The sequence below is a fragment of the Mycobacterium sp. 663a-19 genome (assembly GCF_035616495.1).
In the GTDB taxonomy this organism is placed as follows: Bacteria; Actinomycetota; Actinomycetes; order Mycobacteriales; family Mycobacteriaceae; genus Mycobacterium.
In genome coordinates this window covers 1-56,481 of the sequence record NZ_JAPJAV010000017.1, presented here as the reverse complement: position 1 = coordinate 56,481, position 56,481 = coordinate 1, and the positions used below count along the sequence as shown (strand labels likewise).

The 56,481-nt window shown below is 70.7% G+C and carries 55 protein-coding genes (1 of these 55 only partly in view); 18 read left to right on the top strand and 37 right to left on the bottom strand.

Annotated elements, in window-relative coordinates; all coding sequences use genetic code 11:
- Positions 1-867, bottom strand: partial view of an aspartate carbamoyltransferase catalytic subunit gene (locus OQ968_RS23295; protein WP_324681858.1) — the 5' portion only. The gene continues 93 nt to the left of window position 1, outside the view; 867 of the gene's 960 nt are visible here — the first part of the coding sequence; its start codon is at positions 865-867; its stop codon lies off the left edge, out of view.
- The gene (gene pyrR / locus OQ968_RS23290; RefSeq protein ID WP_324681914.1) at positions 864-1,427 is read right to left on the bottom strand and encodes a bifunctional pyr operon transcriptional regulator/uracil phosphoribosyltransferase PyrR; all 564 of its coding nucleotides are present in this window, start codon (positions 1,425-1,427) and stop codon (positions 864-866) included. The genes OQ968_RS23295 and pyrR overlap by 4 nt, the downstream gene beginning before the upstream one ends.
- 175 nt (positions 1,428-1,602) lie before the next feature.
- Here pyrR and OQ968_RS23285 point away from each other — a divergent pair, with 175 nt between their 5' ends.
- The 3 genes from OQ968_RS23285 (at position 1,603) to OQ968_RS23275 (ending at position 4,527) form a co-directional block, all read left to right on the top strand.
- Positions 1,603-2,808, top strand: a complete 1,206-nt coding sequence (locus tag OQ968_RS23285; RefSeq protein ID WP_324681913.1) for a serine hydrolase domain-containing protein — start codon at positions 1,603-1,605, stop codon at positions 2,806-2,808.
- 4 nt (positions 2,809-2,812) lie between these two features.
- Entirely contained in the window at positions 2,813-3,352 is a 540-nt protein-coding gene (locus OQ968_RS23280; protein WP_324681856.1) for a GNAT family N-acetyltransferase, read from the top strand.
- 326 nt (positions 3,353-3,678) lie between these two features.
- Positions 3,679-4,527, top strand: coding sequence for a S1C family serine protease (locus tag OQ968_RS23275; protein ID WP_324681854.1), 849 nt, complete (start codon positions 3,679-3,681; stop codon positions 4,525-4,527).
- A 36-nt stretch (positions 4,528-4,563) separates the two neighbouring features.
- On the opposite strand, the gene OQ968_RS23270 is transcribed toward OQ968_RS23275, so the two are convergent.
- The 13 genes from OQ968_RS23270 to OQ968_RS23210 all read right to left on the bottom strand — a co-directional run bounded on the left by OQ968_RS23270 (position 4,564) and on the right by OQ968_RS23210 (position 17,731).
- Entirely contained in the window at positions 4,564-7,251 is a 2,688-nt protein-coding gene (locus tag OQ968_RS23270; protein WP_324681853.1) for a fumarate reductase/succinate dehydrogenase flavoprotein subunit, read from the bottom strand.
- A complete protein-coding gene (locus OQ968_RS23265; protein WP_324681852.1) occupies positions 7,251-7,991 on the bottom strand; it encodes an ABC transporter ATP-binding protein in 741 nt (246 codons plus the stop codon). The genes OQ968_RS23270 and OQ968_RS23265 overlap by 1 nt, the downstream gene beginning before the upstream one ends.
- Complete coding sequence (locus tag OQ968_RS23260; protein ID WP_324681851.1) at positions 7,988-8,842, bottom strand: ABC transporter permease; 855 nt, start codon at positions 8,840-8,842, stop codon at positions 7,988-7,990. The genes OQ968_RS23265 and OQ968_RS23260 overlap by 4 nt, the downstream gene beginning before the upstream one ends.
- Positions 8,839-10,227 (bottom strand): ABC transporter substrate-binding protein, encoded by a 1,389-nt coding sequence (locus tag OQ968_RS23255; protein WP_324681850.1) that lies wholly within the window; start codon positions 10,225-10,227, stop codon positions 8,839-8,841. Before OQ968_RS23255 ends, OQ968_RS23260 begins: the two co-directional genes overlap by 4 nt.
- Positions 10,227-10,454, bottom strand: a complete 228-nt coding sequence (locus OQ968_RS23250) for a ferredoxin family protein (RefSeq protein ID WP_324681848.1) — start codon at positions 10,452-10,454, stop codon at positions 10,227-10,229. Before OQ968_RS23250 ends, OQ968_RS23255 begins: the two co-directional genes overlap by 1 nt.
- Positions 10,451-11,200, bottom strand: coding sequence for a GntR family transcriptional regulator (locus OQ968_RS23245; protein WP_420715993.1), 750 nt, complete (start codon positions 11,198-11,200; stop codon positions 10,451-10,453). Before OQ968_RS23245 ends, OQ968_RS23250 begins: the two co-directional genes overlap by 4 nt.
- A 191-nt stretch (positions 11,201-11,391) precedes the next feature.
- The gene (locus OQ968_RS23240) at positions 11,392-11,625 is read right to left on the bottom strand and encodes a hypothetical protein (RefSeq protein ID WP_324681846.1); all 234 of its coding nucleotides are present in this window, start codon (positions 11,623-11,625) and stop codon (positions 11,392-11,394) included.
- Between the two features lie 164 nt (positions 11,626-11,789).
- Positions 11,790-14,636 carry an aminotransferase class I/II-fold pyridoxal phosphate-dependent enzyme gene (locus tag OQ968_RS23235; protein ID WP_324681844.1) on the bottom strand — a complete coding sequence of 949 codons (2,847 nt, stop codon included), beginning with the start codon at positions 14,634-14,636 and terminating at the stop codon, positions 11,790-11,792.
- An 88-nt stretch (positions 14,637-14,724) separates the two neighbouring features.
- Complete coding sequence (locus OQ968_RS23230) at positions 14,725-15,114, bottom strand: antitermination protein NusB (protein ID WP_324681842.1); 390 nt, start codon at positions 15,112-15,114, stop codon at positions 14,725-14,727.
- On the bottom strand, positions 15,111-15,596 hold the full coding sequence (nusB, locus tag OQ968_RS23225; RefSeq protein ID WP_324681841.1) for a transcription antitermination factor NusB: 486 nt from the start codon (positions 15,594-15,596) through the stop codon (positions 15,111-15,113). Before nusB ends, OQ968_RS23230 begins: the two co-directional genes overlap by 4 nt.
- On the bottom strand, positions 15,593-16,156 hold the full coding sequence (gene efp, locus OQ968_RS23220; protein WP_324681839.1) for an elongation factor P: 564 nt from the start codon (positions 16,154-16,156) through the stop codon (positions 15,593-15,595). The genes nusB and efp overlap by 4 nt, the downstream gene beginning before the upstream one ends.
- Before the next feature lie 94 nt (positions 16,157-16,250).
- Positions 16,251-16,598 (bottom strand): hypothetical protein, encoded by a 348-nt coding sequence (locus OQ968_RS23215; protein ID WP_324681838.1) that lies wholly within the window; start codon positions 16,596-16,598, stop codon positions 16,251-16,253.
- Positions 16,595-17,731: a Xaa-Pro peptidase family protein gene (locus OQ968_RS23210; RefSeq protein ID WP_324681837.1), complete on the bottom strand. Its 1,137-nt coding sequence runs from the start codon at positions 17,729-17,731 to the stop codon at positions 16,595-16,597. The genes OQ968_RS23215 and OQ968_RS23210 overlap by 4 nt, the downstream gene beginning before the upstream one ends.
- 33 nt (positions 17,732-17,764) lie before the next feature.
- On the opposite strand from OQ968_RS23210, the gene OQ968_RS23205 reads away from it, so the two are divergent.
- Complete coding sequence (locus OQ968_RS23205) at positions 17,765-18,445, top strand: B-4DMT family transporter (RefSeq protein WP_324681835.1); 681 nt, start codon at positions 17,765-17,767, stop codon at positions 18,443-18,445.
- Positions 18,446-18,456: 11 nt separating this feature from the next.
- Here the strand turns inward: OQ968_RS23205 and aroQ are convergent, their stop codons facing one another.
- From aroQ to OQ968_RS23155, 10 genes are all read right to left on the bottom strand, one after another.
- Complete coding sequence (aroQ, locus tag OQ968_RS23200) at positions 18,457-18,894, bottom strand: type II 3-dehydroquinate dehydratase (RefSeq protein WP_420715991.1); 438 nt, start codon at positions 18,892-18,894, stop codon at positions 18,457-18,459.
- Positions 18,894-19,979: a 3-dehydroquinate synthase gene (gene aroB / locus OQ968_RS23195; protein ID WP_324681834.1), complete on the bottom strand. Its 1,086-nt coding sequence runs from the start codon at positions 19,977-19,979 to the stop codon at positions 18,894-18,896. Before aroB ends, aroQ begins: the two co-directional genes overlap by 1 nt.
- Positions 19,976-20,518, bottom strand: a complete 543-nt coding sequence (locus OQ968_RS23190; protein WP_324681832.1) for a shikimate kinase — start codon at positions 20,516-20,518, stop codon at positions 19,976-19,978. The genes aroB and OQ968_RS23190 overlap by 4 nt, the downstream gene beginning before the upstream one ends.
- Positions 20,518-21,729 carry a chorismate synthase gene (aroC, locus tag OQ968_RS23185; RefSeq protein ID WP_324681830.1) on the bottom strand — a complete coding sequence of 404 codons (1,212 nt, stop codon included), beginning with the start codon at positions 21,727-21,729 and terminating at the stop codon, positions 20,518-20,520. The genes OQ968_RS23190 and aroC overlap by 1 nt, the downstream gene beginning before the upstream one ends.
- 106 nt (positions 21,730-21,835) lie before the next feature.
- Positions 21,836-22,252, bottom strand: a complete 417-nt coding sequence (locus OQ968_RS23180) for an A24 family peptidase (protein ID WP_324681910.1) — start codon at positions 22,250-22,252, stop codon at positions 21,836-21,838.
- A 19-nt stretch (positions 22,253-22,271) separates the two neighbouring features.
- A complete protein-coding gene (locus OQ968_RS23175) occupies positions 22,272-23,111 on the bottom strand; it encodes a shikimate dehydrogenase (protein ID WP_324681829.1) in 840 nt (279 codons plus the stop codon).
- On the bottom strand, positions 23,089-24,330 hold the full coding sequence (locus tag OQ968_RS23170; protein WP_324681827.1) for an endolytic transglycosylase MltG: 1,242 nt from the start codon (positions 24,328-24,330) through the stop codon (positions 23,089-23,091). Before OQ968_RS23170 ends, OQ968_RS23175 begins: the two co-directional genes overlap by 23 nt.
- Positions 24,323-24,856 (bottom strand): Holliday junction resolvase RuvX, encoded by a 534-nt coding sequence (gene ruvX / locus OQ968_RS23165; RefSeq protein WP_324681825.1) that lies wholly within the window; start codon positions 24,854-24,856, stop codon positions 24,323-24,325. The genes OQ968_RS23170 and ruvX overlap by 8 nt, the downstream gene beginning before the upstream one ends.
- Positions 24,857-27,577, bottom strand: coding sequence for an alanine--tRNA ligase (alaS, locus tag OQ968_RS23160; protein ID WP_324681823.1), 2,721 nt, complete (start codon positions 27,575-27,577; stop codon positions 24,857-24,859).
- Positions 27,578-27,659: 82 nt separating this feature from the next.
- Complete coding sequence (locus OQ968_RS23155; RefSeq protein ID WP_324681908.1) at positions 27,660-28,049, bottom strand: secondary thiamine-phosphate synthase enzyme YjbQ; 390 nt, start codon at positions 28,047-28,049, stop codon at positions 27,660-27,662.
- 176 nt (positions 28,050-28,225) lie between these two features.
- Here OQ968_RS23155 and OQ968_RS23150 point away from each other — a divergent pair, with 176 nt between their 5' ends.
- On the top strand, positions 28,226-28,846 hold the full coding sequence (locus OQ968_RS23150; protein WP_324681821.1) for an antibiotic biosynthesis monooxygenase: 621 nt from the start codon (positions 28,226-28,228) through the stop codon (positions 28,844-28,846).
- Between the two features lie 141 nt (positions 28,847-28,987).
- Positions 28,988-29,611, top strand: coding sequence for a hypothetical protein (locus tag OQ968_RS23145; protein WP_324681820.1), 624 nt, complete (start codon positions 28,988-28,990; stop codon positions 29,609-29,611).
- A gap of 82 nt (positions 29,612-29,693) precedes the next feature.
- Here OQ968_RS23145 and OQ968_RS23140 read toward each other — a convergent pair whose 3' ends face one another.
- Together OQ968_RS23140 and OQ968_RS23135 are read right to left on the bottom strand one after the other, a co-directional pair.
- Positions 29,694-30,029: a hypothetical protein gene (locus OQ968_RS23140; RefSeq protein ID WP_324681819.1), complete on the bottom strand. Its 336-nt coding sequence runs from the start codon at positions 30,027-30,029 to the stop codon at positions 29,694-29,696.
- Entirely contained in the window at positions 30,026-31,384 is a 1,359-nt protein-coding gene (locus tag OQ968_RS23135) for a replication-associated recombination protein A (protein ID WP_324681906.1), read from the bottom strand. The genes OQ968_RS23140 and OQ968_RS23135 overlap by 4 nt, the downstream gene beginning before the upstream one ends.
- A gap of 142 nt (positions 31,385-31,526) precedes the next feature.
- On the opposite strand from OQ968_RS23135, the gene OQ968_RS23130 reads away from it, so the two are divergent.
- The 3 genes from OQ968_RS23130 to OQ968_RS23120 all read left to right on the top strand — a co-directional run bounded on the left by OQ968_RS23130 (position 31,527) and on the right by OQ968_RS23120 (position 38,646).
- Complete coding sequence (locus tag OQ968_RS23130) at positions 31,527-32,603, top strand: hypothetical protein (protein ID WP_324681817.1); 1,077 nt, start codon at positions 31,527-31,529, stop codon at positions 32,601-32,603.
- Between the two features lie 77 nt (positions 32,604-32,680).
- On the top strand, positions 32,681-35,992 hold the full coding sequence (locus OQ968_RS23125) for a DUF2126 domain-containing protein (RefSeq protein ID WP_324681815.1): 3,312 nt from the start codon (positions 32,681-32,683) through the stop codon (positions 35,990-35,992).
- Positions 35,992-38,646 (top strand): circularly permuted type 2 ATP-grasp protein, encoded by a 2,655-nt coding sequence (locus tag OQ968_RS23120; RefSeq protein WP_324681813.1) that lies wholly within the window; start codon positions 35,992-35,994, stop codon positions 38,644-38,646. The genes OQ968_RS23125 and OQ968_RS23120 overlap by 1 nt, the downstream gene beginning before the upstream one ends.
- A gap of 145 nt (positions 38,647-38,791) precedes the next feature.
- Here OQ968_RS23120 and OQ968_RS23115 read toward each other — a convergent pair whose 3' ends face one another.
- Both OQ968_RS23115 and OQ968_RS23110 read right to left on the bottom strand, forming a co-directional pair.
- Positions 38,792-39,838, bottom strand: a complete 1,047-nt coding sequence (locus OQ968_RS23115) for a putative zinc-binding metallopeptidase (protein WP_324681811.1) — start codon at positions 39,836-39,838, stop codon at positions 38,792-38,794.
- Positions 39,831-40,811 (bottom strand): transglutaminase family protein, encoded by a 981-nt coding sequence (locus OQ968_RS23110; protein WP_420715990.1) that lies wholly within the window; start codon positions 40,809-40,811, stop codon positions 39,831-39,833. Before OQ968_RS23110 ends, OQ968_RS23115 begins: the two co-directional genes overlap by 8 nt.
- A 20-nt stretch (positions 40,812-40,831) precedes the next feature.
- On the opposite strand from OQ968_RS23110, the gene OQ968_RS23105 reads away from it, so the two are divergent.
- The gene (locus OQ968_RS23105; RefSeq protein ID WP_324681807.1) at positions 40,832-41,221 is read left to right on the top strand and encodes an MmcQ/YjbR family DNA-binding protein; all 390 of its coding nucleotides are present in this window, start codon (positions 40,832-40,834) and stop codon (positions 41,219-41,221) included.
- 3 nt (positions 41,222-41,224) lie between these two features.
- Here the strand turns inward: OQ968_RS23105 and OQ968_RS23100 are convergent, their stop codons facing one another.
- The 3 genes from OQ968_RS23100 to OQ968_RS23090 form a co-directional block, all read right to left on the bottom strand.
- Positions 41,225-42,280 (bottom strand): FUSC family protein, encoded by a 1,056-nt coding sequence (locus tag OQ968_RS23100; protein ID WP_324681805.1) that lies wholly within the window; start codon positions 42,278-42,280, stop codon positions 41,225-41,227.
- A 22-nt stretch (positions 42,281-42,302) separates the two neighbouring features.
- A complete protein-coding gene (locus tag OQ968_RS23095) occupies positions 42,303-43,973 on the bottom strand; it encodes a hypothetical protein (RefSeq protein WP_324681804.1) in 1,671 nt (556 codons plus the stop codon).
- Positions 43,974-44,127: 154 nt separating this feature from the next.
- Positions 44,128-44,574 (bottom strand): nitroreductase family deazaflavin-dependent oxidoreductase, encoded by a 447-nt coding sequence (locus OQ968_RS23090; RefSeq protein ID WP_324681801.1) that lies wholly within the window; start codon positions 44,572-44,574, stop codon positions 44,128-44,130.
- Between the two features lie 120 nt (positions 44,575-44,694).
- Here OQ968_RS23090 and OQ968_RS23085 point away from each other — a divergent pair, with 120 nt between their 5' ends.
- Positions 44,695-45,006 carry a hypothetical protein gene (locus OQ968_RS23085; protein WP_324681800.1) on the top strand — a complete coding sequence of 104 codons (312 nt, stop codon included), beginning with the start codon at positions 44,695-44,697 and terminating at the stop codon, positions 45,004-45,006.
- A 24-nt stretch (positions 45,007-45,030) separates the two neighbouring features.
- On the opposite strand, the gene aspS is transcribed toward OQ968_RS23085, so the two are convergent.
- Positions 45,031-46,815 carry an aspartate--tRNA ligase gene (gene aspS / locus OQ968_RS23080; RefSeq protein WP_324681799.1) on the bottom strand — a complete coding sequence of 595 codons (1,785 nt, stop codon included), beginning with the start codon at positions 46,813-46,815 and terminating at the stop codon, positions 45,031-45,033.
- Positions 46,816-46,899: 84 nt separating this feature from the next.
- Here aspS and OQ968_RS23075 point away from each other — a divergent pair, with 84 nt between their 5' ends.
- From OQ968_RS23075 to OQ968_RS23060, 4 genes are read left to right on the top strand one after another with little or no spacing between them, the layout of a single operon-like run.
- Complete coding sequence (locus OQ968_RS23075) at positions 46,900-47,841, top strand: alpha/beta hydrolase (RefSeq protein WP_324681798.1); 942 nt, start codon at positions 46,900-46,902, stop codon at positions 47,839-47,841.
- 13 nt (positions 47,842-47,854) lie between these two features.
- Complete coding sequence (locus tag OQ968_RS23070) at positions 47,855-48,742, top strand: oxidoreductase (RefSeq protein ID WP_324681904.1); 888 nt, start codon at positions 47,855-47,857, stop codon at positions 48,740-48,742.
- Between the two features lie 9 nt (positions 48,743-48,751).
- A complete protein-coding gene (locus OQ968_RS23065) occupies positions 48,752-49,255 on the top strand; it encodes an SRPBCC family protein (protein ID WP_324681797.1) in 504 nt (167 codons plus the stop codon).
- Positions 49,256-49,278: 23 nt separating this feature from the next.
- Positions 49,279-50,157, top strand: a complete 879-nt coding sequence (locus OQ968_RS23060; protein WP_324681796.1) for a neutral zinc metallopeptidase — start codon at positions 49,279-49,281, stop codon at positions 50,155-50,157.
- On the opposite strand, the gene OQ968_RS23055 is transcribed toward OQ968_RS23060, so the two are convergent.
- Positions 50,154-51,032, bottom strand: a complete 879-nt coding sequence (locus OQ968_RS23055) for a dihydrodipicolinate synthase family protein (RefSeq protein WP_324681795.1) — start codon at positions 51,030-51,032, stop codon at positions 50,154-50,156. The two genes, OQ968_RS23060 and OQ968_RS23055, sit on opposite strands and share 4 nt — an antisense overlap.
- A 13-nt stretch (positions 51,033-51,045) precedes the next feature.
- Entirely contained in the window at positions 51,046-51,831 is a 786-nt protein-coding gene (locus OQ968_RS23050) for an aldolase (RefSeq protein ID WP_324681794.1), read from the bottom strand.
- Between the two features lie 51 nt (positions 51,832-51,882).
- On the opposite strand from OQ968_RS23050, the gene OQ968_RS23045 reads away from it, so the two are divergent.
- On the top strand, positions 51,883-52,404 hold the full coding sequence (locus tag OQ968_RS23045) for an XRE family transcriptional regulator (protein ID WP_324681792.1): 522 nt from the start codon (positions 51,883-51,885) through the stop codon (positions 52,402-52,404).
- 3 nt (positions 52,405-52,407) lie between these two features.
- Here the strand turns inward: OQ968_RS23045 and OQ968_RS23040 are convergent, their stop codons facing one another.
- A complete protein-coding gene (locus tag OQ968_RS23040) occupies positions 52,408-52,839 on the bottom strand; it encodes a hypothetical protein (protein WP_324681791.1) in 432 nt (143 codons plus the stop codon).
- A 62-nt stretch (positions 52,840-52,901) separates the two neighbouring features.
- Here OQ968_RS23040 and OQ968_RS23035 point away from each other — a divergent pair, with 62 nt between their 5' ends.
- Positions 52,902-53,747, top strand: a complete 846-nt coding sequence (locus OQ968_RS23035) for a patatin-like phospholipase family protein (RefSeq protein ID WP_324681789.1) — start codon at positions 52,902-52,904, stop codon at positions 53,745-53,747.
- A 42-nt stretch (positions 53,748-53,789) separates the two neighbouring features.
- Complete coding sequence (locus OQ968_RS23030; RefSeq protein WP_324681788.1) at positions 53,790-55,361, top strand: metallophosphoesterase family protein; 1,572 nt, start codon at positions 53,790-53,792, stop codon at positions 55,359-55,361.
- Here the strand turns inward: OQ968_RS23030 and OQ968_RS23025 are convergent.
- The gene (locus OQ968_RS23025; RefSeq protein WP_324681787.1) at positions 55,358-56,386 is read right to left on the bottom strand and encodes an Rv2578c family radical SAM protein; all 1,029 of its coding nucleotides are present in this window, start codon (positions 56,384-56,386) and stop codon (positions 55,358-55,360) included. The two genes, OQ968_RS23030 and OQ968_RS23025, sit on opposite strands and share 4 nt — an antisense overlap.
- Positions 56,387-56,481 lie beyond the last annotated feature (95 nt).

Genomic DNA, 56,481 nt, shown 5'->3' with positions numbered 1-56,481 from the left:
TTGCGACGAGTCGGCCACCGAGGACGCGATCTCCATGCCGCGCACCATCGGCCCGGGGTGCAGCACCACGGCATGGCCGGGCAGCATCGCCTGGCGCCGATCGGAAAGCCCGTAGCGAACCGAGTACTCGCGCACCGACGGGAAGAAGCCGCCGTTCATCCGCTCGGCCTGCACCCGCAGCATCAGCACCGCGTCGGCGGCGGGCAGCTCGGCGTCGAAGTCGTAGGAGACGGTGGCCGGCCAGCCGTCGACCCCGACCGGCAGCAGCGTCGGCGGCGCCACCAGCACCACCTCGGCGCCCAGGGTGTCCAGCAGCACGACGTTGGAGCGCGCGACGCGGCTGTGCAGGATGTCGCCGACGATCACGATGCGCCGGCCCTCGATGCCGCCGAGCCGCTGGCGGATGGTCAGCGCGTCCAGCAGCGCCTGCGTCGGATGCTCGTGGGTGCCGTCGCCGGCGTTGATGACCGACGGGCCGGCCGGCTCCTCGGCGCCGTCGGGCGGCGCGGTCCAGTCGGCCAGCAGGTGCGCGGCACCGGAGGCCGGGTGCCGGATGATCAGCGCGTCGGCGCCGGCCGCCCGCAGCGTCAGCGCCGTGTCGCGCAGCGACTCCCCCTTGCCCACCGACGATCCGGCCGCGCTCACGTTGATCACGTCGGCGCTCATCCACTTCCCGGCCACCTCGAACGACACCCGGGTGCGGGTCGAGTTCTCGTAGAACATCGTGATCACGGTGCGACCGCGCAGGGTCGGCAGCTTCTTGATCTCGCGGCCCACCAGGGCCTGCGCGAACCGATCCGCGTCGTCGAGGATCGCGGTGGCGTCGTCGCGGCTCAGGTCGCCGGCGGTCAGCAGGTGGCGGGTCATCGCGAGATCACCACGCCGTCGCGGCCGTCCTGCTCGGACAGGTGCACGAGCACGCTTTCGCTGCGCGAGGTGGGCACGTTCTTGCCGACATAGTCGGCGCGCAACGGTAATTCGCGGTGGCCGCGGTCGACGAGCACCGCCAGCTGCACCGCCCGCGGCCGGCCCACGTCGCACAGCGCGTCCAGCGCGGAGCGCACCGAGCGCCCGGAGTACAGCACGTCGTCGACGAGGATCACCAGCGCGTCGTCGATGCCGCCCGCCGGGATGGACGTGGCCTCCAGCGGCCGGGGCGGCTTTTGCATCAGGTCGTCGCGGTACAGCGTGATGTCCAGGGCGCCGTGGCCGACCTCCACGCCGCTGTATTCGCCGATGTTGGTGGCCAGCCGCTTGGCCAGGATCACGCCGCGGGTCGGGATGCCCAGCAGCACCACCCGCGGCGCGTCGGGCGCGTCCAGCGCGGTCTTTTCGATGATCTGATGCGCGATGCGCGAAATGGTGCGACCCACGTCGGCCGCGGACATCAATTCCCTGCCGGTGGCGGCATCCCCCGCGGCACCCATGCGAGACATGGTTTTTCCTTGACCTCCTTCTCCGCCTCTCTGGACGGATCGTTAAAGGATGTCGGCTGCCCGGCAGCGTAGCATTCCGCGCTCTCCCGACGAAAATGACAGGCCCGACAACTTTCCCCGACAACGGCGTGAAGCGGCCGCGGGCTACCCTGACCGGGTGAACCGTTTGGCCCTCGACGGCAATCAGGCCTCCATCCGCGAGGTCTGCGACGCAGGCCTGCTCGCGGGTGCGGTGACGGTGGTGTGGCAGCGCGGAGAAGTGCTGCAGCTCAACGAGATCGGGTACCGCGACGTCGACGCGGGCCTGCCGATGCAACGGGACACCCTGTTCCGCATCGCGTCGATGACCAAACCCGCCACGGTCGCGGCGGTGATGAGCCTGGTCGACGACGGCAAGCTCGCGCTGACGGACCCGATCACCCGCTGGGCGCCGGAATTCGCCGCCGTGCGGGTGCTGGACGAACCGCGCGGCCCGCTGGACCGGACGCACCCGGCGCGGCGCGCCATCCTGATCGAGGACCTGCTCACCCACACCAGCGGCCTGGCCTACGGGTTCTCGGTGTCCGGGCCGATCTCGAAGGCCTACGTGCGGCTGCCGTTCAACCAGGGCCCGGACGCCTGGCTGACCGAACTGGCCAAGCTGCCGCTGGTGCACCAGCCCGGCGAGAAGGTGACCTACAGCCACGCCATAGATCTGCTGGGCGTCATCGCATCCCGCATCGAGGGCAAGCCGTTCCATCGGGTTCTCGACGAACGCGTCCTGGGCCCGGCGGGCATGACCGATACCGGGTTCTTCGTCTCGGCCGAGGCGCGGGTGCGCGCCGCCACCATGTACCGGCTCGACGAGGACAACCGGCTGCACCACGACGTGATGGGACCGCCGCACATCACGCCCCCGTCGTTTTGCAACGCCGGCGGCGGGTTGTGGTCGACGGCCGACGATTACCTCCGATTCGTGCGCATGCTGCTCGGCGACGGGACGGTCGACGGGGTGCGGGTCTTGTCCGCTGAGTCGGTGCGCCTGATGCGCACCGACCGGCTCACCGACGAACAGAAGCGACACAACTTCCTCGGGGCGCCGTATTGGGTCGGTCGCGGGTTCGGGTTGAACCTGTCGGTGGTGACCGATCCGGTGAAATCCGTCCCGCTGTTCGGCCCGGGCGGGCTGGGAACGTTCAGCTGGCCCGGCGCATACGGGACCTGGTGGCAGGCGGACCCGACGGCCGACCTGATCCTGCTGTACCTGATCCAGAACATGCCCGACTTCAGCGTGGACGCGGCCACGGCCGTGGCTGGCAACACGTCGCTGGCGAAACTGCGTACGGCACAACCGAAGTTCGTCCGCCGCACCTATCGAGCGCTCGGCCTCTAGCGCCATGGCCGACTATCCGCCTGACCGCATCGCCGGGCCGCGGCTGGTGCTGCGCCCGCCCGTGCTCGACGACGCCGGCGCGCTGTTTCAACGGGTCGCCCGCGATCCGAAGGTCACCAAGTATCTGAAGTGGACGCCGCACCGGGACGTGGCGGCGACGCGGCGGGTGATCGCCGAAAAGCTCAATGTCAGCGACGAGGAGCGGACCTGGGCCGTCGCGCTGCGGCACAGCGACGAAGTCATCGGGCTGGCCAGCTGCCGGCGCCCGGTGCCGCACTCGGTCGAGATCGGTTACTGCATCGGCCGGCGGTGGTGGGGCAAGGGTTTCATGACCGAGGTCCTCGGTCTGCTGATGGACGCGCTGCAGGCCGATCGCGGCGTGTACCGCGTCTGGGCCACCTGCCATGTCGACAACGAGCGGTCGTCCCGGGTGCTGCTGCGGGCCGGTTTCGAGCTGGAGGGCAGGCTGGCCCGCTACGCCGTCTACCCCACCATCGGCCCCGAGCCGCTGGACGCCCTGCTGTACGCCAAGGCCCTGCGGTAGCTGCGCGGCTTTGGGTGTGAATCCAGGGCTTTCAGCGTGAGCCCACGGCGCCGAGAAGCGAAAATGCCCGCCCTGAGCTCACTATCGACGCCCTGGGCTCACTGTCAACGCCGATCCGACGTTTCCCAAGGCGCGAAATGGGAATTCGACCTTTCACGGGTACACCGCCGCTGACACCGCGCGAGTAGCCACAGGAAGAGGTGGCCTAATCGATGACCACCGACGCTAGTACCGCGCCGCTGCATACGGCGGGCCGCCACGAAATGCCTGGCGGCCGCCACGAACGGCGCGCAATTCGACACGGGCATCGTCGTTTCGGCGGCCCTGTGTCGAGCATCGCGTTCTGGTTGCGCTCCCGGCTGGGGGTCATCGCCGGCGCGGCCGCGCTTGCGTTGTTCTCCGGCGCCGTCGGCGCGGTCGGCGTCGTCGCGCTGCACTCCACCGCACCGGCCCCCAGGGCTCCGACCGCGCCCGCCCCGCCGGCGCCCACGACCCTCGAGCAGGGTGTGGCCAAGGCGATACCCAGCGTGGTCAAACTCGAGACGGCCATAGGCCCGGAAACCCAAGAGGGCTCCGGGGTGGTGCTGGACACCGACGGGTTCATCCTGACGAACAACCACGTCGTGGCGACGCCCGGCCCGGGCCAGGCCGGCCCGCCGGTGAAGGCCACCGCGACTTTCGCCGACGGACGCACCGCGCCGTTCGCCATCGTCGGCGCCGACGCCGCCACCGACATAGCGGTGGTTCGCATCCAGGGCGTTGCGGGCCTGCGGCCGATAACGATGGGATCCTCGGCCGGCCTGCAGGTGGGCCAGAGCGTGGCCGCCATCGGCGCGCCGCTCGGACTGGACGGCACGGTCACCACCGGGGTCATCAGCGCGCTGCACCGTCCGGTGTCGGGCATCGTCGGCCCGGGCAGCGGCGACGCCGTGCTCGACGCGATCCAAACGGACGCCACGATGAGCCCCGGCAGCTCCGGAGGCGCGTTGGTCGACGCGGCCGGCGCGATGATCGGGCTCAATTCCGCAATCGCGACAATGGGATCCGGCTATCCCGGCGGCCCGACCGGCTGGATCGGTGTGGGTTTCGCCATCCCCGTCGACCAGGCCAGGAGCGTGGCCGAGCACCTGATCGCGACCGCCGCGGCCGCCAACGCATCGCTGGGCCATCGCTGAAAACCGAAGGCAAGCAGTGGAACCCACTGAAATCGGTCACGACCCGCTGAAGCTCGCCAGCGCCCGGCGCGCGTAGGCCCGCACGTCGGCGTCTGAGTCCTTGAGCGCGATCCCGAGCGCGTCGCGTGCGGCGGGCTCACCGGCCCACCGGGTCAGGCTCAGCACGGCCGCCTTGCGCACGTCGAGATGCGCGTCGGCAAGCGCCTCGGACAGCCGGGGAACGGCGAATTCGGCCGTCGCGCCCGCCAGCGCCCGCGCCGCGCCCTCCCGCACCTGCCAGGCCGGTGCCAGCAGCGCCTTTTCGACGGCGGCGAAATCGTTTTGGTCGCAGCCCAATTCGCCCAGCGCGGCCAGCGCCGCCGCGCGCACCAGCGGATCGGGGTCGGCGACCAGCGCGCGCACCGCATCCGCGCCGCCACCCAGCGTGGCCAGGCCGGCGGCCGCCGCGATGCGGACCTCCCGGTTGTCGTCGCCGGTGGCCGCGACCACCCCGGCCACGTCGTCGACCGACACCAGCGCCCGCACCGCCTCGATGCGCACGCGGTGCTCGGGATCCGTTAGCGCGCACCGGTATTGGTCGGCAGCGCCGACCCGGCGCGCGGCCAGCATGTACACCGACGCCGCGCGCACCACGGCGTCGCGGGAGGACAGGTGCGACCGGGCCGCGGCCGGGTCGGGCAGCACCTCCACCAGCTCGCGGATCCCCTCGGCGCCGGCGCGGCGCACCCCCGCGTCGGCGTCGTCCAGCGCGGCGAACAGCGCGGGGGCGTACCCGTCGGGGATGTGCTCGGTGAGCGTGGCCACCGCGGTCTTGCGCACCCCGGGATCCGGGTCGGCCAGGTAGGGCTCCAGGTCGGCGACCGTCGGCTCCTCCAGCGCGAGCACCTCGGCGATGCGCGGCGACGGCGCCTCGAATGCCGTTGTGGCCGAGCCGATCCGCGAAGCGCTGGCGGCCGGGGCCTGACCGCCCACCAGCGGCGGCTGCTCCACCTCGTGCACGGTCTGATCCAGCGGCGGCAGGCCGTCCAGCTCGGGCACCGAGACGAAGTAGGGCGCCACGGGGCGTTTGAGGAACACCATCGCGCCGCCGGGCCCCTTGCGCAGGTTGAGGTGATAACCCCATTGGCTGTCGTCGCGCCCCGGCAGGTCGGCGCGGTCGTGGTAGAGGCCCCAGCGGGATTCGGTCCGGGTGAGCGAGGACCGCGCCGCCATCTCGGCGCAGTCCCTGATGAACGACACCTCGACGGCGCGCATCAGCTCGTGCGGAGTGCGGGCGCCCATCTCGGCGATCTCGGCCCGCATCCGGTCGAAGGTGCGCACCGCGATGGACAGCTTGGCCGCCGTCTTGGGCGGCGCCACATAGTCGTTGACGAACCGGCGCAGCTTGTATTCCACCTGCGGCTGGGGCGGCCCGTCCGGATGCCGCAGCGGCCGGTAGATCAGCTCGTGCGCGTCACGCAGTTGATCACCCGGAAGCTCCTGTGGCGCGGCAACTTCGGCGCACGAGGCGGCGGCGTGGCTGCCGGCCAGGTCGCCGAACACGAACGCCCCGATCATGTAGTTGTGCGGCACGCAGGCCAGGTCCCCCGCGGCGTACAGCCCGGGAACGGTGGTGCCGGCATGCTCGTCGACCCAGACCCCGGAGGCGGAATGGCCGCTGCACAAACCGATCTCGGAGATGTGCATCTCCACGTCGTGGGTGCGGTAGTCGTGGCCGCGGTTGGCGTGGAAGGTGCCGCGAGTGGGCCGTTCGGTGGTGTGCAGGATGTTCTCCAGCGCGGTCAGCGTCTCGTCGGGCAGGTGGGACACCTTGAGGTAGATGGGCCCGCGGGCAGAGTCGATCTCGCTCTTGACCTCGGCCATCATCTGCCCCGACCAGTAGTCGGAGTCGACGAATCGCTCGCCCAGCGCGTTGACCTGGTAACCACCGAAGGGATTGGCCACGTAGGCGCAGGCCGGGCCGTTGTAGTCCTTGATCAGCGGGTTGACCTGGAAGCACTCGATGCCGGACAGCTCGGCGCCCGCGTGGTAGGCCATCGCGTACCCGTCGCCGGCGTTGGTCGGGTTCTCGTAGGTGCCGTACAGGTAGCCCGACGCGGGCAGGCCGAGCCGCCCGCACGCCCCGGTCGCCAGGATCACGGCTTTGGCGCCGACGGCGACGAATTCACCGGTTCGGGTGTTCAGGGCGGCGGCGCCGACGGCCCGGCCGTCCTGCACCAGCACCCGCACCGGCATCAGGCGGTTCTCGATCCGGATCCGCTCCCGCATCGACCGCTGCCGCAGCACCCGATACAGCGCCTTCTTGACGTCCTTGCCCTCCGGCATGGGCAGCACGTACGAGCCCGACCGGTGCACCCGGCGCACCGCGTACTCGCCGTGCTCGTCCTTCTCGAACTTCACCCCATAGCGTTCCAGGCGTTGCACCATCGCGAACCCGCGGGAGGCCGTCTGATACAGCGTGCGCTGGTTGACGATTCCGTCGTTGGCGCGGGTGATCTCGGCGACGTAATCCTCGGGTTCGGCCTTGCCGGGAATGACGGCGTTGTTGACCCCGTCCATGCCCATCGCCAGCGCGCCGGAGTGCCGCACGTGGGCCTTCTCCAGCAACAGCACCCGCGCGCCGCCCTCCGCGGCGGACAGGGCGGCCATGGTGCCCGCGGTGCCCCCGCCGATGACCAGCACGTCGCAGTCGAGGCGGACCGGCGCCAAATCCGGAACCCGCATCAGGCCGCCACCGAATGATCCAGGGCGGCAAGGATTTCCGCGCGCAGCTCGTCGCGGGGCCGGGTGTCTCGCGGCTCGGGCACGTCAAGCACCGCCCGCACGGGCCGGCCGGCCTTGCCCAGCACGACGATCCTGTCCCCCAGCGTCAGCGCCTCGTCGACGTCGTGCGTGACGAAGACGATCGTGGTGGGGTGGGTGCGCCACGTGTCGACGAGCAGTCGCTGCATGGCGGCGCGGGTCTGGGTGTCCAGCGCCCCGAACGGCTCGTCCATCATCACCGCGCGCGGAGCCCCGGCGAGGCCGCGGGCCAGCTGGACGCGCTGGCGCATCCCGCCGGACAGGCTCTTGGGCAGGTAGTGGCCGAAGCCGGTGAGCCCGAGCTCCTCGATCCAGCGCTCGGCCGCCGGGCGGCGGGTGGCGCGGGGCTCGCCGCGCAGCCGCAGGGCCAGCTCGATGTTGGATCGCACGGTGCGCCACGGCAGCAGCGCGTTGTCCTGGAAGACCATGCCCCGGTCGCCCGACGTGCCGGTGACCGGCATGCCGTCGGCCAGCACCCGCCCGTCGTCGGGCACCAGCAGGCCCGCCAGGGCGCGCAGCACCGTCGACTTGCCGGAGCCCGACGGCCCGGTGAGCACCAGGATCTCCCCGGGCCGCACCGTCAGGCTCAGCCCGTCGATGACCGGATCCCCGGTGTAGGACAACCGAACTCGGTCCAGCTCGAGGCTCATCCCGACCGTCATCGCGACTGCTCCTGCGCGCGCGGCAACCACCGGGTCACCCGGCGGCCCACCAGCTCGACGGCCGCGGCCGTCGCGAATCCCAGCACCCCGATGGTGATGATGCCGACGAACACCTGGGGGTAGGCCAGCACGGTGTACCCCTGCCAGGTGCGGTAGCCCACCCCGAGGCGCCCGGAGATCATCTCCGCGGAGATCACGCAGATCCACGCCACGCCCATGCCGACCGACAACCCGCCGAACACGCCGGGCAGGATGCCCGGCAGCACCACCTGCCGCAGCACCTGCCAGCGGCCGCCGCCCAGGGTGCGCACGGAGTCCTCCCACAGCGTGGGCAGCGCCCGCACCGCGTGCCGGGTGCTGACCATGATCGGAAAGTAGGCCGCCAGAAAGGTGATGAACACGATGCCGGCCTCGTCCGTGGGAAACAGCAGGATCGCGACCGGCACCAGCGCGATGGCGGGAATGGGCCGGGCCAGCTCGGTTAGGGGGCCGAACAGATCGGCGAACAACCGCGAGCGGCCCAGCCACACGCCCGTCGCGACGCCGACCAGCGCGGCCAGCCCGAAGCCGGTGAGGATGCGAATCAACGACTGCGCCAGGTCGAGCCAGTACTCGTAGGCGCCGAGCCGGCGGTGCAGCGCGGTCACGATCTCGGTGACCGTCGGCAACGTGTCGAACCGCAGCAGCAGCCGCACCTTGCCGGCGGTCAGCAGCTGCCAGAGCCCGACGGCGGCGGCCACCGAGGCCACCCGCAGCAGCCGCGACCGCCACGGCGAGGCGACGCGCCGCGGCCGCACGAACGTCGGTGTCGAGACCGCCCCGACGACCGGTTCGATCAATTCCGCTGTCATATCGAAACCCCCAGTGCCTGTTGATAATTCATGGCGACAGCGCCCGGGTGCGTGGCCAGGTACCGGCGCGCCCCGGCCTGGGTGCCGAAGGGCAAGAATCTTTGGCCGTCCTTCACCCAGACCGCCCTGTCGGCGAACCACCGGGTGCCCAGCTCCGCGTCGGGAACGTAGGCCGCGCGGACCTTGGCGCCGCGCGCGGCGGCATCCCGGGCGGCCTGCAGCAGGCTGGTCGGATCGGCGGTGGTTTGGGTCCTGTCGGACCCGTCCAGCCACAGCTCGCTGGCCGATGCCGGGTCGCCGCCGAGCGTCGACGGGTTCGCGGTGCGCGCCCGGGCCGCGTCGTAGTTCAGGCCGCGGGCCGCGAAGACCGCGCGCAGCGGCCCGTCCCAGACGAAGCCCGCGATGTCGAGGTCGGCGAAGTCGCCGATCGACTTCAGGTAGGGCACATCGCTTTTCAGCGCGTCGACCAGCGACGGCTTCAGCGTGGTGTCGAACGACGTGCCGCCGGGGCCGTTGTAGAGGTACACCACCTCCTGCGGCAGGCCGCTGCCCTGGGTGACGATGCGGGCGGCCTCCAACGGCTTTTCGTTGAGGAAGTCGGTGGCGTCCAGTTGCGCCTGCAGGAAGGCCGCCAGCACCTCGGGGTGGGACGACGCGTAGGAGCGGCGCACCACCACACCGTGCAGGGTGGGCAGGTTCAGCTCGGCCCCGTCGTAGAGCAGCCTCGCCTTGCCCTGGTAGACCAACAGCCCCGGCCAGGCGACGAACTGCGAAAGCGCCTGCACCTGGCCGGATTCCAGCGCCGACGCCCCGATTTGCGGCTGCTGGTTGAGCACCTGCACACCCCCGACCCGCGCGCCGTCCAGCGCCCGCACCAGGGTGCCGTGACCCGCCGAGCCGACGCTGGCCGAGACCTTCGCGCCGGCCAGGTCGGCCAGCGTGGCGGCCGGCGAATCGGGCGGCACCACAACCATGTTCAGCGCGCCCTTGGGGTTGTAGCCGGTGACGGACACCATCTCGGTGCGGGCCAATGGGTTGGCCTGCGTCTTGGAGCCGTTGATCAGCATCGGGTAGTCGCCCATCGAGCCGATGTCGATCTTCTCGGCGAGCATCTGCGCGGTGATCGGGGCGCCGGTGTCGTAGTCCTGCCAGCGCACCGCGTATCGGGTGCCGGTGCGGGTGGTGATGTCGGCGAGCCGGCGCTCCAGGTAGCCCTGGGCGCGCAGCAGCGTGCCCGCGGTGACGGTGTTGATGGTCTTGGACTGGTAGCCCACGACGACATTTACCACGCCGGAGGACGCCGACAGCGATTCCAGGGAGCATCCGGAGACGGCGGCGACGATGACGGCCGTCATCGAGATCAGCCGTGTGGCTTGGTGTTTCATCAGCGGAGCAGATACGGCATGTTCACCGTGACGGCGCCGGTGGGGCAGCGGGCCGCGCACGGGCCGCAGTACCAGCATTCGTCGACGTGCATGAAGGCCTTCCCGGTGTCGGGGTCGATGGCCAGCGCGTCAAGCGGGCAGATCTCCACGCAGAGCGTGCAGCCGTCGATGCACAACGATTCGTCGATGGTCACGGGAACGTCGGCGCGGTGGTTGACCAGCGTCATGGTTTGCTCCTTATCGGCTCGGCTCGTAATAAATTGCCGCGCATCGTGATTCGGTCGCCCCGCATCCGGATGTACTCCAGGTCGACGGGCGTGCCGTCGTCGAGGCTGGTGAGCCGCTCCAGCATGAGCAGCGCCGACCCGTCGGGCACCTGCAGCGTGGCCGCCGAGTGCGCGTCGGCGGGGATGGCCTCCAGCGCCAGCGACGCCGACCCCAGCCGCCGCCCGCTGACCTGCTCGATGAGCGCGAACAGGTCTTGGGTTTCCAAGGGGTGACCCAGGATTCGGTTTCCGATCTCCGGCGCGAGGTAGGTCAGGTCGAGGCTCAGCGGCAGGTCGCCGAGGTAACGCAGCCGCTCGACGAACACCGCCTCCTCGCCGTGCCGCAGCCGCAGCCGGCGAGCCACCGACGGCGGGGCCGTCACCGGCATGGCCGCCCGCACCTCGTTGCGAACCTCGCCGAGGTTCTTGAACGCCTCCTTGAGTCCCAGCAGCGAATCCAGCCGATGGTCGTACTTGCGCTGCGCGACGTGGGTGCCGACCTTGGGTCCGCGGTCGATCAACCCCTCGTTCTTCAGGATGCCCAGCGCCTCGCGAATGGTGTTGCGGGACACCAGGAACTCCGCCGCCAGGTCGTTTTCGGCGGGCAGGCCCTCGGCGTAGACGCCGGCGTGGATCTGCTGGCGCAACACGTCGGCGGCCCGGCGGGCACGATTGGCCCGGGAGCCCTCGGAACGCGAGATCGGGATGGCGTCGGCCACGCCGTCACGCTAATGCAGCTCAGGGCGCGAACGGGCCGGCCAAATCGGGGGTTTGAGAGTCGGTCCGCGCATTGCGCCGGGCGGCGCTTCGCCACGACCAGCGGGAAATCCCGGCCCGTCGGGCTATTGCGCCACTTGCGCCGTGTCGCCGCGGTTGCGATCCGCGTGAGCGGAACTTGTCATGACGCCTTGGCGTACCTGCGAACCAGGTCGTTTTCCCCGAACGTGCTGGTGTGCTGCAGGCCCGCGTCGTCGCGGCCGAAAAACGTCCACTGCCGCGGGGTCGCCTGCGGCCCGCTGATCATCTTGACCCGGTAGCGCAGCGGGCCCGGACCCAGCGAGCCGATGATGTCACCGACCCGGATCTCCGACGGATGAATCTGCGCTGCGTCGTGCCAGTTCTGTATCGCCATGTCGCCTGCGACGCTCCCGTCTTGACCGGGAAACCGGCCGGATCACTCGAATCGGCGACGACATGACGTGGTGGTCAGATGCGAGGTATCGCCGATGTTTACCACCCTACCCGGGGCGTCCAGCACGAACGGGCTTTAGCGCGGTGTGCCGCCGCGGGCCCGGCTCACGCGTCCTTGGCGGCCGCCTGCACGACGGTGTCGCCGTTCGACGACCCGTTCGTGGCGGAGGCATCCGCCGACACCTCGAAGACCGGGAACGCGGAACCCACCGCGGCCGTCGCCGCGTTGCGCTGGGCCTCCATCCGGGCCAGCGCCTCCGGCGTGAACACCGACAGCCCGAGTTCGGGGTTGTACCCGTGGATCTCCTTCACGTCGAGCTGGGCCAGGAAATAGATGATCTCCTTGGAGACCACCTGACCCGGGACGAGCACCGGGAAGCCGGGCGGGTAGGGCACCACGAACGTGGTGGACACCAGCGTCTTGCCCTCGGCCAGTCGCCGGCCGGCGGTGCCGATCAGCACGTACTCGCGGTCCGACTCCTCGTAGCCCGCGTAGAAGGCCGTCCGCGTGTCGCCGAACGCGCAGGCGTCGACGGGACGGAACGCGATGTCGAACTCGCTGAAGTCGGGCAGGTGCGGCAGGTCCTCGGTGATCTCCTCGACGTGGCGGTCGTGCAGCGCCCAGTCGGCGGCGCTGGCGGCCTTCTGCAGGCGGTCGAGGTCGGTGGCCACCCGGCGCAGCACGTCGAGCAGGTAATGCACGCTCGACCAGGTCACCCCGATCGTGAAGATCAGCAGCACGCTGTTGATCGACGTCTTGTTGATCTGGATGCCGAAGCGGTCCATCAGGACCTTCTCCCGGAAGTCGTACCCGTTCATCCCGGTCTTGCCGACGAACAGCGTGACGCGCGTCGGATCCAGTACGAACTCGTCGGACCGCCACGCCTCGTTCCACTCGGCCTGCGCGCCCTGCACGACCTGACGGTACGAGCTGACATGGGAGGCCCGGAATTCGTCGGGCACCAGGTCGGACTCGTCGAGAATGCGGAACCACTTGCTGATCAACCGGTCCTTGCGAACGCGGCCCCGGAAGGTCAGCGCCATGTTGTAGACCTGCCGAACCAGCTGGAATCCCTCGATGTCCACCTGTCGGCGCGCCAGATCCAGCGACGCCAGCAGTTGCTGATTGGGCGAGGTCGACGTGTGGGTCAAGAACGCCTCACCGAACGCGTCGCGGGTGCGCGCATTGAAATCCTGGTCGCGCACGTGGATCATCGACGCCTGCCGCAGCGCCGACAGCGACTTGTGCGTGGAGTGCGTCGCATACACCCGGACCCGCGCGCAACCGGGGTCGGGCAGCAACCGGCGGTGCACCCACTCCGACCGATCGACGCCCTGCATCGATGCCGCCCACTTCCGGTATTCCGCAACGTATTCCGGCGACGACAACATCTGGTACAGGCGGTCGGCGGACACCATGGCGGTGCGCTGCCGGGCCCACGGCACGGCGGTGGCGAACGCGTACCACGCCTCGTCCCACAGGAAGCAGATGTCCGGCTTGATCGCCAGCACCTCCTCCATGACGCGGCGCGGGTTGTAGACGACGCCGTCGAAGGTGCAGTTGGTGAGCAACAGCATGCGCACCCGGTGCAGCTGCCCGGCCGCCTCCAGGTCCAGCAGCGTCTTCTTGATCGTCTCCAGCGACACCGCACCGTAAATGGCGAACTGCGGCAACGGATACGCGTCGAGGTACAGCGGATACGCGCCGGCCAGCACCAGGCCGTAGTGGTGGGACTTGTGGCAGTTGCGGTCGATCAGGACGATGTCGCCCGGCCGGGTCAGGGACTGCACGACGATCTTGTTCGCGGTCGACGTTCCGTTGGTGACGAAGTAGGTGTGCTCGGCGTTCCACGTCTTCGCGGCCTTGTCCATCGCCTTCTTGATGTTGCCGTGCGGGTCCAGCAGCGAGTCCAGGCCACCCGAGGTGGTCGAGGTCTCGGCCATGAAGATGTTGCGGCCGTAGAACTCTCCCATGTCCTGCAGCGACTTGGAGTTGAAGATGCTGGCGCCGCGCGCGACGGGAAGGGCGTGGAACTGACCGACCGGCGCCGCCGCGTAGGCGCGCAGCGCGTCGAAAAACGGTGTGGCGAACCGGTTCCGCAGGCCCGCGAGCACCGTGCTGTGCAGGTCGGTCACGTCGTTGAGCCGGTAGAACGTCCGGTCGTAGACGTCCTGCTCGTCGTCGTTGCCCGCCGCGATCGACTCGTCGGTGAGCAGATAAAGGTCGATGTGGGGCCGCAACTCGCGGATCCACTCGCCGCATTCGAGCCAGTCGTCGGCGCGATCGGTCACCGGCGCGGCGTCGTTGGGGCCGAGCAGCGTGTTCATCAGCGGCACCCGGTCGCGCGACCGCAGCGGCAGGTCGTGGCGGATGATCGCGGCCTGGATCTCGCCGTTCAGCGCGACCGCGGTGATGGCGTCCTCGACGCTGGGCACGACGAGCAGCTCGAACTGCACGTCGTCGGACGGGGAGCGCAGCGCCCGCAGGCATTCCGCCAGGCTGTCGGGCGCCGTCATCGGGGCGTCGTCGGCGAGCAACACGGTGTAGAACTGCTGCTGTTTGGCCTGGGCCACCAGCTCCTGGTCGGCCAACGGCGCGGCGGTGTCGAAAAGCCCTGCGCGGTCGCCGTATTCACACAGCAGCCGCGCCGCCAGCGACACCTCCTCGGACAGCCGCACCGTGGACTTGCTCTCGAGGTGCGCGCGGAAGGTGGCCAGGTTCTCCGCGCCGGGATACAGCCAGTACCGCTCGTAGGCGCCGATGCGGTCCATCAGGCGTTTCACCCGGGCCATGTCGTGGGCGATGTCCAGCCCGGCGAGGTCGACCTCGGCGAGGTGGCGGCAGGCGTCGTCGAGCAGGTTCCAGGTGTCCACGCGGGTATACGACGGGTTGGCCACGGCGGCCAGCGCGGAGACGCGAAGTCGTCGCGGATGGGCACTGTCTCGATTCATGTCGTCACCTTCCGCGGGATCCAGCAAGTATTGTCACCCGCCGGTGCCGCGCACGGAATCGTTTCGCCCAGGATTCGACGGCGCCGGGTCAGCCATCCAACTCGTCGTCGGCGTCGATCACCCGCCGGTTGGCGCGGGAGCTGTCGACCCAGCGCAGCCCCGGAAGCTCCCAGCGGCGGGCCGGCAGGTCGGTGACGTCGCTGAGCGAGCGCACCACCGCCTGCGTCAGCCCCATGATGGCGGCCATCACCGGCAACAGCGGCTGCAGCGGCTTGGCGGCCGTGCGCACGGTACTGATCCGGCGGGCCACGACCAGGCGCTCGATCGAGTGGTAGAGCCAGGCGCCGACGCCCAGCGCGTAGATCGAGAGCACCGACGCGACGATGGTCCAGCCGTAGGCGGCGCACACCACGGCGCCCAGCACCACCGTCGCGGCCAGGAGGGCCGCGACGAGGGCGCGCAGCTCCAGCCGGCTCATGCCTCGGGCCTGCCCAGCGCCCGGGCGGCGGCGCGGATCTGCGGCGTCACGAGCATGACCTGGCCCAGCACCCCGTTGACGAAGCCCGGCGACTCGTCGGTGGACAGCTCCTTGGCCAGCTGCACGGCCTCGTCGACGGCGACGGGCTCCGGCACGTCCGCGGCGTGCAGCAGCTCCCACACCGACACCCGCAGGATGGCGCGGTCTACGGCGGGCAGCCGGTCCAGCGTCCAGCCCTGCAAATGGGAGCTGATCAGGTCGTCGATGTGGGCGATCTGGTCCCCGACCCCGCGCACCACGGTCTGGGTGTAGGCCGGCAGCGGCGCCACGTCCGGGTTCGCCCCGGCCAGTTCGGCGCGGAGGTCGACGGCCTCGGCCGGGCTCAGGCCGCGGGCCTCGGCCTCGAACAACAGGTCGACGGCGCGCTTGCGGGCCTGATGGCGTCCCTTGACCGGGCGCGCGGGCCGGGCGGGCCCGCTCACGCGTTGACGCGCCCCAGGTAGCTGCCGTCGCGCGAGTCGACCTTCAGCTTGTCTCCGGTGTTGATGAACAGCGGCACCTGGATCTGCGCGCCGGTCTGCAGGGTGGCCGGCTTGGTGCCGGCGCTGGAGCGGTCGCCCTGCAGGCCCGGCTCGGTGTGGGTGACCTCCAGCTCCACCGACACCGGCAGCTCGATGTACAGCGGCGACCCGTCGTGGAACGCCACCTGCACCGGCATGCCCTCCAGCAGGAACCGCGCGGCGTCGCCCACCAGCGACTCCGGCAGGTGGTGCTGCTCGTAGTCCTCGCTGTCCATGAACACGAAGTCCGAGCCGTCGCGGTAGAGGTAGGTGGTGTCGCGCCGGTCCACGGTTGCGGTCTCCACCTTCACGCCGGCGTTGTAGGTCTTGTCGACGACCTTGCCGGAGAGCACGTTCTTCAGCTTGGTGCGCACGAAGGCCGGGCCCTTGCCGGGTTTGACGTGCTGGAACTCGGTGATGGTCCACAGCTGTCCGTCGATTACCAGGACGAGTCCGTTCTTGAAGTCGGCGGTGGTCGGCACGGTCGCTGAATCTCCTCGGGGATGGCCGGGTTGCTGTGGAACATCCTACGGGCGCACGAACTTTCCCCGCGCGGCCCGGGCGGTGAGCAGGCAGCTAGACGGGGGTCCACACGCCGTTGTTGAAGAATCCCCACTGACCCGACGTCGGGTTCCACATCAGGTGGGCCTGCGGCGCCCAGGCCGGTGGGGGCGGCGCCGGCGGCGCCCACGGCGGCGGGGGTCCCCAGGGTCCCCAGCCCGCCGGGGCGGGGCCCTGCCAGTCGTGGCACTGGTTCCAGTCCCAGTTGTAGTTGGTGCCCCAGGCCGGGTCCCACTGCTGGCCGGGGCACCAGTGGTTGGTGGGCGCCGGGGCTGCCTCCGCGATGCCGGCCGGCCCGAAGGCCGACACCGCCAGCCCGCCCGCCAGCGCGCCGGCGCACAGCCGAACCCACGTGTGCTTCATGTCAGGACCGCCAGTTCTTTGGGGAACCGGGTCAGCAGCTCCGGCGCGTGTCCGGCGGCCTCCGACCCCCTCGCCGTTCCGTCGGCCACCACCAGCGTGTCCTCGATGCGGACGCCGCCGCGGCCGGGCAGGTAGACGCCGGGCTCCACGGTCACCACGGAGCCCGCGAGCAGGGTGCCGGCGGAGGTGGCCCCGATTCCCGGCGCCTCGTGGATCTGCAGGCCCACGCCGTGCCCCAGGCCGTGGCCGAAATTCTCGCCGTAGCCGGCGTCGGCGATCAGCTGGCGCGCAGCGGCGTCCACCTCCCGCAGGCCGGCGCCGGGCCGCAACGCCTCCCGGCCGGCCCGCTGCGCATCGGCGACCAGCTGGTAGATCTCGCGCTGCCAAGCTGCGACTTTACCGGCCTTGGCGAGTACGAACGTGCGCGTCATGTCGGAGTGATAGCCGGCGACCAGCGCGCCGAAGTCGATCTTGACGAAATCGCCCGCGGCCAGCACGGCGTCGGTGGGCCGATGGTGCGGGATCGCCGAGTTGGGGCCCGCGGCCACGATCGTCTCGAACGAGATGCCGTCGGCGCCGTGGTCGAGCATCAGGGACTCCAGCTCCCGGCTCACCTCGCGCTCGGTGCGCCCGGGCCGCAGGCCGCCGCGCGCCACCAGGTCGTCGAGCGCGGCGTCGGCCGCCTCGCAGGCCAGCCGCAGCAGCGCCAGTTCGCCGGCATCCTTGACCTCGCGCAGCTTCTCGACGGTGCCGGCGGCCCGGACCAGCTCGGTCTGGCCGCCCCGTTCGTCCAGCTCACCCTTGAGCGCGTCGAAGCCGTCGACGGTGACCACGTTGCTTTCGAAGCCCAGCTTGCGCACCCCGCCGTCGGCGGCACGGCCGACCAGGTAGCGCCCGACGGCCCGCTCGATGGCGATCTCGAGATCAGGCGCCTGCTCCGCGGCCTGGGTGCGATACCGGCCGTCGGTGGCCAGAATCGGCACCCGATCGTCGGCGAAAACCAGCAACGCGCCGTTGGACCCGGAGAATCCCGACAGATACCGGACGTTGATCAGGTCTGTGACCAGCATCGCATCCAGCCCGCCGGCCACGATTTGCGATTTCAGATTTCCTCGACGCTGGGAATGTGTCACAGCCCTTGACGGTACTCGCTACGCTTTCCCCCCATGAGCAACTGGATGCTGCGCGGATTGGGCTTGGCCGCGCTAATGGTGATCGTTCGCTTGCTGCAGGGGGCGATGATCAACGCTTGGCAAGAGTGGGCGGCATGGATCAGCGTGGTGCTGCTGGTCCTGTTCGCCGCGTGCGCGGCCGTGTGGGGGGCGATCGACGGCCGGGCCGACGCCACGGCCACCCGCGATCCGGATCGTAGGCAGGACCTGGCGATGACCTGGCTGCTGGCCGGCCTGGTCGCGGGGATCGTCAGCGGGGCCGTGGCCTGGCTCATCTCCTTGGCCTACAAGGGGCTCTACACCGGGGGCCTGATCAACGAGGTGACGACGTTCGCGGCGTTCACCGCGCTCGTCGTGTTCCTGTCCGGCATCGTCGGGGTGACCTTCGGCCGCTGGCGGGTGGACCGGCAGTACGAGAAGGAGCCGGAGCGGCACCACGGCCTGGCCGCCAAGGGGCGCGACGGCGACACCGACGTGTTCACCGCCGTCCGCGGCGACGAAACCCCGACCGGCGAGATCCCGGCGGCCCGGACCGAGGAGCGGACCGCGCCGGTAGCCACCGCCGAGCGCGACGAACCCACCGAAACGATCCCGACGGCCCGCGACGACGACAAGACCGAGGTGATCCGCACCGACACCGACACCAGGCACGCGCGCGGGGAAGAAAAGGGATAGCCCTCAGCCGGTCAGTCGTTCACCGACGCCAGGTAGCGCAGGGCCAACAGGTAGCCCTGGACTCCCAGCCCGACGATCACCCCGGTCGCGACCGGGCTGATGTAGGAGTGGCGCCGGAACTCTTCGCGCGCATGCACATTGGAGATGTGCACCTCGATCAGGGGTGCGCGCAGCTCCGCGCAGGCGTCGCGCAACGCGACCGAGGTGTGGGTCAGCCCGCCGGCGTTGAGGATCACCGGCTCGCCCGCGTCGGCGGCCAGATGGATCCAGTCCAGCAGCTCGCCCTCGCTATCGCTTTGGCGCACAACGGCTTTGAGTCCGAGCCCGGCGGCCTCGCGCTCGATCAGCGCGGCCAGCTGGTCGTGGGTGGTGTCCCCGTAGACGTCGGGCTCGCGCCGGCCCAGCCGGCCCAGGTTCGGGCCGTTGAGGACATGCACCGTGACGGTCATCAGGCCTCCAGTCCCGCGTACGCGGCGGCCAGCAGCGACGGGTCGGGCCCCACCAACCGGCCCGGCTTGGCCAGCCCGTCGAGGACCACGAACCGAAGCACGCCGGCCCGCGACTTCTTGTCCCCCGCCATGTATTCCAGCAGCTGCGGCAACGCGTCGGCGTCGTAGCTGACCGGCAGGCCGAGCGAGCCCAGGATGGCGCGGTGGCGCTGCGCGGTGGCGTCGTCCAGGCGGCCGGCGAGCCGGGACAGCTCCGCGGCGAACACCAGGCCCACCGACACCGCGGCGCCGTGCCGCCACTGATAGCGCTCGCGGCGCTCGATCGCATGCCCCAAAGTGTGCCCGTAGTTCAGGATTTCGCGCAGCTCCGATTCCTTCTCGTCGGCGGCGACGACCTCGGCCTTGACGGTGATGGCGCGCCGGATCAGCTCGGGCAGCACCTCACCGGCCGGGTCCAGCGCCGCCCGCGGGTCGGCCTCGATCAGGTCGAGGATCACCGGGTCGGCGATGAACCCCGCCTTGACCACCTCGGCCATCCCGGCGGCGATCTCGTTGTGCGGCAACGTTTCCAGCGTCGCCAGGTCGACGAGGACGGCCAGCGGCTGGTGAAACGCGCCGACCAGGTTCTTGCCCGCGTCGGTGTTGATCCCGGTCTTGCCGCCGATCGCCGCGTCGACCATGCCGAGCAGCGTGGTGGGTACGTGCACGATGTCGACGCCGCGCAGCCAGGTGGCCGCCGCGAAGCCGGCGACGTCGGTGGCCGCGCCGCCGCCGAGGCTGACCAGCGCGTCCTTGCGACCGATCCCGATGCGGCCCAACACCTCCCAGATGAATCCCACCACGGGCAGGTCCTTGCCGGCCTCGGCATCGGGGATCTCGATGCGGTGCGCGTCAACACCCTTGTCCGCCAGGCGACTTCGCATCGCCTCGGCGGTCTGCGCCAGCACCGGCTGGTGCAGGATCGCGACCCGGTGCCGGTCACCGAGCAGCTTTTCGAGCTCGTCGAGCAGCCCGACACCGATCACCACCGGGTAGGGCGGGTCGACGGCCACCCGCACGGTGACCGGTTCGGTCGTATCGGTCATTTGGCGGCCGCCGGGCTGTTCTCGGGGACCTGCAACCGTGACAGGATCTGGCGGACCACCGCGCCCGGATTGCGGCGGTTGGTGTTGACCCGGATGGTCGCGACGCGCCGGTACAGCGGAATCCGCTGGGCCATCAGCGCTTTGAATTTCGAGTACTTCTCAGCCTCGTCTCCCCCGGCCAGCAGCGGCCGTACCGTGTTGCCGCCGGTGCGCCGCACCCCCTCCCGGGCGCTGATCTCCAGGTAGACGACGGTGTGGCCGGCGAGCGCCTCGCACACCCCGGGGCTGGTGACGGCCCCGCCGCCCAGCGACAGGACGCCGTCGTGCTCGGCCAGCGCCGCGCGCACCACCTCCTCCTCGATGCGACGGAACTCCCGTTCGCCGTCGGTGGCGAAGATGTCGGCGACGGTGCGGCCGGTGCGCTGCTCGATCGCCGCGTCGGTGTCGAGCAGGCCGACCCCGAGCGCCTTGGCCAGCCGCCGCCCGATGGTGGACTTGCCGGAGCCCGGCAATCCGACGAGCACCGCCTTCGGGGCCATCACGCCGTCCCCGACGCGTGGGTCGCCGGGGCCTCCCGGTCGGCGACCGCGCGCTGGTACGCCTCGATGTTGCGGCGGGTCTCGGCCAGCGAGTCGCCGCCGAACTTCTGCAGCACGGCGCGGGCGAGGACCAGCGCCACCATGGTCTCGACGACGACGCCGGCGGCCGGCACCGCGCACACGTCCGAGCGCTGGTGGATGGCGACGGCCTCGTCGCCGGTGGCCATGTCCACGGTGGCCAGCGCCCGCGGCACGGTGGAGATCGGCTTCATCGCGGCGCGCACCCGCAGCGGCTGGCCGTTGGTCATGCCGCCCTCGAGCCCGCCGGCCCGGTTGGTCGAGCGGACGACGCCGTCGGGCCCGGGGTACATCTCGTCGTGCGCGCGGCTGCCGCGGCGGCGGGCGGTTTCGAAGCCGTCGCCGATCTCGACGCCCTTGATCGCCTGGATGCCCATGACCGCGGCGGCGAGCTGGCCGTCCAGCCGGTTCTCTCCGCTGGTGAACGATCCCAGCCCGACCGGCAGGCCCAGCGCCACCACCTCCACCACGCCGCCGAGGGTGTCGCCGTCCTTCTTGGCGGCCTCGATCTCGGCGATCATGGCCTGCTCGGCGGCCTTGTCGAAGGCGCGGACCGGGCTGGCGTCGATGGCGGGCAGGTCTTCGGGTCGCGGTGGCGGGCCGTCGTAGGGCGCCGACGGTCCGATCGCGATGACGTGGGAGAGCACCTCGGCGCCCAGCGCCTGGCGCAGGAACGCCCGGGCGACCGTGCCCGCCGCGACGCGGGCCGCGGTCTCGCGGGCGCTGGCCCGCTCCAGCACCGGCCGGGCGTCGTCGAAGCCGTACTTGAGCATGCCGGCGTAGTCGGCGTGGCCGGGCCGCGGCCGGGTGAGCGGCGCGTTGCGGGCGATGTCCGCCAGCTCGGCCGGGTCGACGGGGTCGGCCGCCATCACCGTTTCCCACTTCGGCCATTCGGTGTTGCCGATCTCGATGGCGATGGGCCCGCCCAGGGTGACGCCGTGGCGCACTCCGGCGAGCACGGTCACCGCGTCGCGCTCGAACGCCATCCGGGCGCCGCGGCCGTAGCCGAGCCGACGGCGGGCCAGCTGGTCGGCGATCTCGGTGGAGGTGACCTCCACGCCAGCGACCATGCCCTCGAGCACGGCCACCAGCGCGCGGCCGTGGGATTCTCCGGCGGTGATCCAGCGCAACACCCGTCCATCTTCCCATGGGCCCGGCGGCCATCCGTTGACTCTGCGTCCACGGCGAAGAAGTTCGAGTAGCGGCCGCCATGGACGCAGAGTCAACGCCGGGTGGCCGTCAGAGGAAGGCCAACGCGACCGCGCCGGCGGCGGCCGCGCACATCGACGGGCCGTGCGGCACGGTGGGCACGCCCCGCGGCCGGAGCGCCAGCGCCGCCAGCGCGGTGAGCAGCGGCGCGGCCAGCGCCGCGCAGAACCACACGGCGACCCCGAAGCAGCCCGTCAGCGCGCCCAGGCCGATGGCCAGCTTGACGTCGCCGGCTCCCATCCCGGCCGGCGACACCAGGTGCACCAGCAGGTACAGCCCGGCCAGCGCCGCCGCCCCGGCCAGCGCGGGCGGCCCGCGGCCGGCGAGCGCGGCGGCCAGCAGGATGGCGCCCGCCCCAGGCAGCGTCAAGAGGTTCGGCAGCCGGCGCTCCCGGACGTCGTACCAGCTCAGGGCCGCCAGCCAGGCCAGCACCAGCGCAGCCGTCAGCGTCCGCATGCGCGGCACGCTAATCCAGTGCCTCCAACGCGCAAGTCATCGCCGCGCGCGGCGCCGGCAGCCCGGTGAACTGCTCGACCTGCGCGAACGCTTGGTGCAGCAACATCTGCAGGCCGCTGATCACTCGGCCCCCCGCCGCGGCCACCGCCGCGGCCAGCGGTGTGGGCCAGGGGTCGTAGACGGCGTCCAGCAGCACCGGGATCGCGGCGAACGTGTCCGCGTACCGCGCGGCCACGTCCGCCGGAATGGTGCTGACCAGCACCTCCGCGGCCGCCACCTCGTCGGCCAGCGCTTTGACATCTTGGTCGCCCAGCCGGCAGAACCGCGTCGGCACCCCGACCCGAGTTCCCAGCTCCGCCAGCCGGGCCGCCTTGCCCGGGTCGCGGGCCACGACGGTGATGGCGGGGACGCCGAGTTCGGCCAGGCCCACGATGGCCGCGGGCGCGGTGCCGCCCGATCCACACACCAGCGCCCGTCCAGTGGCGGACCCGAGCGCGCCGCTGACCCCGTCGACGTCGGTGTTGTCCGCGCGCCAGCCGCGCGCCGTGCGGACCAGGGTGTTGGCCGAGCCGACCAGCGCCGCGCGTTCGGTGCGCTCGTCGGCGAACCGCAGGGCGGCGAACTTGCCCGGGCTGGTCACCGACACGCCGACCCACTCGGGCCCGAAACCGCCGACCACAGACGGCAGCTCCTCGGCGCCGCACTCGATGCGCTCGTAGGTCCAGCCGTGCAGGCCCAGCGCGCGGTAGGCGGCCAGGTGCAGCTGCGGGGACTTCGAATGCGCGACCGGCGAGCCGAGCACGGCCGCCCTCCGCGGAGGCCCCGCGCTAGCGGGCGCTGTCGAGGACACCGTTGCGCTTAGCCAGCTCGATGTTGGCCAGATGCTGCTGATAGTCCCTGGTGAACAGCGTCGTCCCCTGGGCGTCGATGGTGACGAAGTACAGCCAGTCCCCCGGCTGGGGGTGCTCGGCGGCGTGCAGCCCGTCGGCCCCGGGCGAACAGATCGCGGTGGCCGGCAGGCCCGGGGACACGTAGGTGTTCCACGGGGTCTTCTGGGCGCGGTCGGCGTCGGTGGTGGCCACCTCGCGGCGGTCCAGCGGGTAGTTCACCGTCGAGTCGAACTCCAGCGTGTGGCGCGCCTGCAGCCGGTTGTAGATGACCTGCGCGACCTTCGGGAAGTCCTGCGAGTTGGCCTCCTGCTGCACCAGCGACGCCACCACCAGGATGTCGTAGGGCGACAGGTGCATGGACTGGGCGGTGTCCACCAACCCGGATTTGGTGTATTCCGCGGCCCCGGCGCCGATGAGGTCCGCCAGGATGGTCTGGGCCGACGCCGAGGGGTCGACGTTGAACGTCCCGGGTGCGATCAGGCCCTCGAGCCGGCGATGGTCCCTGCCCAGCTCGGTGACCGGCTCGACGGCCCAGGGCGGCACCGACAGCGCGCCGGGCGGGCTGTTGCCGGCCGCCGCGCGCAGGTCGTCGACCGAGACGCAGCGCTTGGTGCCGTCGAGGTCCACGCAGGTGGCCCGGGAGATCAGGCTGAGGATGCCCGGGTTCACCACGTTGGTCTTCATGTCGGTGGTGTCGTCGAGCTGGCGTCCCTCCGGGATCACCAGCCGCCCGACCCGGTTGTTCGGGTCGGCCAGCCGCGCGACGGCGTTGGCGGCCGGGATCTCGGTGCGCATCCGGTAGAAGCCGGGCTGGATGGAGTTGATCTTGCTGTTGCCGTGCGCGGCGTTGACGAATGCCCGGACGGTGGCGACGACGCCCTGGTTGTGCAGCGTCTCGCCGACCGCGGTGGTCGAGTCGCCGTCCTGGATCTGGATCACGATGTCGTGCTTGCCGTCGCCGGTGTAGTCGTCGCCGGCGCCGAACATCACGTGCCACAGTTTGGAGCCGAGGAAGACGGCGGCCACCACGATCACGACCAGCACGCCGGCGGCGATCCGGCCGGCGTAGCGCCGCCGCTTGCGGCCCTGTTCGGCCCGGATCCGTTCCACCCGGCTCATCCTGCGCCGGGGCGGCCCGACGGCCTCGGGCTCGGCGCGCCGCCGCCCGCTGTCAACCATCGGTGGCGTCCCCCGCCGCGGGCTCGGCCCGGGTGGCCCGGCGCTGGTCGAGCCAGCTCTGCAGGATCGCCACCGCGGCCGCCTGGTCGATCACCGCCCGCTGCTCCCTGGCCCGCATCCCCGCCGCCCGCAGCGACCGCTGGGCGCTGACGGTGGTTAGCCGCTCGTCGGCGAGCCGCACCGGCGTGGGGGCGACCCGCCGGGCCAGCGCCTCGGCGAGGTCGATCGCGTCCTGGGCCGACGGGCCGGTGCGGTCGGCCAGCGTCCGCGGCAGCCCGACGATCACCTCGACGGCCCCCAGTTCGGCGGCGAGCTCGGCCAGCCGGCGCAGGTGCCGGCCGGAGCGGTCGCGGCGCACGGTCTCGACCGGGGTGGCCAGGATGCCGTCGGGATCGCTGCAGGCGACACCGATCCGCACGCTGCCCACGTCGACGCCGAGGCTTCTGCCGGGTCGGGTCCCCCGACCCGGATTGTCCCGTTCGGGGTCGCCGGGCCGGTCGGGCAAGCGATGCTGTGTCGAGACCACTCAACCGACCCGCGCTATCGCGGCGATCTGGGAACGGACCGCGTCGAGCGCCGCGTCGATGCCGGCCGGATCCTTGCCCGAGCCCTGCGCCAGGTCGGGCTTGCCGCCGCCGCGGCCGTCGACGGCCATGGCGAGCTGCTTGACCAGGTCGTTGGCCCGGATCCCCAGGTCCTGGGCGGCGGGATTGGCGGCCACCGCGTACGGCACGCTCTTGCTCTCGCCCGCCGAGTTGTCGGTGATCAGCGCGACCACCGCCGGGTCGCCGCCCAGCTTGCCGCGGATGTCGCCGACAAGGGAGCGCAGGTCGGCGGCGGTCATTCCGCTCGACATCCGCTGCGCCACCACCCGAACGTTACCGATGCGGTCCGCGCCGGCCGCGGCGTTGGTCGCGGCGGCCCGCGCGCCCGCCAGCCGGGCGCGTTCGAGCTCCTTCTCCGCGGCCTTGAGCCGGTCGACGAGGTTGGCCACCCGGGCGGGCACCTCCTCCGACGGCACCTTCAGCGACGACGCCAGCCCGGCCATCAGCGCCCGCTCCTTGGCCAGGTGCCGGAACGAATCCAGCCCGACGTAGGCCTCCACCCGGCGGACCCCGGAACCGATCGACGATTCGCCCAGGATCGTCACCGGGCCGATCTGCGCCGAGTTGTGCACGTGGGTGCCGCCGCACAGCTCCAGCGAGAACGGCCCGCCGATCTCCACCACCCGCACCTCGTCGGGGTAGCTCTCGCCGAACAGCGCGATGGCCCCCATCGCCTTGGCCTTGTCGAGCTGCTCGGTGAACGTGTGCACCTCGAAGTCGGCCTGCACGGCCTGGTTGGTGACCTCCTCGATCTGGGTGCGCTGCTCCTCGGTGAGCGGCCCCTGCCAGTTGAAGTCGAAGCGCAGGTAGCCCGGGCGGTTCAGCGAGCCCGCCTGAACGGCGTTGGGCCCCAGCACTTGTCGCAGCGCCGCATGCACCATGTGGGTGCCCGAGTGCCCCTGGGTGGCGCCCCGGCGCCATCCCGGATCCACCGCCGCGACCACGGTGTCGCCCTCGACGAATTCCCCGGACTCGACGTTGACCCGGTGCACCCAAAGGGTTTTCGCGATCTTCTGCACGTCGGTGACCGCCGCGCGGGCGGCCTCGTTGGCGCCGGTTCCGCTGATGGAGCCCTCGTCGGCGATCTGGCCGCCCGATTCGGCGTAGAGCGGGGTGCGGTCCAGCACCAGCTCGACGCGGTCGGCGCCGTCGGTGCCGTGCGCGATCACCGGGACCCGCTTGCCGTCCGCGAAGATGCCCAGAATCCTTGCCTCCGAGGCCAACTCGTCGAACCCGGTGAACTCGGTGGGTCCCGCGTCGACCAGCTCCCGGTAGGCGCTCAGGTCGGCGTGCGCGTGCTTGCGCGCCGCGGCGTCGGCCTTGGCGCGGCGGCGCTGCTCGGCCATCAGTTCGCGGAAGCCGATCTCGTCGACTTTCAGGCCGGCCTCGGCGGCCATCTCCAGGGTGAGCTCGATCGGGAAGCCGTAGGTGTCGTGCAGGGTGAAAGCGTCCGAGCCGGAAACCACCTTGGCGCCCGCCGCTTTGGTGGCGGTGGCCACCTCGTCGAACAGCTTCGAGCCCGACGCCAGCGTGCGGTTGAACGCGGTCTCCTCGGCGACGGCGATGCGCCTGATCCGGTCGAAGTCGGCGACGAGCTCGGGGTACGACGGGCCCATCGCGTCGCGCACGGTGACCATCAGGTCGCCGACGATCGGGCCGTCGATGTCCAGCAGCTTGGCCGAGCGGATCACCCGGCGCAGCAGCCGGCGCAGCACGTACCCGCGCCCGTCGTTGCCGGGGCTGACCCCGTCGCCGATCAGGATCGCCGCGGTGCGGCTGTGGTCGGCGATGATGCGGTAGCGCACGTCGTCGTCGTGGTTGCCGGCGTCATAGGGACGGGGGGCGCGCGCCGCGACGGTGTCGATGACGGGCCGCAGCAGGTCGGTTTCGTAGACGTTGTGCACGCCCTGCAGCACGAACGCGACCCGCTCGACGCCCATGCCGGTGTCGATGTTCTTGCGGGGCAACGGCCCCAGGATCTCGAAGTCCGTCTTGCCGGTGCCCTCGCCGCGCTCGCTCTGCATGAACACCAGGTTCCACAGCTCGACGTAGCGGTCCTCGTTGACGATCGGGCCGCCGCCGGGCCCGAACTCGGGCCCGCGGTCGTAGTAGATCTCCGACGACGGGCCGCACGGGCCGGGGATGCCCATCGACCAGTAGTTGTCGGCCATGCCGCGGCGCTGGACGCGTTCCTCCGGCAGGCCGGCGACCTCCTGCCACAGCCGGGCGGCCTCGTCGTCGTCGAAATACACTGTGGCCCAGAGTCTTTCGGGGTCCAGTCCGTATCCCCCGTCGACTTCGTCGTCTATGGGGTTGGTCAGCAGGGACCAGGCCAGCTCGATGGCCTCGCGCTTGAAGTAGTCGCCGAACGAGAAGTTGCCGGCCATCTGGAAGAAGGTGTTGTGCCGGGTGGTGACGCCCACCTCGTCGATATCCGGAGTGCGAATGCACTTCTGGATGCTGGTGGCCCTGGTGTACGGCGGGGTGCGCTGCCCCAGGAAGAACGGCACGAATTGGACCATGCCGGCGTTGACGAACAGCAGGTTGGGGTCGTCGAGGATCACCGACGCGCTGGGCACCTCGGTGTGACCCGCGTTCACGAAATGATCAAGGAACCGCTTCCTGATCTCGTGTGTCTGCACTTGCGTTCGCTTCTTCCCGTTTGTGATTGCCGTCGACTCCCAGCCTATTCGCCCGGATATTGGAAGGCCGTCCGCCTGGTCGTCAGCCCTCCAGGAAGCTCAGCCGCACCGACCGCCGCGGATTGTCCCGGTTGAGGTCCACCAGCACGACGCTTTGCCAGGTTCCCAGCAGCGGCTCACCGGCGGAGACGGGCACGGTCACCGACGGCGCGACGATCGCCGGCAACACGTGGTCGGCGCCGTGGCCCTCGGAGCCGTGCGCGTGCCGGTAGCGGTCGTCGCGCGGCAGCAGCCGTTCCAGCGTGTCGATCAGGTCGTCGTCGGAGCCCGCGCCGGTCTCGATGATCGCCACCCCCGCCGTCGCGTGCGGGACGAACACGTTGCACAGGCCGTCGCCGCAGCTGAAGCAGAACCTGCGGACCGCGTCGGTGAGATCCACGATGCGGCGCCGCGCGGTGTTCACATCCAGCACATCCGTATGCACCCGGTCAAGCCTACGGTGGGGCGGCTGGGGGCGGCCAATCGTTTGGTGGGCGCCGCTCGCAGCGCCATTGACATCGCCATTGCGGGCGCCGACCGGCAGGAGGAAGGTAGTGCTTGGACCGGTGGCGCCACCGGGGCGCTGCCCCGAAAAAGAGGGGGTGGATCGTGTACGCACGCTCTACCACAATCCAGGCGCAACCCTCGTCCATCGACGCCGGAATTGCGCATGTTCGCGACGAGGTCATGCCGGCGCTGCAAGGCATGCCGGGGTGCGTCGGCGTATCCCTCATGGTCGACCGTCGCTCCGGCCGGTGCATCGCCACCAGCGCCTGGGAAAGCGACGAGGCCATGCGCGCCAGCTACGACACCGTGACGCCGATACGTGATCGGGCCGCCGAAATGTTCGGTGGCACGGCCGATGTCGAGCAGTGGGAAATCGCCGCGCTGCACCGTGACCACCGCGCGCCCGACGCTGCGGGCGTGCGGGCGACCTGGGTCAGGGTGCCGCCGGAACAGATGGACCAGGGCATCGAGTACTACAAGTCGTCCGTGCTGCCCAGGCTCGAGGACCTCGACGGGTTCTGCAGTGCCAGCCTGCTGGTCGACCGCGCGTCCGGGCGCGCGGTGTCTTCCGCGACGTTCGACAGCCTCGACGCGATGCAGCGGAACAGGGACCGGGCGACCGAACTGAAGAACGAGTCGATGCGCGAGGCGGGCGCCGAGGAACTCGACGAATGCGAGTTCGAGCTGGTGCTGGCGCATCTGCGGGTACCCGAGCTGGCCTGATGTCACGGCGGTGGACGGGCCGGCCGAACGCCGGTCCGGGTGCGCGTCGTGCCCATTGCGGCCGATAACCGGGAGGAGGAAGGTATCTGGTGGGACCGGTGGCGCCGCCGGGGCGCCGCCCCGACACAGAAGGGGTCGATCGTGTACGCACGCTCTACCACCATCCAGGCGCAACCCCTGTCGGTCGACATCGGAATTGCGCACGTTCGCGATGTCGTCATGCCCGCCCTGCAGGAGATGGCCGGGTGTGTCGGGGTGTCGCTGTTGGTTGATCGCCAGTCCGGCAAATGCATCGCCACCAGCGCGTGGGAATCCATCGAGGCGATGCGCTCCAGCGCCGAGCGGGTGGCGCCCATCCGGGACCGCGCCGCGCTGATGTTCGACGGCAGCGCCCGCGTCGAGGAGTGGGAAATCGCGCTGCTGCACCGCGACCACCGCTCCCAGGCCGGGGCGTGCGTGCGGGCCACCTGGCTCAAGGTGGTGCCGGACCAGCTCAACCGGTCGCTGGACTTCTATCGGACCGCGGTGCTTCCCGAGATGGAGCGCCTCGACGGCTTCTGCAGCGCCAGCCTGATGGTCGACCACCCGGCGTGCCGGCGGGCGGTGTCGTGCTCGACGTTCGACAGCCTGGAGGCGATGGCCCGCAACCGCGACCGCGCGACCGAGCTGCGCAGCCGGCGGGTGCGGGATCTGGGCGCCGAGGTGATCGACGTCGCCGAGTTCGAGCTGGCCATCGCCGGCCTGCGGGTGCCGGAGCTAGTCTGAGCTACGACTTCCACCGAGATCGACGCCAGCGCGAATTCTTCTCGCACTTTTCCGCGCTCGCGTCGATTTCGGCGTCGAACAGCTAGGGCAGCGAATCCCCCGGGAACCCGATGCAGGGGTGCACCTCGTAGGTGAAGGTCCCGGCGGCCACGCCCGGGTCGCCGTCCACGATGGCCGTGGTGGCCTCGACCGTCGCCGCGAACACCCCGACGCCGCAGACGTCGGACTCGTCGGTGACCCGCAGGACCACCGCGAGCACGCCGTCGTCGCGCAGGGCGAAGTTGCGCCGCCCGTGCTCCCAGACGATGGACGGCGTCGTGTCGTCGGCGTAGTTGGGTCCCCGCTTGAGGATGACGACGCTGTAGGGCTTGGCGCCGGACAGCAGCGTGCCCATCTCCTCGTCGGTGAACGTCTTCATGGCCGCCTCCCTTTCTTGCGGATGATCGCCCGCAGCCGCTCCAGACGACCGGCCATCTCCCGCTCACCGCCGCGGCCGGTGGGCCGATAATAGTCGACGTCCGCCAACTCGTCGGGCGGATATTGTTGTGCCACAACGCCATCCGGGTCGTCGTGGGAGTATTTGTAGCCCTGCGCGTGGCCCAGCCCCGCCGCGCCCGAGTAGTGCCCATCACGCAGATGGGCCGGCACCAGGCCGGCCTTGCCGGACTTGACGTCGTCCATCGCCGCGGCCAGCGCGGTGGTGACCGCGTTGGACTTGGGCGCGGTGGCCAGGTGGATTGTGGCGTGCGCCAGGGTCAGCTGCGCCTCGGGCATGCCGATCAGCGCCACCGTCTGGGCGGCGGCAACCGCGGTCTGCAGCGCCGTCGGGTCGGCCATGCCGATGTCCTCGCTGGCCAGGATCAGCAGCCTTCGCGCGACGAACCGGGGATCCTCCCCGGCCACCAGCATGCGGGCCAGGTAGTGCAGCGCGGCGTCGACGTCGGAGCCACGCACCGACTTGATGAAGGCGCTGATGACGTCGTAGTGCTGGTCGCCGTCGCGGTCGTAGCGCACCGCGGCCTTGTCCAGGGACTGCTCGATGGCCTCGACGGTGACCGGCTCGCCCTGCACCGCTTCGGCGGCGACCTCGAGCGCGGTCAGGGCGCGCCGGGCGTCGCCGGCGGCCAGCTGCACCAGCAGGTCGACGGCATCCGGCCGCACCACCACCCGCCCGCCCAGGCCGCGGGGGTCGTCGATCGCCCGCTGCACCACCGTGCGGATGTCGTCGGACGTGAGCGGCCGCAACTGCAGGATCAGCGACCGCGACAGGAGCGGCGCGACGACCGAGAACGACGGGTTCTCCGTCGTCGCGGCCACCAGCAGCACGATCCGGTTCTCCACCGCCGACAGCAGGGCATCCTGCTGCGTCTTGGAGAAGCGGTGCACCTCGTCGATGAACAGAACCGTCTGCTCGCCGGAAACTACGCCGAAACGGGCTTTTTCGATGACGGCGCGCACGTCCTTGACGCCGGCCGACAGCGCCGACAGGGCCTCGAACCGGCGGCCGGTCGCCTGCGAGATCAGCGCGGCCAGCGTCGTCTTCCCGCTGCCGGGCGGGCCGTACAGGATGGCCGACGCCACGCCCGACCCCTCGACCAGGCGGCGCAGCGGCGATCCGGACGCCAGCAAATGATCCTGCCCGACGACCTCGTCCAGCGACGCCGGGCGCATCCGCACCGCCAGCGGCGCGCCGGCGGACGCGCTCAGCTCATGGTTGGTCGCCTGCGCCGCGCCGGGCAGGTCGAACAGACCGTCGGACACGGCTTCAGGAATACCACGAGAAGCCGACGACCGCGCCCGCCGCAGGCGGGGGCGACGCACGGCGAACAGCCCTCGCCCCGTAGCCGCATATTTGTTAAGTTCCCCGAAGTTCAGTGCGCGTGCCCACGAAGCGAATCCGACAGCTAGGACGGCAATGAGCCAGCCCCCCGAGCAGCCACCCAACCCACCCGAGCCGCAGGGCGCCGACAACCCCCCGGGCTACCCGCCCCCGCCCCCACCGCCGCCGGGCTACGGACCGCCGCCCGGGTCTCCTCCCCCGCCGCCCGGCTACGGACCGCCGCCCGGCTATGGACCACCGCCGGGCCCGCCCGCGGGACCGCCGCCCGGCTACCCGCCGCCCGGTCCCCCGCCGCCCGGCTATGGCGCGCCTCCGCCGCCGCCCGGCCCCCCTCCCGGATACGCCCCGCCCGGGCCGCAGTTCAATGTCGGCGAGGCGGTGAGCTGGGCGTGGAACAAGTTCGCCCAGAACGCCGTCGCGTTCATCGTGCCGGTCCTGGCGTACGCGTTGGTGTTGGTGGTGTTCGGCCTTGTCGCGGGCCTGCTGCCCTGGCTGTTCGGCCAGCGCTCGTACGGCACCTACATCGATGCCGACGGCAACACCGGCAGCACCGCCTTCGTCAGCTTCGGCGCCACCTCGTACGCCGTGATGATCGTCGGCTGCGTTCTGCTCTTCGTCACGGGGATCTACATGCGCGCCGCGCTGGCGTCCGGCTGCCTGGACGTCGCCGACGGCAAGCCGGTGACCGTCGCAACGTTCTTCAGGCCGCGCAATCTCGGCGGGGTGTTCCTGACCGTGATACTGGTCGGGATCGGCGTCGCGATCGGAATGATCTTCTGCTTCGTCCCCGGGCTCATCTTCGCGTTCCTCGCGCAGTTCGCCATCCCGTTCGCCGTCGACCGGTCCACCTCGCCGGTCGACTCGATCAAGGGCAGCATCGCGACCGCCCGGTCGAACGTCGGGGGCGCCCTGCTGTCGTGGCTCGTGCAATTCGCGGTCGCGGTGGCCGGTGAATTGCTGTTCTGGATCGGCCTTGTCGTCGCCATCCCGATCGCCGTGCTGATCCAGATCTACACCTACCGCAAGCTTTCCGGCGGTCAGGTCGCCGCGGTGGAACAGCCGAGCTATCCGCCGGCCTACCAGCCGGGCCCGTTCGCCGGCCCGCCGCCGGGACCACATCCCGAACAGCAGCCGGAACCGCGGCCCGAATAGCCCCCGCGTAACCGGGCGGTTAGGGCCGCAGCCGCGTGCGCTGCGCCGCCGCGGCTCTTGTGGTCCAATCAGCGGTTATGGGTATCAAAGTGGCGCTGGAGCACCGCACCAGCTACACCTTTGATCGACCGGTGCAGGTGTATCCGCACGTGGTGCGGTTGCGCCCGGCGCCGCACTCCCGCACGCCCATCGAGGCCTACTCGCTGCGCGTCAAGCCGGCCGACCACTTCATCAACTGGCAACAGGACGCGGTGGGCAATTTCCTTGCCCGGCTTGTGTTTCCGAGTCCCATGCGCCGGCTGACCATCACCGTCGGCCTCATCGCCGACCTGAAGGTGATCAACCCGTTCGACTTCTTCATCGAGGACTGGGCCGAGACGTGGCCGGCCGGGGGGTTGGCCTACCCCAAACCGCTGGCCGCGGACCTCGAGCCGTACCTGCGGCCCGTCGACGAAGACGGCGCGGGACCGGGCGAGCTGGTGCGGGCCTGGGTGGACAACTTCTCGGTTCCCGACGGCACCCGCACCATCGACTTCCTGGTGGCGCTCAACCGGGCGATCAACGCCGACGTCGGCTACAGCGTGCGGATGGAACCCGGTGTGCAGACACCGGATTCGACGCTGCGCTGCGGCGTCGGCTCCTGCCGCGACTCGGCGTGGCTGCTGGTGTCGATCCTGCGCCGGTTCGGCCTGGCCGCGAGGTTCGTGTCCGGCTACCTGGTGCAGCTGGCCTCCGACGTCGAGGCGCTCGACGGGCCGTCGGGGCCGGCCGCCGACTTCACCGACCTGCACGCGTGGGCCGAGGTGTACATCCCCGGCGCGGGCTGGATCGGGCTGGATCCGACGTCGGGCCTGTTCGCCGGGGAGGGGCACATCCCGCTGGCGGCCACCCCGCATCCCGCCACCGCGGCGCCCATCAGCGGCGGCACCGAACCCTGCGAATCGGTGCTGGAGTTCTCCAACACCGTGACCCGCGTGCACGAGGACCCGCGCGTCACGCTGCCCTACACCGACGAGGCCTGGCGGGCCATCTGTGAGGTCGGCCGCCGCGTCGACGAGCGGCTGGCCGCCGGCGACGTGCGGCTGACCGTCGGCGGCGAACCCACCTTCGTGTCGGTGGACAACAAATCCGACGAGGAGTGGACGACGGCCGCCGACGGCCCGGACAAGCGCGCGCGGGCCTCCGAGCTGGCCGCCCGGCTGAAGGCGGCGTGGGCGCCCGGCGGGCTGATCCAGCGCGGGCAGGGCAGGTGGTATCCGGGAGAGCCGTTGCCACGCTGGCAGATTGCGCTGTACTGGCGCACCGACGGACGGCCGCTGTGGACCGACGAGACGCTGCTGGCTGACCCCTGGGCCGGCGATCCGAAAGCCGCGGCCGCCGACGGCGAGGCGGCCTACAAGCTGCTCGCCGGCGTGGCCGAGGGCCTGGGGCTGCCGCTGTCCCAGGTGCGGGCGGCCTACGAGGACCCGCTGGCCCGGCTGGCGGCCAAGGTCCGCCTGCCCGACGGCGACCCGGTGGCCGCGAGCGACGACCCTGCCTCCGACACCGCCGCCGGCCGCGCCGCGCTGCTGGCGCGCCTCGACGAAACCGCCACCGCCCCGGCCGCTTTCGTGCTGCCGCTGCACCGCCGCGACGACGGCTCGGGCTGGGCCAGCGCCGACTGGCGGCTGCGCCGCGGGCGCATCGTGCTGCTCGAGGGCGACTCGCCGGCGGGCCTGCGGCTGCCGCTGGATTCGATCAGCTGGACGCCGCCCCGCGCGACGTTCGACGCCGATCCTCTCGCTGTCGACGGCGTTCTGTCGACGGAGTCGACAGACGCCGTGGTGACCGCCCCCGACTCCGCCCCGCCGACGGCGATGGTCGCCGAGGTCCGCGACGGGCTGCTGCACGTCTTCGTGCCGCCCACCGAGGCGCTGGAGCACTTCGTCGACCTCATCGCGCGGGTCGAGGCCGCGGCCGCGCAGGCCAACTGCCCCGTCGTGATCGAGGGCTACGGGCCGCCGCCGGATCCGCGACTGGCCTCGACGACGATCGCGCCCGACCCCGGGGTCATCGAGGTCAACGTCGCGCCGACGGCCAGTTTCGCCGAGCAGCACCGGCAACTGGAAACCCTTTACGAGCAGGCCCGGCTGGCCCGGCTGGCCACCGAGTCGTTCGACGTCGACGGCAGCCACGGCGGCACCGGCGGGGGCAACCACATCACGCTCGGCGGCGTCACGCCCGCGGACTCGCCGCTGCTGCGCCGCCCCGACCTGCTGGTCTCGCTGCTGACCTACTGGCAGCGGCACCCGTCGCTGTCCTATCTGTTCGCCGGGCGCTTCGTCGGCACCACGTCGCAGGCGCCCCGCGTCGACGAGGGCCGCGACGAGTCGCTCTACGAGCTCGAGATCGCGTTCGCGGAGATCGCGCGTCTCTCGGCGGGCGGCGCGCCCAAACCGTGGGTGACCGACCGCGCGCTGCGCCACCTGCTGACCGACATCACCGGGAACACGCACCGCGCCGAGTTCTGCATCGACAAGCTCTACAGCCCCGACAGCCCCCGCGGCCGGCTCGGCCTGCTGGAGCTGCGCGGCTTCGAGATGCCGCCGCACCTGCGCATGGCGATGGTGCAGTCGCTGCTGGTGCGCTCGCTGGTGGCGTGGTTCTGGGACGAGCCGCTGCGCGCGCCGCTGATCCGCCACGGCGCCAACCTGCACGGCCGATACCTGTTGCCGCACTTCCTGATTCACGACATCGCCGACGTCGCCGCCGACCTGCGCGCGCACGGCATCGCCTTCGAGACCAGCTGGCTGGACCCGTTCACCGAGTTCCGCTTCCCGCGCATCGGCACCGCCGTCTTCGACGGCGTGGAGATCGAGCTGCGCGGGGCAATCGAGCCGTGGAACACCCTCGGCGAGGAGGCCACCGCGACGGGCACCGCCCGCTACGTCGACTCGTCGGTCGAACGCGTCCAGATCCGCATCATCGGCGCCGACCGCGACCGTTATCTGGTGACGTGCAACGGCTATCCGGTGCCGCTGCTGGCCACCGACAAGCCCGACATCCACGTCGGCGGGGTGCGGTTCAAGGCCTGGCAGCCGCCCAGCGCGCTGCACCCGACCATCACCACCGACGTCCCGCTGCGGTTCGAGCTCGTCGACCTCGCCACCGGGACGTCGCGCGGCGGGTGCACCTACCACGTCGCCCATCCCGGTGGGCGCGCCTACGACGAGCCACCCGTCAACGCCGTCGAGGCCGAGTCGCGGCGCGCCCGCCGCTTCGAGGCGACCGGCTTCACCCCGGGCCGGCTCGACCTGTCCGCCCTTCGGGAAAGGCAGGCCCGGATATCCACCGACATCGGCGCGCCGGGCATCCTCGACCTGCGGCGCGTGCGTACCGTGCAGCAGTAATGGCATCCCCGGATTTCCTGACGGTCACCCCCACAACTGGGGCCCGCTACGACGCCGACCGGCTGCTGGCCGGGTACCAGACCGCGCGGGCGCAGGAGGCGCTGTTCGACCTGCGCCACGGCCCGGGGATCGGCCCCCAGGTCGGGTACGACGAATTCGTCGACGACGACGGCAACGTGCGCCCGGCCTGGGCCGAGCTGGCCGACACCGTCGCCGAGCGCGGCCGGGCCGGACTCAACCAGCTGCGCTCGCTGGTGCGCAGCCTGATCGACAACGACGGCATCACCTACACCGAGGTCGATCCCGGCCGCGACGGGCACGGCCTGGAGCCCAGGCCCTGGAGCCTGGACACGCTGCCCGTCGTGCTCTCGCCGGCGGATTGGGAGGTGCTCGAGGCCGGGCTGGTGCAGCGGTCGCGCCTGCTGGACGCCGTGCTCGCCGATCTCTACGGGCCCCGCAGCCTGCTCACCGACGGGGCGCTTCCGGCGGAGCTGGTGTTCGCCCATCCCGGCTACGTGCGCGCCGCCACCGGCATCGAAGTGCCCGGGCGCCACCAGCTTTTCATGCACGCCTGCGATGTCAGCCGGCTGGGCGACGGCAGCTTTCAGGTCAACGCCGACTGGACGCAGGCCCCGTCGGGCGCCGGCTACGCGCTGGCCGACCGGCGCGTCATCGCCCACGCGATCCCCGACCTCTACGAGCGGATCGCGCCGCGGCCGACCACCCCGTTCGCGCAGGCGCTGCGGCTGGCGCTGATCGACGCGGCGCCCGACGTCGCCCAGGACCCCGTGGTGGTGGTGCTGTCCCCGGGCATCTACTCGGAGACCGCGTTCGATCAGGCGTATCTGGCCACGCTGCTTGGCTTTCCGCTGGTGGAAAGCGCGGATCTGGTGGTCCGGGACGGCAAGCTGTGGATGCGCTCGCTGGGCACGCTCAAGCAGGTCGACGTGGTGCTGCGCCGGGTCGACGCGGTCTACACCGACCCGCTGGACCTGCGCGCCGATTCCAGGCTGGGCGTCGTCGGGTTGGTGGAGGCGCAACACCGCGGGACGGTGACCGTGGTCAACACCCTGGGCAGCGGCATCCTGGAAAGCCCTGGGCTGCTGCGCTTTCTGCCCGAGCTGGCCGAGCGACTGCTCGGCGAGGCCCCGCTGTTGCGCACCGCGCCGGTCTACTGGGGCGGCATCGCCGCCGAACGCTCGCATCTGCTGGCCAACCTGTCGTCGCTGTTGATCAAGTCCACGGTCGGCGGGAAAACCCTTGTTGGGCCGACGCTTTCGTCGACCCAGCTGACCGAGTTGGCCGCCCGGATCGAGGACATGCCGTGGCAGTGGGTCGGCCAGGAGCTGCCGCAGTTCTCGTCGGCCCCGACCGACCATGCCGGCGCGCTGTCGTCGGCCGGCATCGGGATGCGGCTTTTCACCGTCGCCCAGCGCAGCGGCTACGCCCCGATGATCGGCGGCGTCGGCTACGTGCTGGCCCCCGGGCCCGCCGCCTACACGCTGAAAACTGTTGCGGCAAAAGACGTCTGGGTGCGCCCGACCGAGCGGGCCCGGGCCGAGGCGGTCACGCTACCGGTGGTGGAGCCGCCGGTGAAGACCGCCGCGGGCACCTGGGCGGTGAGCTCGCCGCGGGTGCTGTCCGACCTGTTCTGGATGGGCCGCTACGGCGAGCGGGCGGAGAACATGGCCCGGCTGCTGATCGTCGCCCGCGACCGCTTCCACGTCTACCGACACCAGCAGGACGCCGAGGAAAGCGAATGCGTGCCGGTGCTGATGGCCGCGCTGGGCCGCATCACCGGGACCGACACCGGCGCCGACAACGACCACGCCGAGATGATCGCCATCGCCCCCTCGACGCTGTGGTCGCTGACCGTGGACGCCGACCGGTCGGGCTCTCTGGTCCAGTCGGTGGAGGGGCTGGCGCTGGCCGCCAGGGCGGTGCGCGACCAGTTGTCCAACGACACCTGGATGGTGCTGGCCGGGGTGGAGCGCGCGCTGGCGCACCGGGCCGATCCGCCGCAGTCGCTGGCCCGCGCCGACACCGCGCTGGCGTCGGCGCATTCGCAGACGCTGGCCGGGATGCTAACGCTGGCGGGCATCGCCGGCGAGTCGATGGTGCGCGACGTGGGCTGGACGATGATGGACATCGGCAAGCGCATCGAGCGCGGCCTGTGGCTGACGGCGCTGCTGGGGGCCACGCTGACCACGGTCCGCGGCGCCGCCGCCGAGCAGACCATCATCGAGTCCACGCTGGTCGCGTGCGAGTCCTCGGTCATCTACCGGCGCCGCACGGTCGGCAAGGTCAGCGTCGCCGCGGTGACCGAGCTGATGCTGTTCGACGCGCAAAACCCGCGCTCGCTGCTCTACCAGCTGGAGCGGCTGCGCGCCGACCTCAAGGACCTGCCCGGGTCATCGGGGTCGTCGCGCCCGGAGCGGATGGTCGACGAGATCGGAACGCTGTTGCGCCGGTCGCATCCCGCCGAGCTGGAGGAGATCACCGACGGCCGTCGCGCCGAGCTGGCCGACCTGCTCGCCGCGGTACATGCCGCGCTGCGCGATCTGGCCGAGGTCATCACCGAGACGCAGCTCGCCCTGCCGATTGGCATCCAGCCGCTGTGGGGCGGCGACGTGCGGCGGATGATGCCGGCCTGAGCAGCTAGCCAGCCACGCCCGCAGATCGAGTGTGAACTCACGGCTTTCAGTGTGAACTCACGGCTTTCGGCGTGAACACACGGCGGGATCTTCCCGCGATTTTCCCGCCCTGGATGCACTCTCGAAACCCACGATTCACACTCGATCATGCCGAAACGCCGCGCAGCTCCGAGGTCACCTCGTCGATCACGGTGTGGATGAACTGCATCTTCTCCAGCACCGCCGCCGGCAGCACGAAGGGATACAGGTCGTCGTGGCCCATCGACCGGTTCACCATGTTCAGCGACCACGACAGCGGCAGCCACATCTCGATGATGTTCCGAAATGCGCTGGGGCCCAAGGCCGGCCGGTCGAAGGTCGCCGACGCCGGCGCCAGGCCGCACCAGGCGCAGGTGTCCAGGGTGTCGCGGATGTGCAGGTAGTGGGCGAACGTCTCGGCCCAGTCCTCGGCGGCATGCATGGTCGCATACGACGACACGAAGCTTTCCTGCCAACCCTGCGGCGCGCCCTCGCTGTAATGCCGGTCCAGCGCCTCCTGATAGTCGGCGTCGGGATCGCCGAACAGCTCGTTGAACCGCGCCAGGTAGTCGCTCGACGGGGTGATCAGCCGGTAGAAGTAGTAGTGCCCGACCTCGTGGCGGAAGTGGCCGAGCAGGGTACGGTACGGCTCCTCCATCTCGACTCGCAGCTGTTCGCGGTGCACGTCGTCGCCCTCTGCCAAGTCGATTGTGATGACCCCATTGTCGTGACCGGTCAGCACCTTCTCGTGCGCGCTGGACAGCAGGCGAAAGCCCAGGCCGTAGTCGGCATCCCGGTCGCGCCCCACGATCGGCAGCTTCATCTCGTACAGCTCGGCGACCAGCCGCCGCTTGGCCGCCTCCGCGCGGGCGAACGCGGCCAGCCCGTCGGCGTCGTTGTCGTTGGGCCGTTCCAGGGTCAGCGCGCACGACGTGCAAAGGCCGCCGGGGCCGTTGATCGGGACCAGCCAATTGCATTCGGCGAGATGACGATTGGCGCACAGCTCGTAGTCGCTGGCGCAGACGAAGCCGGGCTTGTCGCCCTCCTCGCCGGTGGTGATCACCAGCAGCGCCATGTTGTCCAGCGAGAACCCCAGCGCGCTGCCGCACGCCAGGCAGGTGGAGTTCTCGAACGTCAGGCGTTGGCCGCAGTTGGGGCAGTGAAAGTCACGCATCCAGCTCATCGCCTTCGAACGGCACCACGTCGACCGCGACGTCGATCACGCTGGTCTCCGCGTTGGTGTAGATGATGCCGCGCAACGGCGGCACGTCGGCGTAGTCGCGGCCCCGCCCCACCACGATGTAGCGCTGGTCGACCATCTGGTCGTTGGTGGGGTCGAGCCCCAGCCATTCGAACTCGCCGGGCTCCCGCGGCGTCCACACCGAGGCCCAGGCGTGGGTGGCGTCGATACCGATCATCCGATCCTTTCCCGGCGGCGGGTCGGTGGCCAGATAGCCCGACACGTAACACGCCGCCAGACCATTGGCCCGCAGGCAGGCGATCGCCAGCCTCGCGAAGTCTTGGCATACCCCTTCCCGGGCCGCCAGAACCTCCTTGACCCCGGTGGAGATCGTCGTCGACCCCGACCGGTAGGTGAAGTCGGTGAAGATGCGCGACGCGAGGTCGCGCAGCACGTCGACCAGCGGACGCCCCGGCACGAAGCTGGGCGCCGCGTACTCGCGCACCTCGCCGGTGATCTCGGGCGGATCGAGGTCCAGGGTGAACTCGGTCGCGAGCGCGCCCCCCGGCCCGGCCGGCCGGGCCTCCTCCCACGGGCGCACCGCCGGGCCGCTGGTGTAGATCTCGGGTGCCAGCGGATACACATCGACGATGGAGTCGCTGGTGATGGTCAGGGTGTGGTGCGGCTCGGTGACGTGGAAATAGGAGCTGATGTTGCCGTAGGCGTCGGGGCTGGTGGAGATGTCGGCGGGCGCGGGATCGATGTCCAGCCGGTGCGCGACGCAACGCTGCCGCAGCGAGTCCCGCGGCGTGAGGAAACCCCGGCCGTAGGAGCTGGTCACCACGTCGGAGTAGCGGTACTCGGTGCGGTGCGTGACCCGATGGCGGCGGGTGACCGGGGCCTGCACTTCGGACGACAACCGCCCACCTCCTGACGTCTCCGGCCGATACGACACCAAGCGCACCATATCCGGAGCACAATCGAGGTGTGGCCACGTGGGACGACGTCGCCCGCATCGTTGGTGAGCTGCCACTCACCTCCGAGCAGTCACCGCACGACTGGCGGGTCGGCAAGAAATTGCTGGCGTGGGAGCGGCCGCTGCGCCCGTCCGACCGCGAAGCGCTGGAGGCCGGCGGCGTGCAGCCACCCGAGGGCGACATCCTCGGCGTCCGGGTTTCCGACGAGGGCGTCAAGTTCGCGCTGATCGCCGACGAGCCGGGCATCTACTTCACCACCCCGCACTTCGACGGCTATCCGGCGGTGCTGGTCCGGTTGGCCGAGATCGAGGTCCGCGGCCTCGAGGAGCTGATCACCGAGGCCTGGCTGACACAGGCGCCCAAGAAGCTGGTTCAGGAGTTTTTGACCGGCTCGTTCTGAGCCTCACTGCCGAAGATCGATGACCCGCTGCAGGTCGTCCAGGCAGGCCTGGACGACGTCGGCGAGCACCACCTCGGTCCGCTCGCGGGCGCCGGCGTGCAGTGTTGACGCGTGACGGCGCGCGGCGGCCGCGTAGGCGCACGCCCCGGCGGGATCCGAGTCGGCGAGCGCCGTGGCCGACGCGAGGTCGACCAGCACGGCCGGCACGGCCGGCGGGAGCTCGGCGCGGCGGCCCTCGTCGGCGGGCGCGACGGCGCGCGCCAGCTGCAGCACCGAGCCGGCGAGCAGGGCCACATGCACGCCCTGGTGGTCGGCGGCCCGCACGGCGTCGCGCGGCCCCCACCGGCGCGGCGCCGTCCGCACGATGAGGCGGGCGGTGGTGCGGGCCTGGACCAGGCCACCCAGCCGCTCGTGCACCCGGTCGACGGCCGACAGCGGCCAGTCCTCGGTGGGGGCTTCGCGGCCGGAGGCGATGTCGGCGCTGCGGGACAGCACCCCGCGCAGCGTCCCCAGCACCGCGACGCGCGCGCTGCGCAGCACCTGCAACGGGTCGGCCGGGAACAGCAGCACGGCGAAGACGATGGCCAGGCCCCCGCCGATCAGCGCGTCGTAGATGCGCTCGAAGCCGACGCCGCTGCGGAACAGGGCCAGCACCAGGATCGCCGACACGACGGTCTGGTTGGCGAACATCATTCCCTGGCCGATGTAGCCCTGCCCGATGAACACCGCGACCAGCAGCGCGATCAGCGCTGCGACCGCGATGGGGACGGCCCCGGGCCCGAGCAGCCCCTGCACCGCGGTGCCCACCCCGATGCCCAGGGTGACGCCGATCATCATCTGGATGGCGCGCTGGGCGCGCAGCACGTTGCTGACCGACAACGACACCGCGGCGGCGATCGGCGCGAAGAACGGCTGCGGATGCGACAGCAGGTCGTGGGTGATGTACCAGGCCAGGCCCGCGGCCACCGAGGTCTGCAGCAGCGTGAACCACACGCCGCGCACTCGTTTCAGGCCCGCCAGCGCGGCGGTGTACACAGCGGACGGCCGCGCGAAGCTCATCAGGCTTACTTACCGTTCCTGATTACTGAGCAGGAGTGAGTCCTGTGCGGCCCGAACGGTGTTGGCCGCTGGCGGTGGGTGTTGTCCGATGGACCGGCACGCCTCGTTGTCGTAGTGGGCGTGGCGGTGAGGCGGAACTACGGCACCGTCGTGATGTGGTGCCCGGCTGACGGTCAGGTCTGCCCGGTGAAGTGCCCACACTCGTCCGCTGTCGAGTGCGGGGTCCCGCCGGCCGCCGCCTAATCGCCAAGCCCAGCCCACGTCGCCCGATCGCGACCGCCGCCCCATGATGGACGGTCACGACGGCCGGGTCGGAAGTCTGTTGTTGTAAGGGTGTGCGCCAGTGCTGGGCACCCCAGCGGCTGGTGTAGGCCGCATCCACCCCGATGATCGCGATCCCCTCGCGCGCGGCCATACCGGTTAGCCGGCTTCGAAACTTTCCGGTGGGCATGCCAGCGACGGTGCGGCGCAATCGTTTCCCGCGCCCTGCGCGCCCCAAAGTCTCCCGCCCGGTAGCGCGCGCGTCGGCGAAATCGAGGTTTTCCACCACGATCGCCGAGCAATTCTGCCGGTTGGCCAGGTCGAGCAGCATACTGATCGCAGCACGGACCCGCCCGTCGCGCCGTGATGCTTTGAGCCCCGCGGTATCAACGGCGATGGTGACGGGTTCACCGATCGGATTGCCCGACGAGTCGAGCACACAAGCGGCCAGATGATCGGCATTGAGGTCCACACCCAGCACCGGCCCGGCCCGCGCGGCGTCGAGCTCGGGCATCGGCGCGGGGCTGGTGGCCCACGATGCGTCCAAATACCAACGCCGACGACCGGGGTCATAGCTGATGTCGTAGCGCACCGCTTGTCGCGTCGCGATCCGGGCCCCCCATTCGGCGCCGCGGTGGCTGAACCGCACCGGCACGGCAATCACCAGATGGGCGCCCAATTCGTCAGCCAGGGCGCCGGGCACCTTGATGCGCAGCCGGCCCGCGGCGTCGACGCGGATGGTCTCATTGCCACCGGCCTTGCCCGACTCGCCGTCGGCGGTCAACAACATGCGCGCCGCATCCCACTTGCCACGCCACTGCTGCACGGTCATGTCAGCGGCGTCAAGGTGGTTACGGTTGCGCCACAATCGTTTCCCACCCACGGTGACCGACGGGCGACCCGCCGCCAACGCCTCCTCAGCGGCGGCCAACCGGGTGCGCAACACCGCCAGACGGCGGGTCTTGGCGAACCGCTCAGCGGCATTGCCATACCCACGACGCCGGCGACGCCGTGATCGACCGCCGGTGTCGGCGACCGGGGCGAGTTCGCCGGGACGCAACATGCACCGAGCCTCGAGCACCTCGACCGCGGCGCGCAGATCGCCGACCTGGGCGACCAAACCGCGCAGCCCCAACTGGTACTGATCCTCCACCGCCCGGGTGATCGCTCCCGCCCACCGCGACGACGACACTGCCGTCAGCGCCCGCTTACGCTCCGCGCGCCACACCGCCTGGGCCTTGGGATCCAAACGACCCAACCGGATCCGCCCGGCCAGCTCACCGCGATACACCGAACCCAACAGCCCACCCACCGCGGCCAACGCCTCGGCCTCACCGGTCGTGGGATGAATCCGGGTCCGGATCCGCACACCCGTCGGCGCGCTCGCCACCACCGGATCCCCGATCCGCCGCAGCACCCGCCCACCAGCCACGGACCACATCCTGGCAGCCACCACCGACATCAGCGCTGATCGCCACGCCGACACCACTAACCACCACGCAGTATCAATCACTTCCGGTCACTATCCCGCCAGCAGATGACAACCCGACCGCGCGCGGCGCCGCTCGGCCTAGCCCCCCGCCGCACTAGGTCCTTTGCAGCTCGAACAGCGGGAGCACCCGGGTGGTCTTCGACTGGTACTCCGCGAAGCCCGGCGCCGCGGCGGCGACCTTGTCGAAGAGCGCGTCGCGCTCGGCCGCCGGCAGCTCGCGCGCGGTCACGTCGTACTCGGCTATCCCCGCTTCCGAGCCGACCTCGACGTGCGCCCGCGGGTTGGCCCGCAGGTTGTGCACCCACGCCGGGTTGACGGGGGCGCCGGCGAACGACCCGATGACGATCAGCTTGCCGTCGATGCGGAAATACGCCAGCGGCGACGTTCGGGGCCGGCCGGACTTGGCGCCCGTCGTGGTGAGCAGCAGCAGGTTGGCGTTGGCGAATTGGCCGCCGACCTTTCCGCCGTTGGCGCGGAACTCGTCGACGATTCCGTTGTTGAACGTGTTGATGGTGGCGGTGTCCGGGATCCCTTGGGTCATGCCTGGTCAACCCCCTTGGGCTTGGCGTCTATTCCGGAAAGTGTCCATTTTGGCGCTCCCGGTTGCTCCTAGTCGATGAACGCAGCCCAACACGGGCCGCGACGACCTGAGGAGATCACCATGAAGAACACCACCCGGGCTCGCTTTCGGTACGCCGCCACGCTGTTCGGCGCGCTGGCCTTTGTCGCGTTGGCCCCGGCCACCGCGTACGCCGAGCCCAACGGGCCCACCGGCCCGAGCGGCGGGTGCCACTACACCGACCCGGACGGCTACGACATCCCGATCGACGAGGGCCAGGGCGTCATCGTCGGCGGCAAGCTGGTCACGTGCACCAACGGCACAGTGGTTGTCACCCCCGCGCCGGCCCGCACGAACCCCCACCGGCCGATCGCACCGCCCAATCAAGCGCCGGTGCTGACCCGGAAAGCATAAGCCGCGCAAGCACACCGAACCCGATCACTGACCCGGCTTGACGTCGATTCCGGACTCCTTGCGCTGCTGGGCGGTGATCGGGGCCGGGGCGTCGGTGAGCGGGTCGACCCCGCCGCCGGTCTTCGGGAAGGCGATCACGTCACGGATCGAGTCCGCGCCGGCGAGCACCGCGATGGTCCGGTCCCAGCCGAATGCGATCCCGCCGTGCGGCGGCGCGCCAAACGTGAAGGCCTCCAACAGGAATCCGAACTTCTCCTCGGCCTCGGCCTTGTCCAGGCCCATCACCGCGAACACCCGTTCCTGGATGTCGCGGCGGTGGATACGGATGGAGCCGCCGCCGATCTCGTTGCCGTTGCAGACGATGTCGTAGGCGTCGGCCAGCACGCTGCCGGGATCGCTGTCCAGCGCGTCCTCCTGCCCCGGCTTGGGCGCGGTGAAGGCGTGATGCACCGCGGTCCACGCCCCCGAGCCCACCGCCACGTCACCTGCGGCCGTCGCCTCGTCGACGGGCTCGAACAGCGGCGGGTCGACGACCCACACGAACGCCCACGCGTTCGGGTCGATCATGCCGAGCCGGGCGGCGATCTCGTCGCGGGCGGCGCCCAGCAGCGCCCGCGAGGATTTCGGCGGGCCCGCCGAGAAGAAGATGCAGTCCCCCGGCTTGGCGCCGACGTGCGCGGCCAGGCCGTCGCGTTCGCGCTCGCTGAGGTTCTTGGCCACCGGGCCGCCCAGCTCGCCCCCGGAAGCCTCGTCGCCGACCAGCACGTAGGCCAGCCCGCGGTGCCCGCGCTGCTTGGCCCACTCCTGCCAGCCGTCCAGCGTGCGGCGCGGCTGCGACGCCCCGCCGGGCATCACCACCGCGCCCACGTACGGCGCCTGGAAGACGCGAAACGTGGTGTCGGAGAAGAACTCCGTGCACTCGACGAGCTCCAGGCCGAACCGCATGTCGGGCTTGTCGGTGCCGAATCGGCGCATCGCGTCGGCGTAGGTGATCCGCGGGATCGGGGTGGGCAGCTTGTAGCCGATCAGCTCCCACAGCGCGGCCAGGATCTCCTCGGAGATCTCGATGATGTCCTCGGCGTCGACGAAGCTCATCTCCATGTCGAGCTGGGTGAACTCGGGCTGGCGGTCGGCGCGGAAGTCCTCGTCGCGGTAGCAGCGGGCGATCTGGTAGTAGCGCTCCATCCCGGCCACCATCAGCAACTGCTTGAACAGCTGCGGGCTCTGCGGCAGCGCGTAGAACGAACCCGGGTGCAGCCGGGCCGGCACCAGGAAGTCGCGCGCCCCCTCCGGCGTCGAGCGGGTGATCGTCGGGGTCTCGATCTCGACGAAATCATGCCGCGCCAGCACGTCACGCGCGGCGGCATTCACCTTGGAGCGCAACCGAATCGCCGCGGCCGGGCCGTCGCGGCGCAGGTCGAGGTAGCGGTATTTCAGCCGCAGCTCCTCGCCGGCGGGCTCGTCGAGCTGGAACGGCAGCGGCGCGCTCTCACCGAGCACGGTCAGCGAGCTCGCGTTGACCTCGATCTCGCCCGTCGCGATCTCCGGGTTGGCGTTGCCCTCGGGCCGGATCTCGACCACCCCGGTGACCGCGATGCAGAACTCGGCGCGCAGCCGGTGCGCCTGGGCCAGCGCCTGCCCTTCCTGCAAGGCGGCGCGGAACACCACCTGCGCGACACCGGACGCGTCCCGCAGGTCGATGAAGATGACGCCCCCGTGATCGCGGCGGCGGGCCACCCAACCGGCCAACGTCACCTGCTGGCCGGCGTCGCGAGCCCGTAGCGAACCAGCGGCGTGGCTGCGCAGCACGAAATACTCCCCTTTGGCCGATTTGAACGACTGCCCAGTCTAGAGTGCTTGGGCGACGTCGCCGCCGACGGATCAGGAGTGCCCGTGACCACTTATGCGTTCGACCCGGAAATCGCCGCGGTGGTTCCCCTCCTGCCCGATCTCCCGGGCAACGACCCGTTGGCCATCCGGGCGGCGCTGGCGGAGATGATCGCCCAGTTCCCGCCGCCGGACACCACCGGGGTGCATATCGAGGACCGCCAAATCCCGGGCCGCGAAGGCGATCCCGCGGTGCCGATCCGCATCTACCGGCCCGAACGGGCCGGTGCTCCGGCGGCGATATACCACGTCCACGGGGGCGGGTTCATCGCCGGCGATCTCGACACCGAACACGCCTCCAACGTCACGCTGGCACGCGAGCTCGGCGCGGTCGTGGTGTCGGTCGACTACCGGCTCGCACCGGAAACCCCGTTCCCCGGTGGGCTCGAAGACGTCTACGCCGGGCTGGTCTGGACGGCGGCGCACGCGGACGAATTGGGCATCGACCCGCAGCGCATCGCCATTCAGGGCACCAGCGCCGGGGGTGGCCTGGGCGCCGCGCTGGCGCTGCTGGCCCGCGACCGCGGCGGCCCGCACATCGCCTTCCAGTTCCTTTCGGTGCCCGAACTCGACGACCGCCTGGCCACCGCGAGCATGACCGCGTTCACCGACACCCCGCTGTGGAGTCGCCCGCGGGCGATCGTCAGCTGGGACTGCTACCTGGGCCCCGGCCGCGCCGGCGGTGAGGACGTGTCGATCTATGCCGCGCCGGCTCGCGCCACCGACCTGGCCGGCCTGCCGCCCGCCTACGTTTCGGTCATGCACTTCGACCCCCTGCGCGACGAGGGCGTCGCCTACGCGCTGGCCATGCTCGCCGCGGGCGTGACCGTCGAATTGCATTTGTTCCCAGGCACTTTCCACGGCTCGATGTTGATCCGGGATGCGGCGATCTCGAAGCGCGAGCAGGCCGAAACGATCGCGGTGCTGCGCCAGGCGCTCGCGCTCTAGTAATTTCGGACCCATCGCCATCAACATCGCACTCGTCGGTCCCGGCGCCGTCGGCACGACGGTCGCCGCCCTGCTGCACAAGGCCGGGCATTCCGTTCTGGTGTGCGGCCGCACACCCAGGGACGCCATCGAGCTGCGGCCCGACGGCGGGGATCCCATCGTGGTGCCCGGCCCGGTGCGAACCGATCCCGGCGAGGTCTCCGGCTCCGTCGACCTGGTGATCCTGGCGGTCAAGGCCACCCAGAACGACGACGCGGCCGGCTGGCTGGCGCGGCTGTGCGACGAACACACCGTCGTCGCCGTGCTGCAGAACGGCGTCGAGCAGGTCGAGCAGGTCAAGCCGCACTGCCCGTCGTCGCCCGTGATCCCCGGCATCGTGTGGTATTCGGCGGAGACCCAGCCCGACGGCTGGGTGCGGCTGCGCGGGGAGGCCGCGCTGGTGCTGCCCAGCGGGCCCGAGGCCGAGACGGTCGCCGAGCTGCTGCGCGGCGCGGGCTGCCGGGTGGATTGCGACCCCGACTTCCTCACCGCGGCCTGGCGGAAGCTGCTCGTCAACGCGCTGGCCGGGTTCATGGCGCTGTCCGGGCGGCGCTCCGGGATGTTCCGCCGCGACGACGTCGCGGCGCTGTCGCGCCGCTATGTCGCCGAATGCCTGGCCGTCGCGCGGGCCGAGGGCGCCCGGTTGCCCGACGGCGTGGTCGACGAGTTCGTCGAGATGTTCCGTCACGTCCCCGAGGACATGGGCACGTCGATGCTGGCCGACCGGGAGAATCACCGGCGGCTGGAATGGGACATCCGCAACGGGGTGATCATCCGCAAGGCCCGCGCCCACGGCCTGCCGACGCCGATCAGCGACGTCGTGGTGCCGCTACTGGCGGCGGCGAGCGACGGCCCGGGTTAGATTCGAGCCATGCACCCCTGCGAGCGCGTGGACGTGGGCTTCGCCGAGACCGCGCCATTCCGATTCCGCAACAGTGTCGACCTCGCCATCACGCCCGAGCAGCTGTTCGAGGTGCTCGCCGACGCCGAGTCCTGGCCGCGCTGGGCCCCGGTGATCACCAAGGTGACCTGGACCAGTCCCGAGCCGCGCGGAGTGGGCACCACCCGCATCGTCGAGATGCGCGGCGGGATCGTCGGCGACGAGGAGTTCATCGCGTGGGAACCGTTCACCCACATGGCATTCCGGTTCAACGAGTGCTCGACACGGTCGGTCGCCGCGTTCGCCGAGGATTACCGGGTCGAGGCCATCCCGGGCGGCTGCCGGCTGACGTGGACCATGGCGCAGCAGCCCGCCGGCCCGGCGCGGCTGGCGATGTTCGCCGTCGGGCCGCTGCTGAACCTGGCGCTGCGCCGGTTCCTGCGTAACCTGCGTAGCTATACCGACGCCCGGTTCGGCGCGACCCGGCAACATTAGGCCGGCAACACTAGGAGCGTGCGATGACCTTCAACGAGGGCATGCAGATCGACACCAGCACCGCGTCGTCGTCCGGCGGGGGCGGCATGGGGATGGCCATCGGGGGCGGCGGCGTCGGGCTGCTGATCCTGATCGGCGCCCTGCTGTTGGGCGTCGATCCCGGCCGCGTGCTCAACTCCCAGCAGATGAACACCGGCGGCTACTCGGCGCCCGGGTTCGACCTGAGCCAGTGCAAGACCGGCGCCGACGCCAACAAGTACGTGCAGTGCCGCGTGGTCGCCACCGGGAACTCGGTCGACGCGGTGTGGCATCAGCTGCTGCAGGGCTACACCCGCCCGCGGGTGCGGCTGTTCAGCGACCAGGTGAGCACCGGTTGCGGAATGGCGACCACCGACGTCGGGCCGTTCTACTGCCCGGTGGACCAGACCGCGTACTTCGACACCACCTTCTTCCAGGATGTGCTCGTCAGGCAACTGCATTCCAGCAACGGGGCTTTCGCGCAGGAATACGTCGTCGCCCACGAGTACGGCCATCATGTGCAGAACCTCCAAGGGGTGCTGGGCCGCGCCCAGCAGGGCGCCAAGGGCGCCGGCGGCGGCGGCGTGCGCACCGAGTTGCAGGCCGACTGCTACGCGGGCATCTGGGCGCACTACGCCTCGACCGTCAAGCAGCAGGACGGCACCCCATTCCTGAATCCGTTGAGCGATCAGGACATTGCCGACGCGCTGTCGGCCGCCGCCTCGGTCGGCGACGACCGCATCCAGAGGCAATCAACCGGGCGGGTCAACCCCGAAAGCTGGACGCACGGATCGGCCGCGGAGCGGCAGCATTGGTTCACCGTCGGGTACCAGACCGGTGACCCGAAGCAGTGCGACACCTTCCACGCCGCCGACTTGGGCTAGGCGAGCAGGCGTTGCAGCTCGGCGCGCCCTTGGTCGTCGAGCGGCAGCAGCGGCGCACGCGGGTCGCCGACCGGGAAACCGAGCAGGTCGAGGCCGGCCTTGACGGTAGTGGCCAGCCCGCCCGCGACGATGAACTCCAGCAGCGGCTTGAGGTCGTCGTAGAGGGCCTGCGCCTTGTCGAGGTCGCCCGCGCGCACCGCCTCGTACAGCTCGATGCACGGTTGCGGCCGCAAACACGGTGCGGCCGTGCACCATCCGGAGGCCCCGGCCTTCAGCGCGTCGAGCACCAGCGGGTTGCTGCCGTTGTAGAAGGGCAGCCGGCCGCCGGACAGTTCGGTGATGCGCTGCATCCGGGTCAGGTCGCCGGTGGACTCCTTGACCATGGTCACGTTGTCGATGGTCTCGAACATGTCGACCAGTAGCTCGGGCCGCATGTCCACGCCGCTGGTGGCCGGGTTGTTGTAGGCCATGATCGGGATTTCGATGGCGTCGCCGATGCTGCGGTAGTGCTGCACGATCTCGCGCTCGCTGAGCTTCCAGTAGGACACCGGCAGGATCATCACCGCGTCCGCGCCGGCGCGCTGCGCGTACTGCGCGCGCCGGATGGTCTTGGCGGTGGTCACGTCCGACACGCCCACGACGACGGGCACCCGGCCGGCGACCGTGCCGATCGTGGTGTCGACGACGGTGTCGAATTCGGGCTCCTCGAGGTAGGCCAACTCGCCGGTGCTGCCCAGCGGGGCGATCGCGTGCACGCCGGCGGACACGAGCCAGTCGACCAGCGCGCCAAGCCGTTTGGTGTCAACACCATTCGGGCCGCTCGCGGCCGAAAACGGGGTCACCGGGTAGGCGATGATGCCGTGGATCTCGGGCACGGGGCTCCTTGTCTTAGCTCGTCAGCGCGTCGGGGTGGCACGCCAGGGCGCGGCGGGCGTAGTAGGCGAAGTTGGCCCGGCTGCGCTCGGGCCGCAGCGTCCAGTCGTGGGCCTCACGGGCCAGCGGCTCGGGCAGTTCCTTGACCGTGCCGGCGGCCATCGCGGCCAGTTGCAGTTTCGCGGCGCGCTCGATCAGGACGCCCAACGAGCACGCCTCCTCGATGCTGGCGCCGGCGATCACGTGGCCGTGATGCGCCAACAGCACCGCCTTCTTGTCGCCGAGCGCCGCGGTGATGATCTCCCCCTCCTCGTTGCCGACGGGCACGCCCGGCCATTCGGGGAGGAACGCGCAGTCGTCGTACAGGGGCGTGGTGTCCATGTGCGAGACCACCAGCGGAACCTCCAGCATGGACAGCGCCGCCACGTGGAAGGCGTGGGTGTGCACGATGCACTGCACGTCGGGCCGGGCGCGGTAGATCCAGCTGTGAAACCTGTTGGCGGGGTTCGCCATTCCGTCGCCGTCGAGCACGTTGAGGTCCTCGTCGACCAGCAGCAGGTTGGCGTCGGTGATCTCGTCGAACCCGAGGCCCAGCCGCTGCGTGTAGTAGGTCCCGGGCTGCTCGGCACGGGCGGTGATCTGCCCGGCCAGCCCCGAGTCGTGCCCCGCGTCGAACAGGGCGCGGCACGTCAGCGCCAGTTTTTGCCGGGTGGTCAATTGCGAGTCCGCGATGTTGGCCGCCAGCCGTTCCTGCGCGCGGCGCATCAACTCGGACTTCGAATCCGCGAATGTACTGGACATATGACACAATAGTAGACCATTGGAAACCTTGTGTCATGGGAGGCACCCTCAGTGACAGCATTGCTGCGCGCCGTCCGCCGACAACGCGGCCTCACCCTGGACCAACTCGCCGGGCAGACCGGGCTGACTAAAAGCTATCTGTCCAAGATCGAACGCCGGCAGAGCACACCGTCGATCGCGGTAGCCCTGAAGGTCGCGCGGGCGCTCGATGTCGATGTCGGGCGGCTGTTCTCCGACGAGGCGGCCGAGGAGAAGATCACCGTCGACCGCGCGGCCGGCGGCGCCGACGGCGAGCGTTACCGGGTGCTGGCATCCGCACTGCTCGGAAAGTCCATGTCGCCGTTCGTGGTTCGGCCGACCAGCCGCGGCGCCGACGATCCGCATCCCGAGCATTCGGGTCAGGAGTTCGTGTTCGTGCACGCCGGGCGCGTCGAACTGGACTACGGCGACGAGACCATCGCGCTCGGCGCCGGTGACAGCGCCTACTTCGACGCGTCGGTCAGCCACAAGATCCGGGCGGTCGGAGACGAACGGGCGGAGGTCGTCGTCGTCGCCCAGACCGCGCCGCGCTAGCGCCTACCCGGGCGGCCGGCAGGTGACGGTGGTGGTCGCGTCCTGCTGCGCGACCACCTGGCCGTCCACGGCGACCTCGCAGTGGAATGAGGCCGGGCCATTGCCCGAATCCGGCCAATGCAGCATGCCGCTGGCGCTGACGCTCGCATTGGCCGGGTTCGCCAAGGTGACGGTGTAGGTGACCGGCGTTCCACCGCTGAGCGGGGCCTGGACGCTGGTCATGAACTTCGACGGGTCCGCGTTGTAGGCGGCCTGGCTGGGCGGATCGGCATTCACGTAGTTGACCGTGGCGGTCAGATTGTTGGGGCTCGACACGGTGTAGGTCACCTGATGGCCGGGCGGATCCGCAAATGAGGTCGCGGGCGTGACGGCCACCGCTGCTGCCGCAAACGCTGCCGCGGCGACCACGCCGGTCACATATCGCACGTTCGTCATATCGAAAACGCTACCGGATTCGTTACGCGCGCATCCGCGGCGAAAGTCCCTACGATGCATCTGTGCCCACGGCATTCGTGTTGTCCGGCGGCGCCAGCCTCGGTGCGGTCCATGTGGGCATGCTGCTCGCGCTCGCCGACGCGGGAGAACGCCCAGACCTGGTCGTCGGCACGTCGGTCGGCGCGGTCAACGGCGGGTGGATCGCGTCGCGGCCCGACCTCCCCGGGATCAGGGGACTGGCCGACCTGTGGATGTCGTTGTCGCGGCGGGCCATATTCCCCGCCCACCCGGTCGCCGGGGCGCTGGGCATGCTCGGCCGCCGGTCGCACCTGGTTCCCAACACCGGCTTGCGACGCATGCTGGCCGACAACCTGGAGTTCACCCGGCTCGAGGATGCGCCGATCCCCCTGCACGTGGTGGCGACCGACGTGATCTCCGGCACCGACGTCCTGCTGTCCTCCGGGAACGCGGTGGACGCGATCGCCGCCAGCGCCGCCATCCCGGGCGTGTTCCCACCGGTGCGGGTCGACGGGCGCGACCTGATGGACGGCGGCGTCGTGAACAACACCCCGATTTCCCACGCCGTCGCGCTCGGCGCCGACCGGGTCTGGGTGCTGCCGACCGGCTACTCGTGCGATCTGCCGGCGGCACCGAAGACCGCGGTGAACATGGCGCTGCACGCCATGACGCTGGCCGTCAACCATCGCCTGGCCGTCGACGTCGAGCGCTTCGAGCGGGCGGTCGACCTGCGCGTGATCCGGCCGCTGTGCCCGATCGCCACCTCCGGAGCCGACTTCTCCCACGCGGCGACACTCATCGAGCGGTCGCACGCGGCGACCCGCGAGTGGCTGGCCGCGCACCCCCCGTCCACCGGCCAGGCCGGGCTGCTCGAACCACACCGCCACTAACGCCGTTAGCTTCGGGTTGCCCGGCTCCGGTATGAAGCTTGCATGAGCAACGACCCCGGGCCCGGCATCAGCCGCCGTCGGTTGCTCACCTCGACCGCGGCCTCCGCGGTCCTCGGCGGCGTCGGGGTCGGCGGGGCCGCGCTGCTGTGGTCGCACCCGCGGGGCCCTGCGGTGTGGCGGCAGCCGGACCGCAACGGCGCACCGCCGGTGGTCGGGCTGCACCTGCAGTTCGGCAGGAACGCCGGCACCGAGGTGGTGGTCTCGTGGCACACCACCGACGCCGTCCGCAATCCGCGCGTGATGCTGGGCACGCCGGGGGCGGGTTTCGGTCGCACCGTGACGGCCGAGACCCGGACCTATCGGGATGGCAAGTCCAACACCGAGGTTCGCGTGAACCACGCCCGCCTGACGAACCTCACCCCGGACACCGACTACGTCTACGCCGCGGTGCACGACGGCGCCGAGCCGGAAACCGGAACGGTGCGGACCGGGCCGGTGGGGCGAAAACCGCTGCGCTTCACCAGCTTCGGCGACCAGTCCACTCCGATGCTGCACCGGTTGCCGAACGGCAACTACGGCACCGACAACATCGGCTCGCCCGCGGCCGCCGACACCACGCTGGCGATCGAACGGCTCGGCCCGCTGTTCAACCTGGTCAACGGCGACCTGTGCTACGCCAACCTGGCGCAGGACCGTATCCGCACCTGGTCGGACTGGTTCGAGAACAACACCCGCTCGGCGCGCTACCGGCCGTGGATGCCGGCTGCGGGCAACCACGAGAACGAATTGGGCAACGGGCCAATCGGTTACGGCGCGTATCAAACGTACTTCCAGGTGCCCGACTCGGGATCGAGTCCGGAGGTCCGCGGGCTGTGGTACTCGTTCACCGCCGGATCGGTGCGGGTGATCAGCCTCAACAACGACGACGTCGCCTTCCAGGACGGCGGCAACTCCTACGTGCACGGTTACTCGGGTGGGGAGCAAAAGCGCTGGCTCGCGGGCGAACTCGCGGCGGCCCGGCGCGACCCCGACATCGACTGGGTGGTCGTCTGCATGCATCAGACGGCGATCTCCACCGCCGACCGCACCAACGGCGCCGACCTCGGCATCCGCGAGGAGTGGCTGCCGTTGTTCGACCAGTATCAGGTCGATCTGGTGCTGTGCGGCCACGAGCACCACTACGAACGCTCGCATCCGCTGCGCGGAACGCTGGGCACCGACACCCGGACACCGCGGCCCGTCGACACCCGTGCGGAGCTCATCGACGCGACCCGGGGAACGGTGCACCTCGTCATCGGCGGGGGCGGCACCTCCGCGCCGTCCAACGGCATGTTCTTCCCGCAGCCGCTGTGCCGGGTGCTGACCGGGGTCGGCGCGTTCGACCCCGGGATCGGGCGCAAGGCGCCAATCTACGTGATAGAGGATGCGCCGTGGTCGGCGTTTCGCGACCGCGAAAACCCTTACGGCTTCGTGGCTTTCGATGTCGATCCGGGCCGGCCCGGCGGCAACACCTCGATCAAGGCGACGCACTACGCGTTGCGGGGGCTGTTCGGCGCGGTCGTGGTGATCGACCAGTTCACCCTGACCAAGCCGCGCGGCGACAAGTCGGCCTAGAACAGCGTCGGCTGAAGGGGTTCCGGTGTCGGCACGGCCGTGGCGGCCCGCGGGAATGGGCGGTGATCGGGGGCCAGCCGGTGCTTGGCGATCAGCGGCGCGACCCGTTCGCGCAGCGTCTCGCGGTAGGCCGGCGGCAGGTAGGCGCGGCGCCGGTACAGGTCGCGATAGCGGCCGACCAGCTCGGGATGCGAGCGGGCCAGCCAGGACATGAACCAGCCACGAGTCGAGCCGCGCAGGTGCAGGCCGAAGACCGTCACGCCGGTGGCCCCGGCGGCCGCGATCTGACCGAGTAACTCGTCGAGGTGCTCGACGGAGTCGGTGAGATGCGGGAGCACCGGCGCGACCATCACATGGCAGTCCAGGCCCGCGTCGCGGATCGCGGAGATGAGACCCAGGCGCGCCTGCGGTGTCGGGGTGCCCGGCTCGACGTCGCGGTGCAGCTCGGGATCGGCCACCGCCAGCGACACCGCGACCGACACCGGAACCTGTTGGGCCGCATCGGCGATCAGCGGCAGGTCGCGGCGCAGCAGCGTGCCCTTGGTCAGGATCGACAGCGGTGTGCCGGATCCGGCGAGGGCGCCGATGATGCCGGGCATCAGCGCGTAGCGGCCCTCGGCCCGCTGGTAGGGATCGGTGTTGGTGCCCAGCGCGACGGTCTCGCGCCGCCACGACGGCCGGCGCAGCTCGCGGCGCAGCACCTCGGCGACGTTGGTCTTGACCACCACCTGGGTGTCGAAGTCGGTGCCGCAGTCGAAGTCCAGGTATTCGTGGCTGGGCCGCGCGAAACAGTAGCGGCACGCGTGCGAGCAGCCGCGGTAGCCGTTGACGGTGTAGCGGAACGGCAGCGCCGCCGCGTCCGGCACCTTGTTCAGTGCGGACTTGCACAGCACCTCGTGGAAGGTGATGCCCTCGAACTGCGGCGCGCGCACGGTGCGGACGAGGCCGATCCGCTGCAGCCCGGGCAGCGCCCCGTCGTCGACGGGTTGCCCGTTGACCGCGACGGCCTGGTTGGTCCACCGCATACGCCTATTCGAACAATAGTGCGGCTCCTCAGGTTGTTGTGGGTAGTTTGACCTGCAGTCCGCCGAGGCAGAGGTAGATCATCGAGGTCAGTGTT

What these genes read in the sequence shown, in the direction of transcription:
- OQ968_RS23090 (WP_324681801.1), bottom strand. Translation starts at nt 44,574, where the DNA reads ATGACCCAAGGGATCCCGGACACCGCCACCATCAACACGTTCAACAAC.
- OQ968_RS23085 (WP_324681800.1), top strand. Translation starts at nt 44,695, where the DNA reads ATGAAGAACACCACCCGGGCTCGCTTTCGGTACGCCGCCACGCTGTTC.
- OQ968_RS23260 (WP_324681851.1), bottom strand. Translation starts at nt 8,842, where the DNA reads ATGACAGCGGAATTGATCGAACCGGTCGTCGGGGCGGTCTCGACACCG.
- OQ968_RS23250 (WP_324681848.1), bottom strand. Translation starts at nt 10,454, where the DNA reads ATGACGCTGGTCAACCACCGCGCCGACGTTCCCGTGACCATCGACGAA.
- OQ968_RS23265 (WP_324681852.1), bottom strand. Translation starts at nt 7,991, where the DNA reads ATGACGGTCGGGATGAGCCTCGAGCTGGACCGAGTTCGGTTGTCCTAC.
- OQ968_RS23120 (WP_324681813.1), top strand. Translation starts at nt 35,992, where the DNA reads ATGGCATCCCCGGATTTCCTGACGGTCACCCCCACAACTGGGGCCCGC.
- OQ968_RS23115 (WP_324681811.1), bottom strand. Translation starts at nt 39,838, where the DNA reads ATGCGTGACTTTCACTGCCCCAACTGCGGCCAACGCCTGACGTTCGAG.
- pyrR (WP_324681914.1), bottom strand. Translation starts at nt 1,427, where the DNA reads ATGGGTGCCGCGGGGGATGCCGCCACCGGCAGGGAATTGATGTCCGCG.
- OQ968_RS23110 (WP_420715990.1), bottom strand. Translation starts at nt 40,811, where the DNA reads ATGGTGCGCTTGGTGTCGTATCGGCCGGAGACGTCAGGAGGTGGGCGG.
- OQ968_RS23060 (WP_324681796.1), top strand. Translation starts at nt 49,279, where the DNA reads ATGACCTTCAACGAGGGCATGCAGATCGACACCAGCACCGCGTCGTCG.
- OQ968_RS23230 (WP_324681842.1), bottom strand. Translation starts at nt 15,114, where the DNA reads ATGAGCCGGCTGGAGCTGCGCGCCCTCGTCGCGGCCCTCCTGGCCGCG.
- OQ968_RS23255 (WP_324681850.1), bottom strand. Translation starts at nt 10,227, where the DNA reads ATGAAACACCAAGCCACACGGCTGATCTCGATGACGGCCGTCATCGTC.
- OQ968_RS23125 (WP_324681815.1), top strand. Translation starts at nt 32,681, where the DNA reads ATGGGTATCAAAGTGGCGCTGGAGCACCGCACCAGCTACACCTTTGAT.
- OQ968_RS23205 (WP_324681835.1), top strand. Translation starts at nt 17,765, where the DNA reads ATGAGCAACTGGATGCTGCGCGGATTGGGCTTGGCCGCGCTAATGGTG.
- OQ968_RS23130 (WP_324681817.1), top strand. Translation starts at nt 31,527, where the DNA reads ATGAGCCAGCCCCCCGAGCAGCCACCCAACCCACCCGAGCCGCAGGGC.
- OQ968_RS23140 (WP_324681819.1), bottom strand. Translation starts at nt 30,029, where the DNA reads ATGAAGACGTTCACCGACGAGGAGATGGGCACGCTGCTGTCCGGCGCC.
- OQ968_RS23100 (WP_324681805.1), bottom strand. Translation starts at nt 42,280, where the DNA reads ATGAGCTTCGCGCGGCCGTCCGCTGTGTACACCGCCGCGCTGGCGGGC.
- OQ968_RS23040 (WP_324681791.1), bottom strand. Translation starts at nt 52,839, where the DNA reads ATGACGAACGTGCGATATGTGACCGGCGTGGTCGCCGCGGCAGCGTTT.
- OQ968_RS23215 (WP_324681838.1), bottom strand. Translation starts at nt 16,598, where the DNA reads ATGAAGCACACGTGGGTTCGGCTGTGCGCCGGCGCGCTGGCGGGCGGG.
- OQ968_RS23235 (WP_324681844.1), bottom strand. Translation starts at nt 14,636, where the DNA reads ATGAATCGAGACAGTGCCCATCCGCGACGACTTCGCGTCTCCGCGCTG.
- OQ968_RS23270 (WP_324681853.1), bottom strand. Translation starts at nt 7,251, where the DNA reads ATGCGGGTTCCGGATTTGGCGCCGGTCCGCCTCGACTGCGACGTGCTG.
- aroQ (WP_420715991.1), bottom strand. Translation starts at nt 18,894, where the DNA reads ATGACCGTCACGGTGCATGTCCTCAACGGCCCGAACCTGGGCCGGCTG.
- OQ968_RS23065 (WP_324681797.1), top strand. Translation starts at nt 48,752, where the DNA reads ATGCACCCCTGCGAGCGCGTGGACGTGGGCTTCGCCGAGACCGCGCCA.
- OQ968_RS23280 (WP_324681856.1), top strand. Translation starts at nt 2,813, where the DNA reads ATGGCCGACTATCCGCCTGACCGCATCGCCGGGCCGCGGCTGGTGCTG.
- aroB (WP_324681834.1), bottom strand. Translation starts at nt 19,979, where the DNA reads ATGACCGATACGACCGAACCGGTCACCGTGCGGGTGGCCGTCGACCCG.
- OQ968_RS23170 (WP_324681827.1), bottom strand. Translation starts at nt 24,330, where the DNA reads ATGGTTGACAGCGGGCGGCGGCGCGCCGAGCCCGAGGCCGTCGGGCCG.
- OQ968_RS23190 (WP_324681832.1), bottom strand. Translation starts at nt 20,518, where the DNA reads ATGGCCCCGAAGGCGGTGCTCGTCGGATTGCCGGGCTCCGGCAAGTCC.
- OQ968_RS23240 (WP_324681846.1), bottom strand. Translation starts at nt 11,625, where the DNA reads ATGGCGATACAGAACTGGCACGACGCAGCGCAGATTCATCCGTCGGAG.
- OQ968_RS23025 (WP_324681787.1), bottom strand. Translation starts at nt 56,386, where the DNA reads ATGCGGTGGACCAACCAGGCCGTCGCGGTCAACGGGCAACCCGTCGAC.
- OQ968_RS23050 (WP_324681794.1), bottom strand. Translation starts at nt 51,831, where the DNA reads ATGTCCAGTACATTCGCGGATTCGAAGTCCGAGTTGATGCGCCGCGCG.
- OQ968_RS23030 (WP_324681788.1), top strand. Translation starts at nt 53,790, where the DNA reads ATGAGCAACGACCCCGGGCCCGGCATCAGCCGCCGTCGGTTGCTCACC.